The 56,340-nt window shown below is 72.4% G+C and carries 51 protein-coding genes (2 of these 51 only partly in view); 35 read left to right on the forward strand and 16 right to left on the reverse strand.

The window, feature by feature from the left end; all coding sequences use genetic code 11:
• The 6 genes from ACF1A1_RS08475 to ACF1A1_RS08500 all read left to right on the forward strand — a co-directional run.
• Positions 1–1,077: the 3' portion of an ATP-binding protein gene (locus ACF1A1_RS08475; protein WP_391646798.1), read on the forward strand. It extends 63 nt beyond the left edge of the window; the window shows 1,077 of its 1,140 coding nt (coding positions 64–1,140); the start codon falls outside the window, past its left edge; the stop codon is at positions 1,075–1,077.
• Between the two features lie 136 nt (positions 1,078–1,213).
• On the forward strand, positions 1,214–2,335 hold the full coding sequence (pheS, locus tag ACF1A1_RS08480) for a phenylalanine--tRNA ligase subunit alpha (protein WP_391646800.1): 1,122 nt from the start codon (positions 1,214–1,216) through the stop codon (positions 2,333–2,335).
• A complete protein-coding gene (pheT, locus tag ACF1A1_RS08485) occupies positions 2,335–4,848 on the forward strand; it encodes a phenylalanine--tRNA ligase subunit beta (RefSeq protein ID WP_391646802.1) in 2,514 nt (837 codons plus the stop codon). The genes pheS and pheT overlap by 1 nt, the downstream gene beginning before the upstream one ends.
• A 225-nt stretch (positions 4,849–5,073) precedes the next feature.
• Positions 5,074–6,138, forward strand: a complete 1,065-nt coding sequence (locus ACF1A1_RS08490) for a PP2C family protein-serine/threonine phosphatase (RefSeq protein WP_391646804.1) — start codon at positions 5,074–5,076, stop codon at positions 6,136–6,138.
• Between the two features lie 228 nt (positions 6,139–6,366).
• Positions 6,367–7,707: a transcriptional regulator gene (locus tag ACF1A1_RS08495; RefSeq protein WP_391646806.1), complete on the forward strand. Its 1,341-nt coding sequence runs from the start codon at positions 6,367–6,369 to the stop codon at positions 7,705–7,707.
• A gap of 99 nt (positions 7,708–7,806) precedes the next feature.
• Entirely contained in the window at positions 7,807–8,352 is a 546-nt protein-coding gene (locus ACF1A1_RS08500) for an NUDIX hydrolase (protein WP_391646808.1), read from the forward strand.
• Positions 8,353–8,595: 243 nt separating this feature from the next.
• On the opposite strand, the gene ACF1A1_RS08505 is transcribed toward ACF1A1_RS08500, so the two are convergent.
• Positions 8,596–8,853: a hypothetical protein gene (locus ACF1A1_RS08505; RefSeq protein ID WP_391646809.1), complete on the reverse strand. Its 258-nt coding sequence runs from the start codon at positions 8,851–8,853 to the stop codon at positions 8,596–8,598.
• Between the two features lie 183 nt (positions 8,854–9,036).
• Positions 9,037–9,912, reverse strand: coding sequence for a 3-hydroxybutyryl-CoA dehydrogenase (locus tag ACF1A1_RS08510; RefSeq protein ID WP_391646811.1), 876 nt, complete (start codon positions 9,910–9,912; stop codon positions 9,037–9,039).
• Between the two features lie 188 nt (positions 9,913–10,100).
• On the opposite strand from ACF1A1_RS08510, the gene ACF1A1_RS08515 reads away from it, so the two are divergent.
• A complete protein-coding gene (locus ACF1A1_RS08515) occupies positions 10,101–11,339 on the forward strand; it encodes a glycoside hydrolase family 10 protein (RefSeq protein WP_391646813.1) in 1,239 nt (412 codons plus the stop codon).
• A gap of 1 nt (position 11,340) precedes the next feature.
• Here the strand turns inward: ACF1A1_RS08515 and ACF1A1_RS08520 are convergent, their stop codons facing one another.
• Entirely contained in the window at positions 11,341–11,547 is a 207-nt protein-coding gene (locus tag ACF1A1_RS08520) for a DUF1918 domain-containing protein (RefSeq protein WP_391646815.1), read from the reverse strand.
• 94 nt (positions 11,548–11,641) lie between these two features.
• The gene (locus ACF1A1_RS08525; RefSeq protein WP_391646817.1) at positions 11,642–12,574 is read right to left on the reverse strand and encodes a DMT family transporter; all 933 of its coding nucleotides are present in this window, start codon (positions 12,572–12,574) and stop codon (positions 11,642–11,644) included.
• Between ACF1A1_RS08525 and ACF1A1_RS08530 the strand changes: the two genes are divergently transcribed.
• The 3 genes from ACF1A1_RS08530 to ACF1A1_RS08540 are packed head-to-tail and all read left to right on the forward strand — an operon-like array spanning position 12,573 to position 15,164.
• Positions 12,573–14,069: a PLP-dependent aminotransferase family protein gene (locus tag ACF1A1_RS08530; RefSeq protein ID WP_391646818.1), complete on the forward strand. Its 1,497-nt coding sequence runs from the start codon at positions 12,573–12,575 to the stop codon at positions 14,067–14,069. The two genes, ACF1A1_RS08525 and ACF1A1_RS08530, sit on opposite strands and share 2 nt — an antisense overlap.
• Positions 14,070–14,080: 11 nt before the next feature.
• Complete coding sequence (locus tag ACF1A1_RS08535; RefSeq protein ID WP_391646820.1) at positions 14,081–14,539, forward strand: GNAT family N-acetyltransferase; 459 nt, start codon at positions 14,081–14,083, stop codon at positions 14,537–14,539.
• A gap of 31 nt (positions 14,540–14,570) precedes the next feature.
• On the forward strand, positions 14,571–15,164 hold the full coding sequence (locus ACF1A1_RS08540) for a histidine phosphatase family protein (RefSeq protein ID WP_391646822.1): 594 nt from the start codon (positions 14,571–14,573) through the stop codon (positions 15,162–15,164).
• A 5-nt stretch (positions 15,165–15,169) separates the two neighbouring features.
• On the opposite strand, the gene ACF1A1_RS08545 is transcribed toward ACF1A1_RS08540, so the two are convergent.
• Entirely contained in the window at positions 15,170–15,616 is a 447-nt protein-coding gene (locus tag ACF1A1_RS08545; protein ID WP_391647192.1) for a DUF6314 family protein, read from the reverse strand.
• A 146-nt stretch (positions 15,617–15,762) separates the two neighbouring features.
• Here ACF1A1_RS08545 and ACF1A1_RS08550 point away from each other — a divergent pair, with 146 nt between their 5' ends.
• The gene (locus ACF1A1_RS08550; RefSeq protein ID WP_391646824.1) at positions 15,763–18,249 is read left to right on the forward strand and encodes an alpha-L-arabinofuranosidase C-terminal domain-containing protein; all 2,487 of its coding nucleotides are present in this window, start codon (positions 15,763–15,765) and stop codon (positions 18,247–18,249) included.
• A 98-nt stretch (positions 18,250–18,347) separates the two neighbouring features.
• Here the strand turns inward: ACF1A1_RS08550 and ACF1A1_RS08555 are convergent, their stop codons facing one another.
• Together ACF1A1_RS08555 and ACF1A1_RS08560 are read right to left on the reverse strand one after the other, a co-directional pair.
• Complete coding sequence (locus ACF1A1_RS08555) at positions 18,348–19,052, reverse strand: hypothetical protein (RefSeq protein WP_391646826.1); 705 nt, start codon at positions 19,050–19,052, stop codon at positions 18,348–18,350.
• A 45-nt stretch (positions 19,053–19,097) separates the two neighbouring features.
• Complete coding sequence (locus ACF1A1_RS08560; protein WP_391646828.1) at positions 19,098–19,577, reverse strand: hypothetical protein; 480 nt, start codon at positions 19,575–19,577, stop codon at positions 19,098–19,100.
• A 120-nt stretch (positions 19,578–19,697) separates the two neighbouring features.
• Between ACF1A1_RS08560 and argC the strand changes: the two genes are divergently transcribed.
• The 5 genes from argC to ACF1A1_RS08585 are packed head-to-tail and all read left to right on the forward strand — an operon-like array spanning position 19,698 to position 24,537.
• On the forward strand, positions 19,698–20,738 hold the full coding sequence (gene argC, locus ACF1A1_RS08565; RefSeq protein ID WP_391646830.1) for an N-acetyl-gamma-glutamyl-phosphate reductase: 1,041 nt from the start codon (positions 19,698–19,700) through the stop codon (positions 20,736–20,738).
• Positions 20,735–21,886, forward strand: a complete 1,152-nt coding sequence (gene argJ / locus ACF1A1_RS08570) for a bifunctional glutamate N-acetyltransferase/amino-acid acetyltransferase ArgJ (RefSeq protein WP_391646832.1) — start codon at positions 20,735–20,737, stop codon at positions 21,884–21,886. The genes argC and argJ overlap by 4 nt, the downstream gene beginning before the upstream one ends.
• Positions 21,883–22,791, forward strand: a complete 909-nt coding sequence (argB, locus tag ACF1A1_RS08575) for an acetylglutamate kinase (RefSeq protein ID WP_391646834.1) — start codon at positions 21,883–21,885, stop codon at positions 22,789–22,791. The genes argJ and argB overlap by 4 nt, the downstream gene beginning before the upstream one ends.
• Positions 22,788–23,984, forward strand: coding sequence for an acetylornithine transaminase (locus ACF1A1_RS08580; protein WP_391646836.1), 1,197 nt, complete (start codon positions 22,788–22,790; stop codon positions 23,982–23,984). The genes argB and ACF1A1_RS08580 overlap by 4 nt, the downstream gene beginning before the upstream one ends.
• A 7-nt stretch (positions 23,985–23,991) precedes the next feature.
• The gene (locus ACF1A1_RS08585) at positions 23,992–24,537 is read left to right on the forward strand and encodes an arginine repressor (protein WP_189936685.1); all 546 of its coding nucleotides are present in this window, start codon (positions 23,992–23,994) and stop codon (positions 24,535–24,537) included.
• 520 nt (positions 24,538–25,057) lie between these two features.
• Here ACF1A1_RS08585 and ACF1A1_RS08590 read toward each other — a convergent pair.
• The 5 genes from ACF1A1_RS08590 to ACF1A1_RS08610 form a co-directional block, all read right to left on the reverse strand.
• Complete coding sequence (locus ACF1A1_RS08590; RefSeq protein WP_391646838.1) at positions 25,058–25,795, reverse strand: FAD:protein FMN transferase; 738 nt, start codon at positions 25,793–25,795, stop codon at positions 25,058–25,060.
• Positions 25,796–25,850: 55 nt separating this feature from the next.
• On the reverse strand, positions 25,851–26,960 hold the full coding sequence (locus ACF1A1_RS08595; protein ID WP_391646840.1) for an FMN-binding protein: 1,110 nt from the start codon (positions 26,958–26,960) through the stop codon (positions 25,851–25,853).
• A gap of 91 nt (positions 26,961–27,051) precedes the next feature.
• Positions 27,052–28,434, reverse strand: a complete 1,383-nt coding sequence (locus ACF1A1_RS08600) for a ferric reductase-like transmembrane domain-containing protein (RefSeq protein ID WP_391646842.1) — start codon at positions 28,432–28,434, stop codon at positions 27,052–27,054.
• A gap of 308 nt (positions 28,435–28,742) precedes the next feature.
• Entirely contained in the window at positions 28,743–29,357 is a 615-nt protein-coding gene (locus ACF1A1_RS08605) for a pyridoxamine 5'-phosphate oxidase family protein (RefSeq protein ID WP_391646844.1), read from the reverse strand.
• A gap of 257 nt (positions 29,358–29,614) precedes the next feature.
• On the reverse strand, positions 29,615–30,484 hold the full coding sequence (locus tag ACF1A1_RS08610) for a hypothetical protein (protein WP_391646846.1): 870 nt from the start codon (positions 30,482–30,484) through the stop codon (positions 29,615–29,617).
• A gap of 209 nt (positions 30,485–30,693) precedes the next feature.
• Here ACF1A1_RS08610 and ACF1A1_RS08615 point away from each other — a divergent pair, with 209 nt between their 5' ends.
• From ACF1A1_RS08615 to ACF1A1_RS08635, 5 genes are all read left to right on the forward strand, one after another.
• Positions 30,694–31,887 (forward strand): argininosuccinate synthase, encoded by a 1,194-nt coding sequence (locus ACF1A1_RS08615; protein WP_391646848.1) that lies wholly within the window; start codon positions 30,694–30,696, stop codon positions 31,885–31,887.
• 142 nt (positions 31,888–32,029) lie between these two features.
• Positions 32,030–33,463, forward strand: coding sequence for an argininosuccinate lyase (gene argH / locus ACF1A1_RS08620; RefSeq protein ID WP_391646850.1), 1,434 nt, complete (start codon positions 32,030–32,032; stop codon positions 33,461–33,463).
• A 76-nt stretch (positions 33,464–33,539) separates the two neighbouring features.
• Positions 33,540–34,511, forward strand: coding sequence for an aldo/keto reductase (locus ACF1A1_RS08625; protein ID WP_391646852.1), 972 nt, complete (start codon positions 33,540–33,542; stop codon positions 34,509–34,511).
• A 100-nt stretch (positions 34,512–34,611) separates the two neighbouring features.
• Entirely contained in the window at positions 34,612–35,163 is a 552-nt protein-coding gene (locus ACF1A1_RS08630; protein WP_391646855.1) for a TetR/AcrR family transcriptional regulator, read from the forward strand.
• On the forward strand, positions 35,160–36,683 hold the full coding sequence (locus tag ACF1A1_RS08635; RefSeq protein WP_391646858.1) for an MFS transporter: 1,524 nt from the start codon (positions 35,160–35,162) through the stop codon (positions 36,681–36,683). Before ACF1A1_RS08630 ends, ACF1A1_RS08635 begins: the two co-directional genes overlap by 4 nt.
• 91 nt (positions 36,684–36,774) lie before the next feature.
• Here the strand turns inward: ACF1A1_RS08635 and ACF1A1_RS08640 are convergent, their stop codons facing one another.
• Entirely contained in the window at positions 36,775–37,446 is a 672-nt protein-coding gene (locus tag ACF1A1_RS08640) for a lysophospholipid acyltransferase family protein (RefSeq protein WP_391647194.1), read from the reverse strand.
• A 442-nt stretch (positions 37,447–37,888) separates the two neighbouring features.
• Between ACF1A1_RS08640 and ACF1A1_RS08645 the strand changes: the two genes are divergently transcribed.
• The 3 genes from ACF1A1_RS08645 to ACF1A1_RS08655 all read left to right on the forward strand — a co-directional run bounded on the left by ACF1A1_RS08645 (position 37,889) and on the right by ACF1A1_RS08655 (position 40,191).
• Complete coding sequence (locus ACF1A1_RS08645) at positions 37,889–39,073, forward strand: glycerophosphodiester phosphodiesterase (protein ID WP_391647196.1); 1,185 nt, start codon at positions 37,889–37,891, stop codon at positions 39,071–39,073.
• Between the two features lie 68 nt (positions 39,074–39,141).
• Positions 39,142–39,648 (forward strand): sigma-70 family RNA polymerase sigma factor, encoded by a 507-nt coding sequence (locus tag ACF1A1_RS08650; RefSeq protein ID WP_391646860.1) that lies wholly within the window; start codon positions 39,142–39,144, stop codon positions 39,646–39,648.
• A 45-nt stretch (positions 39,649–39,693) separates the two neighbouring features.
• Positions 39,694–40,191: a GNAT family N-acetyltransferase gene (locus tag ACF1A1_RS08655; protein ID WP_391646862.1), complete on the forward strand. Its 498-nt coding sequence runs from the start codon at positions 39,694–39,696 to the stop codon at positions 40,189–40,191.
• 111 nt (positions 40,192–40,302) lie between these two features.
• On the opposite strand, the gene ACF1A1_RS08660 is transcribed toward ACF1A1_RS08655, so the two are convergent.
• Both ACF1A1_RS08660 and ACF1A1_RS08665 read right to left on the reverse strand, forming a co-directional pair.
• A complete protein-coding gene (locus ACF1A1_RS08660) occupies positions 40,303–40,722 on the reverse strand; it encodes a hypothetical protein (protein ID WP_391647198.1) in 420 nt (139 codons plus the stop codon).
• 1 nt (position 40,723) lies between these two features.
• Positions 40,724–41,083, reverse strand: a complete 360-nt coding sequence (locus ACF1A1_RS08665; RefSeq protein WP_391646864.1) for a hypothetical protein — start codon at positions 41,081–41,083, stop codon at positions 40,724–40,726.
• Positions 41,084–41,152: 69 nt separating this feature from the next.
• Between ACF1A1_RS08665 and ACF1A1_RS08670 the strand changes: the two genes are divergently transcribed.
• The 9 genes from ACF1A1_RS08670 to ACF1A1_RS08710 all read left to right on the forward strand — a co-directional run bounded on the left by ACF1A1_RS08670 (position 41,153) and on the right by ACF1A1_RS08710 (position 54,139).
• A complete protein-coding gene (locus ACF1A1_RS08670; protein ID WP_391646866.1) occupies positions 41,153–41,803 on the forward strand; it encodes an HAD-IA family hydrolase in 651 nt (216 codons plus the stop codon).
• A gap of 370 nt (positions 41,804–42,173) precedes the next feature.
• Entirely contained in the window at positions 42,174–43,217 is a 1,044-nt protein-coding gene (locus tag ACF1A1_RS08675) for a methionine ABC transporter ATP-binding protein (protein ID WP_391646868.1), read from the forward strand.
• The gene (locus ACF1A1_RS08680) at positions 43,214–43,951 is read left to right on the forward strand and encodes a methionine ABC transporter permease (RefSeq protein WP_391646870.1); all 738 of its coding nucleotides are present in this window, start codon (positions 43,214–43,216) and stop codon (positions 43,949–43,951) included. The genes ACF1A1_RS08675 and ACF1A1_RS08680 overlap by 4 nt, the downstream gene beginning before the upstream one ends.
• A 67-nt stretch (positions 43,952–44,018) precedes the next feature.
• Complete coding sequence (locus ACF1A1_RS08685; protein WP_391646872.1) at positions 44,019–44,846, forward strand: MetQ/NlpA family ABC transporter substrate-binding protein; 828 nt, start codon at positions 44,019–44,021, stop codon at positions 44,844–44,846.
• Positions 44,847–45,132: 286 nt separating this feature from the next.
• The gene (locus ACF1A1_RS08690) at positions 45,133–45,771 is read left to right on the forward strand and encodes a GNAT family N-acetyltransferase (protein ID WP_391646874.1); all 639 of its coding nucleotides are present in this window, start codon (positions 45,133–45,135) and stop codon (positions 45,769–45,771) included.
• Between the two features lie 94 nt (positions 45,772–45,865).
• Entirely contained in the window at positions 45,866–47,083 is a 1,218-nt protein-coding gene (gene cbiE, locus ACF1A1_RS08695; RefSeq protein WP_391646877.1) for a precorrin-6y C5,15-methyltransferase (decarboxylating) subunit CbiE, read from the forward strand.
• A gap of 366 nt (positions 47,084–47,449) precedes the next feature.
• Positions 47,450–51,880, forward strand: coding sequence for a nicotinate-nucleotide--dimethylbenzimidazole phosphoribosyltransferase (cobT, locus tag ACF1A1_RS08700; protein WP_391646879.1), 4,431 nt, complete (start codon positions 47,450–47,452; stop codon positions 51,878–51,880).
• Between the two features lie 142 nt (positions 51,881–52,022).
• Positions 52,023–53,255 carry a uroporphyrinogen-III C-methyltransferase gene (gene cobA, locus ACF1A1_RS08705; protein ID WP_391646881.1) on the forward strand — a complete coding sequence of 411 codons (1,233 nt, stop codon included), beginning with the start codon at positions 52,023–52,025 and terminating at the stop codon, positions 53,253–53,255.
• Between the two features lie 65 nt (positions 53,256–53,320).
• Positions 53,321–54,139, forward strand: a complete 819-nt coding sequence (locus tag ACF1A1_RS08710; protein ID WP_391646883.1) for a TrmH family RNA methyltransferase — start codon at positions 53,321–53,323, stop codon at positions 54,137–54,139.
• A 10-nt stretch (positions 54,140–54,149) separates the two neighbouring features.
• On the opposite strand, the gene ACF1A1_RS08715 is transcribed toward ACF1A1_RS08710, so the two are convergent.
• Positions 54,150–55,550 carry a serine/threonine-protein kinase gene (locus ACF1A1_RS08715; RefSeq protein ID WP_391647200.1) on the reverse strand — a complete coding sequence of 467 codons (1,401 nt, stop codon included), beginning with the start codon at positions 55,548–55,550 and terminating at the stop codon, positions 54,150–54,152.
• Between the two features lie 196 nt (positions 55,551–55,746).
• Here ACF1A1_RS08715 and ACF1A1_RS08720 point away from each other — a divergent pair, with 196 nt between their 5' ends.
• Together ACF1A1_RS08720 and ACF1A1_RS08725 are read left to right on the forward strand one after the other, a co-directional pair.
• Complete coding sequence (locus ACF1A1_RS08720; protein WP_391646884.1) at positions 55,747–56,022, forward strand: hypothetical protein; 276 nt, start codon at positions 55,747–55,749, stop codon at positions 56,020–56,022.
• A 198-nt stretch (positions 56,023–56,220) separates the two neighbouring features.
• Positions 56,221–56,340 carry the 5' portion of a hypothetical protein gene (locus ACF1A1_RS08725; protein WP_391646886.1) on the forward strand. It continues 75 nt past the right edge of the window, so the window shows 120 of its 195 coding nt (coding positions 1–120); the start codon lies at positions 56,221–56,223; its stop codon lies off the right edge, out of view.

The following is a 56,340-nucleotide window of genomic DNA, read 5'->3' on the forward strand; positions in this document are numbered from 1 at the left end:
CCGGCCGGTGACCTCGCCGGACCCGGCATCGACCCCGACGACCTGCCCGACGGGCTCGTCGTCGCCGACGAGCACGGGCACGTCGTCTGCTTCAACGCCGCCGCCGAGCGCATCACCGCCGTCCCCGCCGCCGAAGCCCTCGGACGGCGGCTGGAGGAAGCCCTGCCATTAGAGGACCTGGAGGGCCGGCGCTGGTGGCAGCTGACCGATCCGTACGGCGGGCTCGCCATCCGGGTACGGCAGCCCGAGCGGAACCTGCTGCTGCCCGGCGGGCGCGAGGTCCTCGTCTCCGCGCGGTACGTCCGCAGCGAACCCACCGGGCCCGTCCGCCGCGTCGTCGTCTCCCTCCGGGACACCGAGGCCCGCCGCCGCACCGAGCGCAGCCACGCCGAGCTGATCGCGACCGTGGCCCACGAGCTGCGCTCGCCGCTCACCTCCGTGAAGGGCTTCACCGCCACCCTGCTCGCCAAGTGGTCGCGCTTCACCGACGACCAGAAACGGCTGATGCTGGAGACGGTCGACGCCGACGCCGACCGCGTCACCCGCCTCATCGCCGAGCTGCTGGACATCTCACGGATCGACTCCGGGCGGCTGGAGGTGCGCCGCCAGCCCGTCGACATAGGAGCCGCCGTCGGCCGGCACATCCAGGCCTACGTCGCCGCCGGACAGCCCGCCGACCGTTTCCTGCTGCGCGTCGAGCAGCCGCTGCCCGCCCTGTGGGCCGACCCCGACAAGGTCGACCAGGTCCTGAGCAACCTCATCGAAAATGCCGTGCGGCACGGCGAGGGAACCGTCACGATTGACGTCACGCCCGCCGAGTCGCCCCGCGAGGGAGAGGACGTCGGCACGTCGGTCACCGTGAGCGACGAGGGCACCGGCATCCCGGAGGAGTCCATGAACCGCGTCTTCACCCGCTTCTGGCGGGGCAGCAAGCGCGGCGGCACGGGCCTCGGGCTGTACATCGTCAAGGGCATCGTCGAGGCCCACGGCGGCACGATCGAGGTCGGCCGCGCCCCCGGCGGCGGCGCGCAGTTCCGATTTACGTTGCCCGTGGCGGCCCCGGCCTATCTGGCCTAGTCGCCCGCGGGCGCAACCGCACACCTCCACCCCGTTAGACTCGGCCTTTGGCACCTTTGTGTCCCAAAAACCGTGACGATCTGTCCACGAGTCGGTGACGGGGACGTCAGCCAGCCAACCGGAAGCACGGGAAGAGATGTCGGCACCCAATAAGTCGTACGACCCTGTCGAGGTCGAGGCGTTGAAACCGGAAGAGATCGAGCGCATGCGGGACGAGGCGCTCGCCGCCTTCGCCGCCGCGGACTCCCTCGACGCGCTCCAGGAGGCCAAGGTCGCCCACACCGGCGGCACCTCCCCGCTGGCGCTCGCCAACCGCGAGATCGGCGCCCTGCCCCCGCACGCCAAGGCCGAGGCCGGCAAGCGCGTCGGCCAGGCCCGTGGCGCGGTGAACAAGGCCTTCGCCGCCCGTCAGGCCGAGCTGGAGGCCGAGCGCGACGCGCGCGTACTGGTCGAGGAGGCGGTGGACGTCACGCTGCCCCACGACCGCGTACCGGCCGGCGCCCGCCACCCGCTGACCACGCTCTCGGAGCGCATCGAGGACGTCTTCGTCGCCATGGGCTACGAGGTCGCCGAGGGCCCGCAGGTCGAGGCCGAGTGGTTCAACTTCGACGCCCTCAACATCGGCCCCGACCACCCCGCCCGCGGCGAGGCCGACACGTTCTTCGTCCAGGGCCCGGACGGCGGTACCGAGTCCGGCGTCGTGCTGCGCACCCACACCTCGCCCGTGCAGATCCGCTCCCTGCTCGACCGCGAGCTGCCGGTGTACGTGATCTGCCCCGGCCGCGTGTACCGCACCGACGAGCTGGACGCCACGCACACGCCCGTCTTCCACCAGGTGGAGCTGCTCGCCGTGGACGAGGGCCTGACCATGGCCGACCTCAAGGGCACCCTCGACCACATGGTGCAGGCGCTGTTCGGCGAGGGCATGAAGACCCGGCTGCGGCCGAACTTCTTCCCCTTCACCGAGCCGTCCGCCGAGATGGACATGGTGTGCTACGTCTGCCGCGGCGAGTCCGTCGGCAACCCCGACCGGCCCTGCCGCACCTGCTCCAGCGAGGGCTGGATCGAGCTCGGCGGCTGCGGCATGGTCAACCCCAAGGTGCTCACCGCCTGCGGCGTCGACCCGGAGAAGTACAGCGGCTTCGCCTTCGGGTTCGGCATCGAGCGGATGCTGATGTTCCGCCACAACGTCGAAGACATGCGAGACATGGTCGAGGGTGACGTCCGGTTCACCCGGCCGTTCGGGATGGAGATCTGATGCGGGTCCCGCTTTCTTGGCTGCGGGAGTACGTCGACCTGCCGGCCACCGAGACCGGCCGTGACGTCCAGGCCAAGCTCATTTCCGCCGGTCTGGAGGTCGAGACCGTCGAGCACCTCGGCGCCGACCTCAAGGGCCCGCTCGTCGTCGGCCAAGTCCTCACCATCGAGGAGCTGGAGGGCTTCAAGAAGCCCATCCGCTTCTGCACCGTCGACGTCGGCCAGGCCAACGGCACCGGCGAGCCGCAGGAGATCGTCTGCGGCGCCCGCAACTTCGCCGTCGGCGACAAGGTCGTCGTGGTCCTGCCCGGTGCCACCCTGCCGGGCGGCTTCTCGATCTCCGCGCGCAAGACCTACGGCAGGACGTCCCACGGCATGATCTGCTCCAGCGGCGAGCTGGGCATGGGCGACGACGGCAGCCACGGCATCATCGTGCTGCCGCCGGAGACCGAGGTCGGCAAGGACGCCATCGAGCTGCTGGAGCTGGTCGACGAGGTCCTGGACATCGCCGTCACCGCCAACCGCGGCGACTGCCTGTCCATCCGCGGTGTCGCCCGTGAGACCGCCATCGCCTACCGCCTGCCGCTTCGCGACCCGGCCCTGCTCGACGTGCCCGGCCCGAACGCCTTCGGCTACCCCGTGCAGGTCTCCGACCCGGTCGGCTGCGACCGCTTCACCGCCCGCACCGTCACCGGTCTGAGCCCCGAGGCGCGCTCCCCGATCTGGCTCCAGCGCCGGCTCCAGAAGGTCGGCATGCGCCTGATCTCCCTCGCCGTCGACGTCACCAACTACGTGATGATGGAGCTGGGCCAGCCGCTGCACGCCTACGACCGCACGCTGGTCCAGGGCACCATCGGCGTGCGCCGCGCCGAGGAGGGCGAGAAGCTCGTCACCCTCGACGGCGTCGAGCGCACGCTGCACGCCGAGGACCTGGTGATCACCGACGAGCGCGGCCCCATCGGCCTCGCCGGAGTCATGGGCGGCGCCAACACCGAGATCGCCGACCACGACGACCTCGAGAACGCCAGCACGGACGTGGTCATCGAGGCCGCCCACTTCAACGCGGTCTCCATCGCGCGCACCGCCCGTCGCCACAAGCTGTCCTCCGAGGCGTCCCGCCGCTTCGAGCGCGGCGTCGACCCGCAGGCCGCGGCCGCCGCCGCGCAGCGCACGGTCGACCTCCTCGTGCTCCTCGCGGGCGGCACCGCCGAGGCCGGTGTCACCGAGGTCGTCGCGCCGTCCGCGCCGCACACCATCACCGTCCCGGCGGACCACCCGGACAAGGTCGCGGGCGTCGAGTACGGCCGCGAGACCGTCGTACGCCGTCTCCAGGAGATCGGCTGCGACGTGTACGGGCAGGACGAGCTGATCGTCACCGTGCCGTCCTGGCGGCCCGACCTCGCCGAGGCCAACGACCTGGCCGAGGAGGTCATCCGCCTGGAGGGCTACGAGAACCTGCCCTCCACGCTGCCCAAGCCCCCGTCGGGCCGCGGCCTCACCCACCGCCAGCGACTGCACCGCCGCGTCGGCCGGGCCCTGGCCGGCGCCGGCTACGTCGAGGCGCCGAACTACCCCTTCATCGGCGAGCAGGTCTTCGACCAGCTCCTGCTGGAGGCCGACGACCCGGCCCGCCACGTCGTGAAGCTGACCAACCCGCTCAACGACGAGGAGCCCGCGCTCCGCACGTCGCTGCTGCCGGGCCTGCTGGGCGCCCTGCGGCGCAACGACGGCCGGGGCTCGCACGACCTCGCGCTGTTCGAGACCGGGCTGGTCTTCCACCCGCGGGAGGAGCAGCGCGCCGCCGGTCATCTGCCGGTCGACCGCCGCCCGACCGACGAGGAACTCGCCTCGCTCGACGCCGTGCTGCCCGAGCAGCCGCGCCACGTCGCCGTCGTCCTCGCGGGCGCCCGCGAGCAGGCCGGCTGGTGGGGCAAGGGCCGCCCGGCCGACTGGGCCGACGCCGTCGAGGCGGCCCGCACGGTCGCGCGTGAGGCGGGCGCCGAGCTGATCGTCCGCGGCGGCCAGTACGGGCCGTGGCACCCGGGCCGGTGCGCCGAGCTGGTCGTCGTCGCCGACGGCGCCGAGCGGATCGCCGGGCACGCGGGCGAGCTGCACCCGCGCGTCGTGAAGTCGCTGGGTCTGCCCGCGCGCACCTCAGCCATGGAGCTGAACCTGGACGTCCTGGAGCAGGTCGGCGACGACACGCCGCGGGCGCCGAGCATCTCCACGTTCCCGGTCGCCACGCAGGACGTCGCCCTGGTGGTCGACACGTTCGTCCCGCACGCCGACGTGGAGGCCGCGCTGCGGGCGGGCGCGGGCGAGCTGCTGGAGGGGATCCGGCTGTTCGACGTGTACGAGAACGCGGAGCAGCTCGGGGACGGCAAGAAGTCGCTGGCGTACGCGTTGCGCTTCCGTGCGGGGGACCGCACGCTGACCGTTGACGAGGCGTCGGCGGCTCGGGACGCGGCGGTCACCCTTGCGGGTGAGCGGACCGGGGCGGTACTGCGCGGCTGAGCGGTGGGGGGAGCCGCGGCTCCCGGCCGGCTCGATGCCGTCGTGGCTGGTCACGCCCCCGTGGCGGAGCCGCACGGTGACACGGCACCCCCCAGGGGTCACCTCACTCCTTCGAGTGAGAAGGCCCCTCGAACCGGCCCTCCCGGACCATGACGTCGACAGAATCAGACCGGCCTTTCGGGGCCGGTCTGTCTGCTGTCAGGGCCTGGATGGGGGGCCATCGACATGTTCGGCATCGGGGGGCCGCTGCGCCGGGGCGTCTCGCTGGGGTTGCCCACGGCCTGGGGCGCCTTGGCCATCACCTACAAGCTGGGCTGCCCGCTGGCCCAACAGGACGGGCTCGGCGCACGGCTCGTCACCAGCGCCGTCTTCTTCGCCGTCGGAACCGGACTGATCCACCACGTACGCCAGACGCTGCTGCGTGAACTGAGACAGGCGCGCCGGGTCGCCGGAGCCGCGCAGAGCGTGCTGCTGCGACCGTTGCCACCGCGCGTCGACGGGCTCGAGGTGGCCGCCGTGCAGCTCTCCGCCGACCGCGGTGCCACCGTCGGCGGCGACCTGTACGAGGTCATCGCCACCGAGCACGGCGTACGGGTCGTGATGGGCGACGTGCGCGGGCACGGACTGCCCGCCCTCGGGACGGTCGCCGCGCTCCTCGGCAGCTTCCGCGAGGCCGCGCACGACGAGCCCGACCTCGGCCGCGTCCTGCGCCGGCTGGACCGCGCCCTGGCCCGGCACCTGCGCGAGCGGCACCGCGACGAACACCCCGCGAGCGGCCGCGTCCCGGACACCCCGGTCGCCGAGGAGTTCGTCACCGTCCTGCTGCTGGAGATCGACCGGGACGGCGGGGTACGCGCCCTGAACTGCGGTCACCCCTGGCCGTACCTGCTCAGCGGCACCGGCGTCGAGCCGCTGGCCCGCGCGGATCCCCTGCCGCCCCTCGGCCCGTTCCCGCTGCCCGCCGACCTGCCCACCACGCCCTGCGGTCACCTCCGCCCGGGGGAGTTACTGGTCCTGTACACGGACGGCGCGGAGGACGCGCGGGATGCCAGGGGCCGGTTCTTCTCCCTGCCGACTGCCCTGGCCACGGCGGCACACGACCACCCGGTCTCCTCCCAGCAGATCCTGCGCACGGTCCTGGGCGCACTCCTCAGGCACACGGCGGGGAGGGAGACCGACGACATCACCTTGCTGGTCCTGGGGAACGAGCGGAGGCACCGACTCCCCTCCGAGGCGCGGGGAACCGGGCGGGCGACCACCCACGATCCGCAGCCGTCGGCGCGGCCGTGACCACCACCCGCCGCGGTTTCTTCGGCGCCGCCCGCGGAGCGCAACGCCGGGCCGTCGCTTTACGAGGGGGAGCCGACGGCCCGGCGGTCCTCTTGCGAGGTATTTCAGTCAACCGACTGGAAACGCTCTGCGACAGAGCGCACACGGTACGGATACGCGCACTCCGTTCACACCCCGTGTGAAGGCGGACCCACTAATCTGACGGCACCGAGCCACCGGGGGGCACCCATGCAGCCCAACACACTGCTCGACGCGATCCTGGACGAGGCGGGGATCTCCCACGCGGGCCTCGCCGCCCACGTCAACCAGGCGGGACGTGCCCGCGGACTCGCGCTGCGGTACGAGCACACGGCGGTCGCACGGTGGCTGAAGGGCCAGCGGCCGCGCGGCCAGGTGCCCGACCTGATCTGCGAGGTCCTCGCCGGGCGGCTGCAACGGCCCGTCACCCTCGACGACATCGGCCTCGGCGTCCCGGGAGAACCCTCCGCCCCGCACGGCACCTCGCTGTCCGGCTTCGTCGAGCGGGCCACCGCGCTGTGGCGCTCCGACGAACAACAGCGCCCGCACCTCCTCGGCGCCCCCGCGGTCACCGGCACGCCCGCCGTGATGCCGGTCTGGGAGTGGGAGAACCCGCCCGAGGACGTCGACGTCTCCCGCGGCGGCCGGCACCGGGTCACCCCCGCCGACATCGCGATGCTGCGCTCGGCCCGCGCCCACTACGAGCAGATGTACCGCAAGGCCGGCGGGGTGGCGACCCGCAGCCGCATCGTCGGCTTCCTCAACGCCGAGGCCGCACCGTTGCTGCGCGGCGGCTACACCGACGCGACGGGCCGCCAACTGCACCGGGCGACCGGTGGGTTGGTGGCGATCGCCGGCATCTGCGCGTACGACTCCGACGCGCACGGGCTCGCCCAGCGCTACTTCCACCAGGCGCTGCGGCTGGCGAAGGCCAGCGGCGACCGGGGACTTGGGGCGTACGTGATCGCGCTGCTCGTCAACCAGTCGCTGTTCATGCGGGAGTACCGGCAGGCCGTCGCCTTCGCGGAGGCCGCGCTGCGCACCGCGGGCAGGCACATCACCCCCGCCCTCGCCTCCGACCTGTACGCGATGCAGGCGAAGGCGTACGCCCACCTCGGCGACGGCAGCAGCGCCCTGGCGTGCATCCGGCGTGCCGAGACGGCCGCCGAACACATCCGGCGCGGCCACGAACCCGACGAGACCGGCTATGTCCAGCCGGGGCTGGTGAACGTCCAGGTGGCGGAGGCGCTGTTGAGTCTCGGCGACCTGAGCGCCGCGGCCGAGCACGCGGCGGCCGCCGTCGACACGCCCGCCCACGACCGGGGGCGGGTGCACCGGCTCGCCATGCTCAGCACGATCGAACTGCGCCAGGGCAACGCCGACAAGGCGGTCGCCACCGCTGTGCGGATGGCCGAACAGGCCCGTGGGATGGAGTCCCAGCGCCTGCGCGACAGACTCCGGGCGGTGCGTGAACACCTGGTGCGCAGCGGCTGTTCGGGCACGGCCGAGGCGGCCGAACTCATCGACGGGGCCCTGCGCGTACCGCTGTAGACACCGTTGCAGATACCGCTGTAGACCGGGACCCGAGCACCGGCGCGACACAGTTCCTACTGCGATATTGCCACTTACTCGACGGAAGGTGGCAGAACCGTGCAGTGGACGAAACAGAGCGAACGAACTGTGTATGAAAACCGCTGGTTCAGCGTCAACCTCGCAGATGTCGAGCTGCCGGACGGCCGGCACCTCGACCACTTCCTCATACGGCTGCGGCCCGTCGCCGTGGCCACGGTGGTGAACGAGTCCAACGAGGTCCTCCTGCTGTGGCGCCATCGCTTCATCACCGACAGCTGGGGGTGGGAACTCGCGGCGGGCGTCGTCGAGGACGGTGAGGACATCGCCGGGGCAGCCGCCCGGGAGCTGGAGGAGGAGACCGGCTGGCGACCGGGCCCCCTGCGCCACCTCATGAGCGTGGAGCCGTCCAACGGTCTCACCGACGCCGTCCACCACGTCTACTGGTCGGACGAGGGCGAGTACGTCGGGCACCCCGTGGACGACTTCGAGTCGGACCGCCGGGAGTGGGTCCCGCTCAAGCTCGTCCCCGACATGGTCGCCCGTGGCGAGGTCCCGGCCGCCAACATGGCGGCCGCGCTCCTGCTCCTGCACCACCTCAGGCTGGGCCAGGACACCGCGTCCTGATCCCCCCCCCGCACGCGCTCCGGGGCCCGTCTCGCGGATCAGCTCGCGCGAGACGGGCGGTGACTCCACCGGCGCGGGTGAGCGGGGCCTGGCGCGTCCGGCTGCGGGGCGGCGGAGAGCGTCGGCGCGACGGGCCCCTCCCGCACGAACGCGGCCGGGCCCGGGGAGCCGGCCACCGGCGGCGACGCCGCGGACGGGCGTGCCAAGCCCCGCGACCGTCAACGACGTTGGCGATCAGTGCACCTAGCGCCCGAAGGCCTGCCAGATCGTCACGACGAGGGCGCCGACGGCCGTGATCGCCGCGATCGACGGCAGCGGCCAGCGGGCGTGCTCCAACGTGACGATCCGGGTGCTCAGTTCGTCGATCTCCTTGGCGCTTTCCTCGGTGCGGTGCGCCAGCAGGGCCAGGCCGCCCTCGACGCGGGCGTAGGCCACGTCGAGCCGGCGACGTAACTCCGCGAGTTCTCCATGGACGACGGGATGCTCGGGGTCGGCGGTCACGTGTCCGCTCCTTTCCGTGGTCGTCTCACATCCCTTGTATGCGCATGATGAGTGAACCCGCCTGGTGGGCCGGTGGGGAGAGTGTGCGCGCGGCATATGCGGGCCCGATGCGCACACGCCGTGTGAACGCCGCGGGCCCGGCGCTCCGCGGAGCGCCGGGCCCGTACCGCTCACCGAGCGTGGTCAGCCGTAGGTGTAGAAGCCCGAGCCGGTCTTGCGGCCCAGCCGGCCGGCGTCGACCATGCGCTGGAGGAGCGGGGGAGCGGCGTACAGGGGCTCCTTGTACTCCTCGTACATCGACTGCGCCACCGAGGCGACGGTGTCCAGGCCGATCAGGTCGGACAGCTTCAGCGGGCCCATCGGGTGGGCGCAGCCCAGCTCCATGCCGTTGTCGATGTCCTCGCGGCTGGCGATGCCCGTCTCGAACATCCGGATCGCGGAGAGCAGGTAGGGGATCAGCAGCGCGTTGACCACGAAGCCGGAGCGGTCCTGGGCGCGGATGGCGTGCTTGCCCAGCAGCTTCTCGGCGAACAGCTGGGCCCGGCTGAGCGTGCCCTCGGAGGTGGTCAGCGCCGGGATCAGCTCGACGAGCTTCTGCACCGGGGCCGGGTTGAAGAAGTGGATGCCGACGACGTGGTCCGGCCGCGAGGTGGCGACCGCCAGCTTCACCAGCGGGATGGAGGAGGTGTTGGAGGCCAGGATGGCGTCCGGGCGGGTCACGACCTGGTCCAGGACCTGGAAGATCTCGGTCTTGACCTGCTCGTTCTCGACGACCGCCTCGATGACCAGGTCGCGGTCGGCGAACTCGCCGAGGTCCGTGGTGAAGGTCAGGCGCGCCTGCGTGGCGTCCCGCTCCTCCTCGGTGATCTTGCCGCGCTCGGCCGCCTTGGCCAGGGAGTTGAACAGCCGGGTGCGGCCGATCTCCAGGGCCTCGCCGGTGGTCTCGGCGACCTTGACGTCGAGTCCGGCGCGGGCGCAGACCTCGGCGATGCCCGCCCCCATCTGGCCGCAGCCCACCACTCCGACGCGTGCGATGTCTCCCGCTGGGATGCCCGTCACATCGTCCCCTTCACTGGCACTGACGCTGTTGCTGATGGCTGTGGCAGGTCTGCCGGATCCCGGTCCGCCTGCTCCGATCGTGCACGTTACTAGCAAGTATCGATGATCGATCACCGGGGTGGGGGCATCCTTGGCGCGGAGACGATCCGTGACCGAGCGGATCCGCGGTGTATGTGGGGGTGTGTCCCATGGGGCGACTGACCCGGCGGGCGTTCGCGCTGGCCGCGCTGTCGGCGTTCACGACGACAGGGGCGGCGGCCGGTTCGGGGCGCGCCTCCGGGCCGGCCGGGGAGCGGTGGGCCGCGACCGAGATGCGGGGCGTGTGGCTGGCGACGGTCGCCAACCGCGACTGGCCCTCCCGGCCGGGTCTGAGCGCCGCACAACAGCGTTCCGAGCTGCTCGCCCGGCTGGATCTGGCCGTCCGCAACCGTCTCAACACCGTCATGTTCCAGGTGCGGCCCACGGCCGACGCGCTGTGGCCCTCGTCGTACGAGCCCTGGTCGGCCGTGCTCACCGGCACCCAGGGGAAGGCGCCGGGCTGGGACCCGCTGGGCACGGCCGTGAAGGAGGCCCACGCCCGCGGCCTCCAGCTGCACGCCTGGTTCAACCCGTACCGGGTGGCCACGCACGCCGACCCCACCCGGCTCGTCGCCTCCCATCCCGCGCGCAAGCACCCCGACTGGGTGGTGACGTACGGCGGGAAGCTCTACTACAACCCCGGTCTGCCGGCGGTCCGCGCGTTCGTGCAGGACGCGATCCTCGACGCGGTCCGGAAGTACCCCGTCGACGCGGTGCACTTCGACGACTACTTCTACCCCTATCCGGTGGCCGGCCACTCCTTCGACGACGACGCGGCCTACGACCGCCACGGCGGGAGCTTCCCCAACCGGGCCGCGTGGCGCCGCGACAACATCGACAGGCTGGTCCGCGAGACGGCCGCCCGGATCAAGGCGGTCCGGCCCACCACGCAGTTCGGCATCAGCCCCTTCGGGGTCTGGCGCAACGCCTCCACCGACCCGCGCGGCTCGGACACCCGGGCCCTGCAGTCCTACGACGCCGTCCACGCCGACACCCGCAAGTGGGTGCGCGAGGGCTGGATCGACTACATCGTGCCGCAGCTGTACTGGAACATCGGCTTCTCCGCCGCCGACTACGCCGCACTCGTGCCCTGGTGGGCACAGGTCGCGCGGGGCAGCAGGACGAAGCTGTACATCGGGGAGGCGCTGTACCGGGCGGGGGACCCGGCGCAGCCCGCGGCGTGGCAGAAGCCGGCCGAGCTGTCCCGGCACCTCACGCTGGCCGAGGGCCATCCGGAGGTGCGGGGACATGTGTTCTTCGCCGCCAAGGACGTGGCGACGGACCGGATCGGGGCGATGGCGCGGGTGGTCGCCGACCACTACGGGCAGCCGGCGAAACCCCCGCGCTGATCTACCGGCCCATCGACGGGCCGGTTTCCCGGTGACGGATCTCGGTGTCGGGTCCGGGCGAGCACAAGCCCTCGTGCCCGTCCTCGAAGCGGACGCGGTAGGGGGGATTGCCCTCGTGGCCCAGCACTTCGACGATCTCGCCGACCTTGTCGTGTTGGCCGACCACCCTGCCGTGCTGGACAAGCTGGTCGCCCACGGTTGCACGCATCTCTGGGGCCTCCTCACCAAAAGCGGGAGCAGCGGTCCGTGGCCTTGAGTCTACGGCGCGGAGCGGTGGTGGAGAGGGGGACCGTGAGGCCCGCTCAGCCACGCGCCCTCTGCGTGACGGCGATGCAGACCAGCACCGCCGCAGCCGTCAGCGGGGCGGCCACTGTCAGGTGTTCGCCCAGCAGCAGCACCGACCACACCAGTGTGAGCAGGGGTTGGGCCAACTGCAACTGGCTGGCCTTGGGGATGCCGATGGCCGCCATGCCCCGGTACCAGACGACCAGCCCGAGGAACTGCGAGCCCGCGGCGACCCACAGCAGCCCGGCCACGCTGTGCGCGGTCAACCGGACCGGTTCGTACGCGAGGGCCAGCGCGGCGGCCGGCCCGGCGAGCGGCAGGCACAGCACCAGTGCCCAGCCGATGACCTGCCAGCCCGGCATGACTCGGGCCAGCCGGCCACCCTCGGTGTAGCCGGCCGCGCACACCAGCAGCGCCCCGAACAGGTACAGGTCGGCGCCGGTCAGGGCCCCGCCGCTCTGCTGCACGGTGAACGCGACCACGGCGCCGGCGCCCGCCAGCGCCGCCGTCCAGAAGGTGCGCGAGGGGCGGGAGCCCACGCGCAGGGCGGAGAAGAGGGCGGTGGTCAGGGGCAGCAGCCCGACCACGACAGCGGCGTGCGCGGTGGTGGACGTCCGCAGGGCGAGCGTGCTGAGCAGAGGGAAGCCGACCACGACCCCGGCGGCCACCACGGCGAGCCCCGGCCAGTGCCGCCGGGCCGGTACCGGAACCCGCAGGGCGAGGAGACAACCGCCCGCGATCAGCGCGGCCAGGACACAGCGCACGGCGACCAGGGCCCAGGGTCCGAAGCCCTCCAGACCCCAGGCGGTGGCCGGGAACGTGAGGGAGAAGGCGACGACGCCGAGGGCGGCCTGGAGGGTGCCGCCGAGCCCTGGCCCGCCCCGGGGAGCGGTCCCTGGAGTGGTGACTGCTATCGGGGACGGTGCAGTAGCGCTACTCTGTGTCTTCATGCACGAGCGTAGCAGTGTGGCTGAACTGGTCGAACGGTTGCGGAGTGAGCTGGACCGCTACCCTCACGGTGGAAAGCTCCCGTCGAGCCGAGCCCTCGTCGAACGGTTCCGGGTGAGCCCGGTGACCGTCTCGCGCGCCCTCGCCCAGCTGGCCGCCGAGGGGCTCGTGGTCACCCGGCCCGGCGCCGGGGCCTTCCGCGCCCGGCCGCGTACGCCGTCCGGGCCGGCCGGCGACACCTCCTGGCAGGAGGTCGCGCTGAGCGCGGACGGCGCCGCCGACCTCGTACCGCGCTCGGTGGACGCGTCCGGGGTGACGGTCTCGCTGGCCGCTCCACCGCCCGGCGTGATCGAGTTCAACGGCGGCTACCTGCACCCCTCCCTGCAACCGGAGCGGGCGATGTCCGCGGCCCTGGCCCGGGCCGGACGGCGTCCCGGAGCCTGGGGACGGCCGCCGGTGGAGGGCCTGCCGGAGCTGCGTGAGTGGTTCGCCCGCTCGCTCGGCTCCGCCGTCACCGCGGCCGAGGTGCTGGTCGGCTCGGGCGGCCAGACGGCGCTCACCACCGCCCTGCGCGCCCTGGCCCCGCCCGGCGCGCCGGTGCTCGTCGAGTCGCCGACGTACCCCGGCATGCTGGCGATCGCCCGGTCGGCGGGCCTGCGTCCGGTACCCGTCCCCGTCGACCCCGACGGCGTGCGGCCCGGGCTGCTCGCGGACGCGTTCCGGGCGACCGGTGCCCGCGTCTTCGTCTGCCAGCCGCTGTTCCAGAATCCGACCGGCGCCGTCCTCGCCCCCGGCCGGCGCGGGGAGGTGCTGCGCATCGCGCGCGAGGCGGGCGCCTTCGTCGTCGAGGACGACTTCGTACGGCGGCTGGCGCACGAGGACGCGGGACCGCTGCCCCGCCCGCTCGCCGCCGACGATCCCGACGGCGTCGTCGTCCACGTCGGTTCCCTGACCAAGGCGACCTCGCCCAGTTTCCGGGTCAGCGCCCTCGTCGCCCGCGGCCCCGTCCTGGAACGGCTGCGCGCCATCCAGGTCGTCGACACCTTCTTCGTGCCCCGCCCGCTCCAGGAGGCCGCCCTCGAACTCGTCGGCTCGCCCGCCTGGCCGCGCCATCTGCGGACGCTCGCGACCGAGTTGAAGGCCCGGCGGGACGCGATGACGTCGGCCCTGGCCCAGCACCTCCCCGAACTCTCCCTCCCGCACGTCCCGTCCGGCGGCTACCACCTCTGGCTGCGCCTGCCCGACGGCACCGGGGGCACCTCCCAGGCCTTCGGCTCGGGGGGAGAGACGGCGTTCACGGCGGCGGCCCTGCGCGCGGGCGTCGCCCTGACCCCGGGCCGTCCGTACTTCAGCGCCGAACCCCCCGCCGCGCACGTCCGGCTGAGTTTCGCGGCGGTCGCCGGGACGGAGGAGATCGTGGAGGGGGTGCGGCGGCTGCGGAGGGCGTGCGACGAGGTGCTCGCGGAATCCGTTCGACAGGGCGTGCGCGATCTGTGAGGGTCCCGTCCATGAACGACATCCCGCCCCTCGCCGAGGGCTACGAGATCTCCGCCGACGCCGCCCGGATCGATGCCGCGCGGGTGCACCGCTGGCTGTCCACGGACGCGTACTGGGCCGTCGGACGTGCGCGGGAGCAGCAGGACCGGGCGATCGCCGCATCGCTCAACTTCGGGGCCTACGACACGGGGTCGGGCGAGCAGGTCGCCTACGCGCGGGTCGTGACCGACCTGGCGACCTTCGCGTGGCTGTGCGACGTGTACGTGGACCCGGCCGTCCGGGGGAAGGGGATCGGGACCTCGCTCGTCGCGGCCGTACGCGACCACCTCCGCCCGCACGGGCTGCGCCGCGTCCTGCTCGCCACGCACGACGCGCACGGGGTCTACGAGAAGGTCGGCTTCGAGGCGCTGGACAAGCCCGACCAGTGGATGGCGCTGATTTTCGAGAAGTTCTCGACCAACACCCCTTGACCTGCGTACTAGCGCGCCCCACCATCACCGCATGGCACTCCGGGTCACGTTCGTCGCCGCCGCGCGCAGTTCCCCGCTGCTCGCGGAGCGCTTCGAGGACGACTGGCCGCTGGACCAGGCGGGCTGGGACGAGGTGCAGCGCGTCGCCGGTGATCTGCTGCCCCTCGCGGCGGCCGAGCTGCGCTACTGCTCGCCGACCCCGCGCAGCCGCGCCACCGGGGACGCGCTCGGCTACGCCCCCCTCGTCCAGCTCGCCCTGCGCGACTGCGACATGGGCCGCTGGCGCGGGCTCACACTGGGCGAGGCGATGGCCCGGGAACCGGAGGCCGTGGACACCTGGCTCGCCGACCCGCGGGCCACTCCGCACGGTGGCGAGTCGCTGCTGGAGTTCATCTCCCGGGTCGGCGGCTGGCTCGACACGCGTCCGGTGGAGGACGGCTGCCGGATCGTCGCCGTGGCCGAGCCGAGCGTGATCCGGGCCGCGCTGGTGTACACGCTCAAGGCGCCGCCCCCGACGTACTGGAACATCGACGTCCGCCCCCTGTCGACGACCACCGTCACCGGCCGGGGCGGGCGGTGGAACCTGCGGTTCGAGGGGGTGTCGGCTCAGCCCTCTCGTGCCTGACGGGCTCAGTCGGTCCCGCGCACGTAGTCCGTGGTGAGCAGCAGGTCCTTGGCGGGGCCGCCCACGCGCCAGACGGTGCGCCAGTGGTCCGCGTCCCGGACGGTGAACTCGCCCCGGTAGAGGTCGGCGGCGCAGGGATGGCGGGCCACGTGCCGTCCGGTGGTCAGGTCCAGGTCGTGGAAGGGGCGGCCGTCGGCGAACCGTACGTCCGCCGTGCCGGGCGTCGGCCCCGGCAGGAAGCGCAGGGTGCGCTCGGCGGGACGCGGGACGCCCCGCCAGGTGAACGTGCCGGACTCGTGGTGCAGCAGCCCGCCCTCCTCGAGCGGGCCGAAAACCGTCGTGCCCTCGAAGCGCCCTTCGTCGCCGCTCGTCAGATCCCGCACCGTCCGGCCGACCCGCCAGCTCCCGGCGAGATACGCCAGGACATCGCGCACTGGCCAGCACCCGTCCATGCCGTGCCGCCCTCCGTCCCGTCCGATTGCTGCACGCCCCATTGACGTGCTCCCGCCCCCTCCCTATCTTGCCGTTCGAAGTGCTGATCAAGGTTCGATATTACGAACAATCTTGGACGATGCCCCACCCGAGCCGCGGAGTATCCATGTCACGCAGCACCACCCCCACCCGTTGGAGACTCGGTCTCACCGCCACCGCTCTCCTCACGGCGGGCGCCCTCCTCCCTGCCCCCGCGCACGCCGAGGACGTCGCCGACTACGCCATCACCGTCGACCCCGCCGCCAAGGGCGCGTCAATCGACGACACGATGTACGGCGTCTTCTTCGAGGACATCAACCGCGCCGCCGACGGCGGTCTGTACGCCGAGCTCGTGCAGAACCGGTCCTTCGAGTACTCCACCGCCGACAACCGGTCCTACACCCCGCTGACCTCCTGGACGGTCGACGGCACCGCGCAGGTCCTGAACGACGCCGGCCGTCTCAACGAACGCAACCGCGCCTACCTCTCCCTGGCCGCCGGGTCCTCCGTCACGAACGCCGGCTACAACACCGGCATCCGGGTCGAGCAGGGCAAGAAGTACGACTTCTCGGTGTGGGCCCGGGCCGAGAGCGGCACCACGCTCACCGTCGGCCTCCAGGACGCCGACGGCACCCTGGCCACCGCCCGCCAGGTGGCCGCCAAGGGCGGCTGGGCCAAGTACAAGGCCACCTTCACCGCCAGCCGCACCAGCAGCGACGGCCGTCTGACCGTCGCCTCCTCGGGCGCGGCCGCCCTCGACATGGTGTCGCTCTTCCCGCGGGACACCTACAAGCGCCAGTCCAACGGGCTGCGCCGGGACCTCGCCGAGAAGGTCGCCGCCCTGAAGCCCGGCTTCCTGCGCTTCCCCGGCGGCTGCCTGGTCAACACCGGCTCCATGCAGGACTACAGCGAGGCCTCCGGCTGGCAGCGCGCCCGCTCCTACCAGTGGAAGGACACCATCGGCCCCGTCGAGGAGCGCGCCACCAACGCCAACTTCTGGGGATACAACCAGAGTTACGGCCTCGGCTACTACGAGTACTTCCGCTTCGCCGAGGACATCGGCGCGATGCCGCTGCCCGTCGTCCCGGCCCTGGTGACCGGCTGCGGCCAGAACAAGGCCGTCGTCGACGACGCGCTGCTCAAGCGGCACATCCAGGACACCCTCGACCTCATCGAGTTCGCCAACGGACCGGTCACGTCGACCTGGGGCAAGAAGCGCGCCGAGATGGGCCACCCCAGGCCCTTCCACCTCACCCACGTCGGGGTCGGCAACGAGGAGAACCTGCCGGTCGAGTTCATGGCCCGGTTCAAGCAGTTCCGCGCCGCCATCGAGGCGAAGTACCCGGACATCACCGTCGTCTCCAACTCCGGCCCGGACGACGCCGGCTCGACCTTCGACACGGCCTGGCAGCTCAACCGGGACGAGAACGTCGACATGGTCGACGAGCACTACTACAACAGCCCGCAGTGGTTCCTGCAGAACAACGACCGCTACGACTCCTACGACCGCAACGGCCCGAAGGTCTTCCTCGGCGAGTACGCCTCCTGGGGCAACGCCTTCAAGAACGGCCTCGCCGAAGCGGCCTTCATGACCGGCCTGGAGCGCAACGCGGACATCGTCAAACTCGCCTCCTACGCCCCGCTGTTCGCCAACGAGGACTACGTCCAGTGGAGCCCGGACATGGTGTGGTTCAACAACCACGCCTCCTGGAACTCGGCCAACTACGAGGTCCAGAAGCTGTTCATGACCAACGTCGGTGACCGGGTGGTGCCCTCGACGGCCACGGGGACACCGTCACTGCAAGGCCCCATCACCGGCGCCGTCGGCCTGTCGACCTGGGCGACGACGGCGGCGTACGACGACGTGAAGGTGACGGACGCCGACGGCGACACGCTGCTCACCGACGACTTCTCCGCCGGCGCCTCCCAGTGGACGCACACCGGCGGCGGCAGCTGGAGCCTCCAGGACGGGCAGTACGTCCAGACCGACGTGGCCGCCGAGAACACCATGGTCTCGGCCGGCGACCCGCGCTGGCACGACTACGACCTGCACGTGAAGGCCACCAAGAAGTCCGGCAAGGAGGGCTTCCTCGTCGCCTTCGGCGTGAAGGACACCGGGAACTACTACTGGTGGAACCTGGGCGGCTGGAACAACACCCAGTCGGCCGTCGAACAGGCCGTGGACGGCGGCAAGTCGACGCTCGTCTCCAAGGCCGGGACGATCGAGACGGGCCGCGCCTACGACATCGACATCAAGGTGCGGGGCCGCCAGGTCACCCTGTACCTCGACGGCCAGGAATGGGGCAGCTTCACCGACGACAAGCCGGCCGAGCCCTTCCGGCAGGTCGTCACCAAGGACAAGAAGACCGGCGACCTGATCGTCAAGGTCGTCAACGCCCAGTCCGCGGACGCGCGCACGGCGATCGACCTCGGCGGTGCCAGGGTCGCCCCGACGGCGCGGGTGACCACGCTGACCGCAGCGCCGGACGCGGTCAACACGGAGACGGAGACCCCGGTCGCCCCGGTGACCTCCACCTTCACCGGAGTGGCCGACAGGTTCACGTACACCTTCCCGGCGAACTCGATCACCTTCCTGCGGATCAGGCAGAGGTGAGCGGGGCCCGCTGAGGGCGTACCGCTCGACCGCGTGGACGTCCTCGTCGAGGACGTCCACGTCCTCCGTCCCCTGACCGAGGGCCCCCGGGTCCTCGGTCAGGTGTCCTTCCGCCGGAACCAGCCCCGCTTGGGCGGCGTCTGCGGGACCTGCGGGACTTGCGGGGCCTGCGGCGGTTGCGGCGGTTGCGGGATGTGCGGTGCCCGCGGGGCCGGGCCGCCGAACGGCGGCAGTGCCTTGAAGCGCGCGTCGAGCGTGACCGTGGGTGTGATCCGGTGCAGGGCCGCGCGGACGAGGGTGAGCGGGTGGTCGGGGAACCGCGCGTCCCACTGCTCGTGGTCGCCGACGTGGTACGGCAGCCCGCCCGGCTGACCGCCCGCGTACGGGTGGGGCCGGAAGTAGTCGGCCGGCCCCACCTGGGCCAGGATCACGCTCTCGCGCAGCCCGGTCGCCGCTCCCTCGGCGGCCTGCACCTTCAGCACCGTGCTGCACCCGGCCCTGGGCACCGTCCAGCTGCCGAGGAACGCCTGCCCGGGCCGCCCCGTCAACGGCATCTTCACCAGCTGACGGACCGCCGGGACACCGTCCACGGCACCGGGCTCCGCTTCGATCAGTCCGCCGCCGGCCGAGGCCACGCCCTGGGCGAGTCCGGCCCGCAGCCGCTCGGTCTCGTGCAGCGGGGCCGGCAGATCCGGTACGAGCGGGAAGAAGTGGACCGACAGGACGAGCCCCGCCGCGTCGGTCCACACACCCGGCTCACGCTCGGTGAATCCGGTGAGGTCGAGTCCGGTGATCGGTGTCATGGTGATCATCATGCCGGGCCGCCTCCGGCGACAGAAGGCGGCCCGTCACCGGTGGCAGAAGACGCAGCCCTCCCAGTCGGGCAGCGCGCTCGGCGCACGGTGGCGTACACAGCAGGCGACGGCCGGTGCCGGGAGCACGCCTCCGGGCGGGACGCCGGCGGGGGGCTCGAACGCCTCGACGATCTCCCGGAAGCGGCGCAGATACCCCAGCGCGTGCGGCGGCTCGTAGCCCAGCTCCTCCCAGCGGTGCCGGCCGGCGGCCAGGCCGGTCACGGCGAGGACGAAGGCCTTGGCCGCGGCCCGCTCCTCGGCGGTGCCGCCCCACTCCAGCTCGGCGAGGTCGAAGCCGACCGCGCCGCGGCCCAGCACGTTCTGGTCCTGCCGGGCCAGCAGCGCCGCGAACCGCAGCTCCCACGGCCGCCGCGCGAGCTCCGCGACGGCGAGGGTCAGCACCTCGACGAACACCTCGGTGCCGCCGTTGGACAGGTACATGTCGTCGGCGCCGGCCCGGAACACATTGCCCATGCCGGGAGGTTACGCGGCACGGCCGGTGGGCACGGATCGCCCCGGAGCCCACCGGTCCCTGAATAGATTGCATAAACGTGCAGGGAAACGTATAGTCATGCCATCCAAGAGGAGGAGTCCATGGCGGTACGTGCGGCAGTGGCCGGAGCGAGCGGATACGCGGGCGGCGAAGTGCTGCGCCTGCTTCTCGCGCACCCCGAGGTCGAGATCGGCGCCCTGACCGGCCATTCCAACGCGGGCCAGAAGCTGGGCGCGCTCCAGCCGCACCTGCTGCCGCTGGCCGAGCGGGTCCTGGAGGAGACGACCGCCGAGGTCCTCGCCGGGCAGGGCCGACGGCATGACGTGGTCTTCCTCGCCCTCCCGCACGGGCAGTCAGCCGCCGTCGCCGAGCAGCTCGGCCCGGACGTCCTGGTCGTCGACATGGGCGCCGACTTCCGGCTGAAGGACCCGGCGGACTGGGAGAGGTTCTACGGCTCCGCGCACGCCGGGACCTGGCCCTACGGCCTCCCCGAACTGCCGGGTGGCCGCGCCGCGCTGGAGGGGTCCAAGCGCATCGCGGTCCCCGGTTGCTACCCCACCGCCGTCTCCCTCGCCCTCTTCCCGGCCTACGCGGCGGGCCTGGCCGAGACCGAGGCCGTGATCGTCGCCGCCTCCGGCACCTCCGGCGCCGGCAAGGCGCTCAAGCCGCACCTGCTGGGCAGCGAGGTCATGGGCTCCATGTCGCCGTACGGCGTCGGCGGCGGCCACCGGCACACGCCCGAGATGATCCAGAACCTCAGCGCCGCGGCGGGGGAGCGGGTCTCGGTCTCCTTCACGCCGACCCTCGCGCCGATGTCGCGCGGCATCCTCGCCACGTGCAGCGCGAAGGCCCGGGACGGGGTCACCGCCGAGAGCGTCCGCGCCGCCTACGAGAAGGCCTACGCCGACGAGCCCTTCGTCCACCTGCTGCCCGAGGGCCAGTGGCCCGCCACGGCGTCCGTCCACGGCTCCAACGCCGTTCAGGTGCAGGTCGCGTACGACGAGGCCGCGGGCCGCGTCATCGCCATCAGCGCCATCGACAACCTGACCAAGGGCACCGCGGGCGGTGCCGTCCAGAGCATGAACATCGCCCTCGGGTTCCCCGAGGACACGGGACTTTCCACGATCGGAGTCGCACCGTGAGCGTCACGGCAGCCAAGGGATTCACGGCGGCGGGCATCGCCGCCGGGATCAAGGAGAACGGCAACCCGGACCTGGCCCTCGTGGTCAACACCGGGCCCCGCCGCGCCGCCGCGGGCGTCTTCACCTCCAACCGCGTCAAGGCCGCGCCGGTGCTCTGGTCCGAGCAGGTGCTGAAGAGCGGACAGCTGTCCGCCGTGGTCCTCAACTCCGGTGGCGCCAACGCCTGCACGGGCCCGAAGGGCTTCCAGGACACGCACGCGACCGCCGAGAAGGTCGCCGACGTGCTCGGCGTGGGCGCGGGTGAGGTCGCCGTCTGCTCCACCGGCCTCATCGGCGTGCTGCTCCCGATGGACAAGCTGCTCCCCGGCGTCGAGACCGCCGCCGCGCAGCTCTCCGAGCACGGCGGTGAGAAGGCCGCCATCGCCATCAAGACCACCGACACCGTCCACAAGACGTCCGTGGTGACCCAGGACGGCTGGACCGTCGGCGGCATGGCCAAGGGCGCGGGCATGCTCGCCCCGGGCCTCGCCACCATGCTCGTCGTCCTCACCACCGACGCCGACCTCGACAGCGCGACCCTGGACAAGGCCCTGCGCGCCGCGACCAGGGTCACCTTCGACCGCGTCGACTCCGACGGCTGCATGTCCACCAACGACACCGTGCTGCTGCTCGCCTCCGGCGCCTCCGGCGTCACCCCGGAGTACGCGGACTTCGCCGCGGCCGTACGGACCGTCTGCGACGACCTCGGCCAGCAGCTGATCCGCGACGCCGAGGGTGCCAGCAAGGACATCAGGGTCGAGGTGGTCAACGCCGCGACCGAGGACGACGCCGTCGAGGTGGGCCGCTCCATCGCCCGCAACAACCTCCTCAAGTGCGCCATCCACGGCGAGGACCCCAACTGGGGCCGCGTCCTGTCCGCGATCGGCACGACGAGGGCCGCCTTCGAACCCGACCGGCTCAACGTCGCCATCAACGGCGTCTGGGTGTGCAAGAACGGCGGCGTCGGCGAGGACCGCGACACGGTCGACATGCGCTACCGCGAGGTGCACATCGTCGCCGACCTGGCCGCCGGCTCCGAGACCGCCACCATCTGGACCAACGACCTCACCGCCGACTACGTCCACGAGAACAGCGCCTACTCCTCATGAGCACCACGCGTAAGCACACCGCGCTCCCCAAGGCCCAGATCCTCATCGAGGCGCTGCCCTGGCTGGTCCGGCACAACGGCCGGACCGTCGTCATCAAGTTCGGCGGCAACGCCATGATCGACGAGGACCTGAAGGCCGCGTTCGCCCAGGACGTCGTGTTCCTGCACCACGCCGGCCTCAAGCCCGTCGTCGTGCACGGCGGCGGCCCGCAGATCAGCGCCGCCCTCGACAAGCACGGCATCGTCAGCGAGTTCAAGGCCGGCCTGCGCGTCACCACCGAGGACGCCATGGACGTCGTCCGCATGGTGCTGGCCGGGCAGGTGCAGCGCGAGCTGGTCGGTCTGCTCAACCAGCACGGACCGCTCGCCGTCGGCCTCACCGGCGAGGACGCGCACACCATCACCGCCACCAAGCACCAGCCCGAGATCGATGGCGAGTTGGTCGACATCGGGCGGGTGGGCGAGATCACCTCGATCGACACGGGCGCGATCGAGGCCCTGCTCGCCGACGGCCGCATCCCGGTCGTCTCCTCGATCGCCCGCTCCCAGGACGACGGACATGTCTACAACGTCAATGCTGATACGGCGGCTGCGGCACTCGCTGCGGCACTGGGCGCCGAAACCCTCATGGTCCTCACCGATGTCGAGGGCCTCTACGAGGACTGGCCGAACTCCGACGAGGTGATCAGCCGCCTCACCGCCTCCCAGCTGGAGAAGCTGCTGCCGGAGCTGTCCTCCGGCATGGTCCCCAAGATGGAGGGCTGTCTGCACGCCGTACGCAACGGCGTGAACACCGCCCGCGTCATCGACGGGCGGGTCCAGCACTCGATCCTGCTGGAGATCTTCACCGACGAGGGCATCGGCACGATGGTCGTGCCCGACGAGCAAGAGGGGGAGTCGTCATGAGCAACCGGGAACTGACCGCGCGGTGGCAGGGCGCGCTCATGAACAACTACGGCACCCCGAGGCTCCCGCTCGTCCGCGGCGCGGGCACCAGGCTGTGGGACGCCGACGGCAAGGAGTACCTCGACTTCGTCGGCGGCATCGCGGTCAACGCCCTCGGCCACGCGCACCCGGCGGTCGTGGAGGCCGTCAGCCGGCAGATCGCGTCGCTGGGCCACGTCTCCAACCTCTTCGTCGCCGAACCGCCCGTCGCCCTCGCCGAACGGCTGCTCCAGCACTTCGGCCGCGACGGCAAGGTCTACTTCTGCAACTCCGGCGCCGAGGCCAACGAGGGCGCCTTCAAGATCGGCCGGCTGACCGGGCGGACCCACATGGTCGCCACCGAGGGCGGCTTCCACGGCCGCACCATGGGCGCCCTCGCGCTCACCGGCCAGCCCGCCAAGCAGGAGCCCTTCCTGCCGCTGCCCGGCGACGTCACCCACGTCCCGTACGGCGACGCGCAGGCGCTGGCCGCCGCGGTGACCGAGGAGACGGCCCTGGTGATCATCGAGCCGGTCCAGGGCGAGAACGGCGTGGTCGTCCCGCCCGCCGGCTACCTCAAGGCGGCCCGGGCGATCACCGCCGCCACCGGTTCGCTCCTCGTCCTGGACGAGGTGCAGACCGGGATCGGCCGCACCGGGCACTGGTTCGAGTACCAGGCCCACGAGGGTGTCCTGCCGGACGTCGTGACGCTGGCCAAGGGGCTCGGCGGCGGGCTGCCGCTCGGCGCGACGGTCGCCTTCGGGCGGGCGGCGGAACTGCTCCAGCCCGGCCAGCACGGGACGACCTTCGGCGGCAACCCGATCGCGTGCGCCGCCGGGATCGCCGTCCTCGACACCATCGACAACGAGGGGTTGCTGGAGAACGTCAAGCGGCAGGGCGAGAGGCTGCGGGACGGAATCGAGGGCCTGGGCCACCCGTTGATCGATTATGTCCGGGGTGCGGGTCTCCTCCTGGGTATCGTGCTCACCGAGCCGCTCGCGCCCCAGGTGCAGCAGGCGGCTCAGGAGGCCGGATTCCTGGTGAACGCGCCCGCCCCCGACGTCGTCCGGCTGATGCCGCCGCTGAATCTCGGCGACGACGAGGTGGACGCCTTCCTCGGGGCACTGCCCGGCCTCCTCGGCGCAGTGAGCGGGGATGGACGATCCGGAGAATGAGACGACGATGAGCCAGGCGCAGGACCATGAGCAGCCGGGGGCGAACGGGCCCGCCGTGCCGCAGACCCGCACCGCCCGCCACCGCCGGATCGTGGACATCCTCAACCGGCAACCCGTGCGCTCCCAGAGCCAGTTGGCGAAGCTGCTGGCCGACGACGGGCTGAGCGTCACGCAGGCGACGCTCTCCCGGGACCTCGACGAGCTGAACGCGGTGAAGATCCGCAACACCGACGGCGACCTGATCTACGCGGTGCCCAGCGAGGGCGGCTTCCGCACGCCGCGCGCCCCGCTCGGGGAGTCGGCGAAGGAGGAGCGGATGCGGCGGCTCTCCCAGGAGCTGCTGATCTCGGCGGAGGCCTCCGCCAACCTCGTGGTCCTGCGGACCCCTCCGGGCGCCGCGCAGTTCCTGGCCTCGGCCATCGACCAGGCCGAGCTGCACGACATCCTGGGCACGATCGCCGGCGACGACACGCTGCTGCTGATCAGCCGGGAGCCGACGGGTGGCCAGGCCCTGGCCGACCATCTGCTGCGGCTGGCTCAGAACGGCCACTGAACGGGCCGGCGGTCGCGTCCGCCGGCCGCGGGGATGCCTGAACCCCCCTCAGGCGTGCGGGCATCGCGCCGTCTCGGGTGGGCGGGGCCGGCGCGCAGTCCCCGGCGAACGCACGCGAGACGGGCTCCGGGCGCTCTCCGCCCGGAGCGCCGACGCCCCCACGGGTACAGGCCCGCCGACCGCTGGACCGACTCGCGGTCCACCCGGACGCCGATCCCGCCGCAGGCGGCACCCCGTGAGCGCCGGACCGGGCGCGAACCGCCCCCGGCACGAGTGCACCGGCCGCCCGCGGACCGTCGAGGACACCCGCGGCCCCACCGCATGTCCACAGTCCCGGGACGTCCCAGCGCAGCCCCACCGCATCGACAAGTCCCAGGACGTCCCAGCGCAGCCCCACCCCATCGACAAGACCGTCGGCGGCCGAGCCACGGCCGAGCCATCGGCCTCGCGCACCCAACTGTCGACGCCGACGGAGTCGCGCCTCCACGGCGGTGGGCCCACCGTCACGTGCAGGGCACGCTCAGCCCAACCGCCTGGCCAAGCCCCCGGTACACCGCACCTCGTCCCCGGCCGTGATCAGCAGCGCCTCCACGTCCGGCAGCGACTCCAGCCACCCCAGCGCCTCCCGCGACCCCATCGCGAACGCGGCCGTGGCCCAGCAGTCCGCCCAGGTCAGCCGGGGTGCGACGACCGTCACGGCGACCAGGTCGGTCACCGCGGAGCGGCCCGTGCGCGGATCGACGATGTGCGCCCCCCGCTCGGCCGTCCCCGAGGTGGCCACGGCCAGCTCGTCCGCCCCGGCCGCGGAGACCACCGCCGCCAGCCCGCCCGGCCGCAGGGGATCCGACACCCCGACCCGCCACGGCCGCTCCGGCGCGGGCACCCCCAGCAACTGCACGTCCCCGCCGCCGTTCACGCTCACCCCGCTCACCCCCGCCGCGGCGATCACCCGGGCCGCCCGCTCGGCGGCCCACCCCTTCACGATCCCGGTCGGGTCGAGCCGGCCCTGGTAGCGCATGCTGAACCAGCCGTCGCTGACCCGCTCCGCCTCGGCACCCAGCTCCAGCACCTCGGCCACCTCGGCGTCGCACTCCTCGACGCTCAGCTCCCCGCGCATCAGCCGGGAGACCTGGCTGTCCTCGCGGTAGGTGCTGAACACCTCGTCGACGCGGTGCAGTGAGGCGACCGCGTCCCGGAGTGCCGCCTGGACCGCCGGAGGTTCCCCGCCGCGGACGTCGAAGGAGAAGACCGTCCCCATGACCTCCTCCGCGTGACGCGCCGCGGCGGGAGACTGTGCCGACTCGGCCACCGCGTCAGCCACCGGCCCGGTCCAGCGCCGACTGCAGGGACTCCTGGTAGCCCGCGCTGGTGTACGTGGCCCCGGACACCGCGTCGATGTCGGCGCTGCCGGCCGCGACGGCCGCCTGGTTGAGCTTGGGTACGGCGTTGGCGGTGATCTGGTCGCTCTGCCCGCCCTTGGGCGCCTGCACCGCCTCCGCCTTGGTGATCTTCCCGTTGGCGACGGTGATGCGCACCTGCACGGCCCCGTACTGCGTGTTCGCCGCGTCACCGGTGAAGGTGCCGGACGCCTGGGCGCTCCCGGAGTCCTGCGCTCCCGACCCCTGCGACCCGGACCCCTGCGACCCGGACCCTTCGGCCCCGGGGTCCTGCGATCCCGAGCCCTGCGATCCGGCGCTCGCGTTCGCCTTGTCGATCGCGGACTGGAGGGACTTCTTGTACCCGGTGCTGGTGTAGGTCGCCCCGGAGACCGTGTCGATGTTCGGGCTCTGCGTGGTGACCACGGCCTCGTTGAGCTTGGGTACGGCGTTGGCGGTGATCTGGTCGCTCTGCCCGCCCTTGGGGGCCTGGACGGTCTCCGACTTGGTGATCTTGTTGTTGCTGACGGTGATACGGACCTGCACGGCCCCGTACTGGGTGTCCGCCGCGTCGCCGGTGAAGGTGCCGGAGACCTGGGCGGCGCCGGACCCCTGGGAGGCCCCCGCGCTCGCCTTCGCCTTGTCCAGCGCCGACTGCAACGACTTCTTGTAGCCCTCGCTGGTGTAGGTCGCCCCGGAGACGGAGTCGATCTCGGCGCTCTGCGCGGCGACCGCGGCCTGGTTGAGCTTGGGTACGGCGTTGGCGTTGATCTGGTCGCTCTGGCCGCCCTTGGGGGACTGCACGGCCTCCGCCTGGGTGACCTTCCCGTTGGCCACGGTCAGCCGGACCTGCACCGGCCCGTACTGGGTCTGGGCCACGTCGCCGGTGACCGTCCCGTTGCCCGCGGCGGCCTGGGCGCCGCCCTGGACCGAGGACTGCGGGGGCAGTCCGGCCGCCGAGGCGGCCGGGTCGTCCGACGGCTTCAGCGTCAGCAGCAGCACGATCCCGGACACAGTGGCAGCGCTGGCGAGCACAATGCGCCGCATGGGGTGGCTTTTCTTCATCGCTCCTGATTCCCGTATTTCCGTGGACCGTTTCCGCGGACCGTTTTCCGTGGACCCGTGGACGTCCCGTCGCTCACATCTCGAACGACTCGTGATGGATGCGGCGGGCGGGGACCCCGGCGCCGCGCAGGGCCTCGTACACCGACTGGGCGAAGCCGTTCGGCCCGCACATGAAGACGTCGTGCTGCTCGATGTCCGGCAGCTTGCGGCGCAGGGACTCCGCCGAGATGTCCGGGCGCTCCCCGTCGGGACTGTTGACCGCGTACATCAGCCGCGCCCCGCGCTCGTCGGCGATCTTCGCCAGCTCGTCCCACAGGGCCAGGTCCTGCGTGCTGTTGGCCCGGTAGAGGAGGGTGATGTCGCCGGCCGCGCCCGGCAGCGTCTCGAACAGCGCCCGCATCGGCGTGATCCCGACCCCGCCGGCCACCAGCAGCACCTTGCCGCGGCTGCGCCGGGACGCCGTCATCGCGCCGTAGGGACCCTCGGCCCACACCTTCGTGCCGGGCCTCAGCTCGCGCAGCGCCGCGCTGTGGTCGCCGATCGCCTTGACCGTGATCCGCAGCAGCTCCGGGCGGGGCGCCGCCGACAGCGAGTACGGGTGGGAGCTGAACCGCATGCCCGGCGCCATGAACCGCCACCGGAAGAACTGCCCGGCCTCCGCGCCGATCCGGTGCAGCTTGCGCCCGCCGATGAGCACCGACACGATGCCGGGCGCCTCCTCGATGACCGCCTCGACGTACATGCGGTGCCGCAGGTTCAGCCGCAGCGGCGTGAGGATGCGGTACCAGACGACGAGCGCGGTGACCGACCCGTACAGCGCGTACCAGGCGGTCTTCGCGGCCGGCTCGACGGCGAAGTCGTTGCCGGTGGTGATCTGGTGCCAGAACGTCAGGAACACCGCGGCGTACGTCATCAGGTGCACGTGGTACCAGGTGTCGTACGGCATCCGGCGGCGGACCGGGCCGATCGAGACCAGCCCGATGACCAGCAGCAGACCGGTGCCGATGGCGGCCTTGCCCATGTCGGGCAGCTGGTTCACGGAGTCGATCGTCTGCTGGACGATGTCACCGAGCGACTTGCCCGCCTGCAGCGCGTACCCCCACATGATGAGGAACACGTGCGCGAAGGTGAGGCTGAGGGTGTACCGGCCGGTCATCGCGTGCCAGCGCGCCACCCGGTCCGATCCCACCCGCCGCTCCAGCGCCGGCACCCGCGCCATCTGGAGCACGACCAGCGCCATCAGGTACCCGGCGAGCAGGCCGGTGATCCGCCCCGCGTTCAGGATCATGCCGTTGGTGTCCGCGATGGACGGTGTGTTGTCCCACCACAGCCACAGCACACCCGCCGCGCCCGCCCAGAGGGCGATCAACAGCGGGACGGCCGGGGAGCGGCGTGGTCGGATGCGGCGCATCGTCTGGCGGCGGGCGGCACGGCCGCCGGCGATCGTCGTGGTCACGGTTCCTCCGTGGGTACTGACCCTTGGCCCACAGATACGTGCCGACTGCGCGGAGTGTTCAGTGTCCTGCCGACTCCCGCGCGGACGTTCGCGACGAAACCGGGGCCCGGGCACGCCCTCGCGCGAGACGCCCGCCCCTCACGCGTACGGGTGGGCGGGGACGCGCCCCGGCCCACCCGCGGTCACCGGTGTCCGTCGTCGCTCGGCCCCTCGGGTCGAGCGGATCCACCCGGTGGAGGACCTCGGTCGGCGACGCGTCCGCCGACACCGGTCAGGTGGTCGGCGACGGGCGGACGCGCATGGCATGTTTACGCCAAGTCGGGTGAGGGTGAGGGGGAAAGCGCGGACGAGCGCAGGGGCAGGGGGAGTCCCGGCAGTCCGTCGATGCTCGTGGCGACGTGCTCCTTCTTCGCGAAGTACGCGCTGAGCGACTCGTCGTCCTCCCGCGCGAACCGCTTCCCGTGCAGATCGCGGTCCTCGTCGTACGTCATGAAGGGCACCGCGTAACCGCAGGTGTCCCGCACGAGTTCGGCGCGCACGACGATGATCGCGCGCAGGCCGTGCGGGGTCGGGTCGAGGTCCGGGAAGTGGGCGAGGAGCTCCGTGAAGCGCGGGTCGTCGCGGAAGACCGGCTCCCCGCGGCCGTGCACCCGCACGATGTTCGGCGGCCCCTGGAACGCGCACCACATCAGGGTGATCCGGCCGTTCTCGCGCAGATGCGCGATGGTCTCCGCGTTGGAGCCGGCGAAGTCGAGGTACGCCACGGTGTGGTCGTCGACGACGGCGAACGAGCCCTTCAGGCCCTTGGGGGAGAGGTTGACCGTGCCGTCGGCCGACAGGGGCGCGGTCGCGGTGAAGAAGAGGGGCTGCTCCTCGATGAACGTACGGAGCCTGCCGTCGATGCGCTCATAAGTCTTTCCCATGCCTAAGGATTATCCGGGAAAGTCTTTCGCACGTCTAAGGAATTGAGGGAAGGGGGCGTACGCCTCGCGGCGTGCGTGCCCCTGGCAATACGCGCGCCCCGGTGATCCGCACCCCCGAGCGCACGCCCGGTGATGCGCGCACCCGAGCGCACGCCCGGTGATGCGCACCCCCGAGCGCAACCGAGCGCGCGCATCGCGGTGCGGACATCACGGCGGCCGCCCCGGCCGGCGTCGGGGCGGCCGCCACGCCTGTCACGTCACTTGTTCAACGTGCAGGTGGCCAGCGCGTCCAGGCCCTGGGGCTTGGCGGCGGTGCGGCCGATGGCGGTGGCGATGCGGTTGACGGTCGCGACGCGCTTGTCCTTGAGGGGGCCGAGGATGGCGTTCTGGACGAAGTTGGGGCCGCCCTGGCCGACGGTGTCGACGAGGCGCTTGTTGGCCTCGGCGATCTGGGTGTTGAGCAGGGCGAGGTTGCGGTCGACCTCGGCCTTGGCGGAGGCGGGGACGGCGGGCAGTCGCGAGGCCACGTCCGGGCAGCTGATCGTGCCGGCGCCGGCGTTACCCGCGTTGCCCGCATTGCCGTTGTTGCCCGCGTTGCCGTTGTTCCCGGTGTTCCCGGCGTTCCCGCCCGCCTGGGTCGCCGGCGCGCTCGGGGCCGCCGCGCCGCCGCCGTTGGCACCCGCCCCGTTGAGGGCGCACGGTGCCAGCGCGTCCAGGCCCTGGGGCTTGGCGGCGGTGCGGCCGATGGCGGTGGCGATGCGGTTGACGGTCGCGACGCGCTTGTCCTTGAGGGGGCCGAGGATGGCGTTCTGGACGAAGTTGGGGCCGCCCTGGCCGACGGTGTCGACGAGGCGCTTGTTGGCCTCGGCGATCTGGGTGTTGAGCAGGGCGAGGTTGCGGTCGACCTCGGCCTTGGCGGAGGCGGGGACGGCGGGCAGTCGCGAGGCCACGTCCGGGCAGCTGATCGTGCCCGGGGACGCGAGCGTCCTGGCGTTCGTGCCGCTGCTCTTGGACGTCTCCCCGGCGAGGGCGGAGTTCACGACCACCGCGCCGGTCAGCGCCAGAGCGGCGGCGCCGCCGATGACCGCCACACGACGCTTGTTGTACTTCGGAAGAGCCCTGGACATGCGGATGCCTCACTTGGGTCAGGAGTGGGTTGATGGACGCGGCGCCAGCGTTCGGCTGTGAGTACGGGTAAGCGGTTGCTGTTGTTCAAAGCGCCTTCGAAAACTTCTCCGGACACCGAACGGCCCCGAGGTCCGGGCCGCCCGATTGACGAATCATGCAGAGCACTGCATACTCATGCATGTAGCGAACGCACTGTGAGGAGAGACCCGTGACCGAGCGCGTCGTACTCGCCTACTCGGGCGGCCTGGACACCTCCGTCGCCATCGGCTGGATCGCCGAGGAGACGGGCGCCGAGGTCATCGCCGTCGCGGTCGACGTCGGTCAGGGCGGCGAGGACCTGGACGTCATCCGCAAGCGCGCCCTCGCGTGCGGCGCCGTGGAGGCCGAGGTGGCCGACGCCAAGGACGAGTTCGCCGACGAGTACTGCCTCCCGGCGATCAAGGCCAACGCCCTCTACATGGACCGCTACCCGCTGGTCTCCGCGCTCTCCCGGCCCACGATCGTCAAGCACCTCGTCGCCGCCGCCCGGAAGCACGGCGCCACCACCGTCGCCCACGGCTGCACCGGCAAGGGCAACGACCAGGTCCGCTTCGAGGCCGGCATCGCCGCCCTCGCCCCCGACCTGAAGTGCATCGCCCCGGTCCGCGACTACGCGATGACCCGTGACAGGGCCATCGCGTTCTGCGAGGAGAAGAACCTCCCGATCGCGACCACCAAGAAGTCCCCGTACTCCATCGACCAGAACGTCTTCGGGCGTGCCGTCGAGACCGGCTTCCTCGAGGACATCTGGAACGCGCCGATCGAGGACGTCTACGAGTACACCTCGAACCCCGCCACCCCGCGCGAGGCCGACGAGGTGGTCATCACCTTCGAGGCAGGTGTCCCGGTCGCCCTCGACGGCAGGCCCGTCACCGTCCTCCAGGCCGTCCAGCAGCTCAACGAGCGCGCCGGCGCCCAGGGCGTCGGCCGGATCGACATGGTCGAGGACCGCCTCGTCGGCATCAAGTCCCGCGAGGTGTACGAGGCTCCGGGCGCGATCGCCCTGATCACCGCCCACCAGGAGCTGGAGAACGTCACAGTCGAGCGCGAACTCGCCCGCTACAAGCGGCAGGTCGAGCAGCGCTGGGGCGAGCTGGTCTACGACGGCCAGTGGTTCTCCCCGCTCAAGCGGGCCCTGGACGGGTTCATCGACGAGGCCAACCGGCACGTCTGCGGAGACATCCGGATGACCCTGCACGGCGGCCGCGCGGTCGTCACCGGCCGGCGCTCGCAGTCGTCGCTGTACGACTTCAACCTCGCCACCTACGACACCGGCGACACCTTCGACCAGGCCGCGGCCAAGGGCTTCATCGACATCTACAGCCTGTCGTCGAAGATCGCGGCCAGGCGTGACCTCGCGTAGCGTCCCCGCACGACCGTGACCTCGCGCAGGCGTCCCGGTACCACCGGGAACATCTCACCCGCACTAGCCTGACAACCGCCTCCCCGCTCGTGCCTGAGCGGGGAGGCGGCGGCACATCCGTATCTCTCGAGGAGCAACGCAAGTGAGCAGCAACAGCGGTGACGTACGGCTCTGGGGCGGCCGTTTCGCCGACGGTCCCGCCGAGGCCCTGGCGAAGCTGTCCGCGTCCGTCCACTTCGACTGGCGGCTCGCGCCCTACGACATCGCCGGGTCGCGCGCCCACGCGCGCGTGCTGCACAAGGCGGGCCTGCTCACACAGGACGAGCTGACCCGTATGCTCGCGGGCCTCGACCAGCTGGAAGCGGACGTGGCGGACGGCTCGTTCGTGGGCACCATCGCCGACGAGGACGTCCACACCGCCCTGGAACGCGGCCTCCTGGAGCGACTCGGCCCCGACCTCGGCGGCAAGCTGCGCGCCGGCCGCTCCCGCAACGACCAGGTCGCCACCCTCTTCCGCATGTACCTGCGGGACCACGCCCGGATCATCGGCGGCCTGATCGCCGACCTCCAGGACGCGCTGACCGGCCTGGCGGAGGCCCACCCGGACGTGGCGATGCCCGGCCGCACCCACCTCCAGCACGCCCAGCCGGTCCTCTTCGCCCACCACGTCCTCGCCCACGTGCAGTCCCTGTCCCGGGACGCCGAGCGGCTGCGCCAGTGGGACGAGCGCACGGCGGTCTCGCCGTACGGCTCCGGCGCGCTCGCCGGTTCCTCCCTCGGCCTCGACCCGGAGGCGGTCGCCGAGGACCTCGGCTTCGAGCACGGCAGCGTCGGCAACTCCATCGACGGCACGGCCTCCCGCGACTTCGTCGCCGAGTTCGCCTTCATCACCGCGATGATCGGCGTCAACCTCTCCCGGATCGCCGAGGAGATCATCATCTGGAACACGAAGGAGTTCTCTTTCGTGACCCTGCACGACGCGTTCTCCACGGGCTCGTCGATCATGCCGCAGAAGAAGAACCCGGACATCGCCGAGCTGGCGCGCGGCAAGAGCGGCCGCCTCATCGGCAACCTGACGGGCCTCATGGCCACCCTCAAGGCGCTGCCGCTCGCGTACAACCGCGACCTCCAGGAGGACAAGGAGCCGGTCTTCGACTCCTGCGACCAGCTCGAGGTCCTGCTGCCCGCCTTCACCGGCATGATCGCCACCCTCACCGTCAACCGCGAGCGCATGGAGGAACTGGCCCCGGCCGGTTTCTCGCTCGCCACCGACATCGCCGAGTGGCTGGTCAAGCAGGGCGTGCCGTTCCGGGTGGCGCACGAGGTCGCCGGCGAGTGCGTGAAGGTCGCCGAGGCGGAGGGCAAGGAGCTGGACGACCTGACGGACGAACAGTTCGCCAAGATCTCCGCCCAGCTCACCCCCGAGGTCCGTTCCGTCCTCAACGTCCCCGGCGCCCTCGCCTCCCGCGACGGCCGCGGCGGTACGGCGCCCAGCGCGGTCGCCGTCCAGCTCGCCGAGGTGAAGGCGGATGTGGCGGCGCAGCACACGTGGGCCACCGCGAAGCAGAAGAAGTAGCGGCTCGGACGCCCCAGGGGCATCACGGGTTACGTTGGTCCGGAGCCTGACCGGAGCCGACCGAACGGAGCCCGCGATGCCCTTCGCCCGCCTCGCCTCAGCGACGACCCCGACCTGCCACCTCGGACTGGGTCTCGCCGCCGTCGGCCGCCCCGGTTACATCAACCTCGGCCGGGACCACGACCTCGGAGAGGACCGCAGCGTCGAGACGCTGCGCGCCCGCACCCACGAACTCCTCGACGCGGCCTACGCCCAGGGCGTCCGTTACTTCGACGTCGCCCGCTCCTACGGCCGCTCCGAGGAGTTCCTCGCCGACTGGCTCCGGGCCCGCCCCGACGTCGACGACATCGTCGTGGGCAGCAAATGGGGCTACACCTACACCGCCGACTGGACCACCGACGCCGCGACGCACGAGGTCAAGGACCACAGCGTGCGCACGTACGAGCGGCAGCGCGCCGAGACGGCCGAACTGCTCGGCGACCGGCTCGACCTCTACCAGATCCACTCGGTGACCCCGGACAGCCCCGCGCTGACCGACAGGGAACTGCACGCGAAGCTGGCGGAGGCCGCCGCCCAGGGCCTCACCCTCGGCTTCTCCACCAGCGGCCCCGCCCAGGCCGACGCCATCCGCGCCGCCCTCGCGGTCACGGTCGACGGCACGCCCCTCTTCCGCACCGTCCAGTCGACGTACAACGCCCTGGAGACCTCGGCCGCCCCCGCCCTCGCCGAGGCGCACGAGGCCGGGCTCACGGTGATCGTCAAGGAGGGCATGGCCAACGGACGCCTCGCCGACCCGCACGCGCCGCGGCCCCTGAAGGCGGTGGCCGAGGAGACCGGCCTCGGCTGTGACGCCGTCGCCCTCGCGCTGATCCTCCGGCAGCCGTGGGCCGGGGTCGTCCTCTCCGGCGCCGCGACCCTCACCCAGCTCGCCTCCAACCTGCACGCGGCCGCCGTCGACCTCGACGAGGACCAGGTGGCCCGCCTCGGCGCCCTGGTCGAGGACCCGCGGGCCTACTGGGAGCGGCGCGCACGGCTGCCCTGGCACTGAGGCTCCCGCAGCGGGCGAACACCTGCGTCGCGGATGCCCGCGGTGAGTCACCCATGTTCGCTTTGAGACGTCGATGTCTCATCTAGGGTATGGTTGTCTCATGGCTGTCGACCGTGACCACGTGCTGCGCAGCGCCGCGGCGCTGCTGACCCGCAGATCCACCGCGACCATGGACGAGGTCGCCAAGGCCGCCGGGATCAGCCGGGCCACCCTGCACCGGCACTTCGCCGGCCGCGACGCGCTCGTACGCGCCCTGGAGGCGCTCGGCATCGAGGAGTGCGACGCCGCCCTGGACGCGGCCCGCCTGGCCGACGGCCCGGCGAGCGACGCCGTGCACCGCCTGGTGCGCGAGATCGAACCCGCCGCCCCTCTGCTCGCCTTCCTCTACACCGAGAACCAGCTGTTCGAGGGGGAGGAGCAGAACCAGGGCTGGGCCCGGATCGACGACCGCATCGCGACCCTCTTCCGGCGCGGCCAGGCGAGCGGCGAGTTCCGCATCGACCTCACCCCGGCCTGGCTGACCGAGGCGCTCTACGGCCTGCTGGCCTCCGGCGCCTGGGCGGTCACGGAAGGCCGGGTCGCCCGCAAGGACTTCACCCACATGATCGTCGAGCTGCTGCTCGGCGGCGCACTGCGGAGAGAACAGTCATGACCGGCACCCTGCCGTCGGCGACCACGCCCGAGGCGGTGCGGCGTCCGGGCCGCTGGGCCGCGCTGACGGTGCTGGTGCTCGCCGTCCTGCTGGTGGCCGTCGACGCGACCGTCCTCGGACTCGCCACCCCGTACATCAGCGAGGACCTCAAGCCCTCCGGCACCCAGCTCCTGTGGATCGGCGACGTCTACTCCTTCGTCATCGCAGGCCTGCTGGTGTCGATGGGCAGTCTCGGCGACCGCATCGGCCGCAAGCGGATCCTGCTCGGCGGCGCCACCGCCTTCGGCGCCATATCCGTGCTGAACGCCTACGCGACGACACCGGAGCTGCTGATCGCGGCCCGGGCGCTGCTCGGTGTCGCCGGCGCGACGCTGATGCCGGCCACGCTCGCCCTGATCCGCAACCTCTTCCACGATCCGCGCGAGCGCAGCCTGGCGGTGGGCATCTGGGGCGCGGCGGCCTCCGCCGGAACGGCGGTCGGCCCGATCGCCGGCGGTTTCCTCCTCGAACACTTCTGGTGGGGCTCGGTCTTCCTGATCAACCTGCCCGTGATGGCGGTCCTCGTCCTCGTCGGCCTCAGGACCCTCCCCGAGTCCCGCAATCCCCACCCGGGCCCCTGGGATTTGACCAGTGTCGTGCTGTCGCTCGTCGGCATGATCGGAGTCGTCTACGCCGTCAAGGAGGCCGCCACGCACGGTCTCACCCCGGGCACCCTCACCGGGGGCCTGGTGGGCACGGCCGCGCTGTACGGGTTCGTACGCCGCCAGCTGACGCTCCCGGTCCCGCTGCTGGACATGCGCCTGTTCCGCAACCGCGGCTTCAGCGGCGCGGTCCTGGCCGACCTGCTGACCATCCTCGGCCTGTCCGGCCTGGTCTTCTTCCTGTCGCAGTACCTGCAACTCGTCCAGGGCAGGCGCCCGTTCGAGGCGGGTCTGGCCGAACTGCCCGCCGCTGTCGGCGCGGTGGCGGCCGGCCTGATCGCGGGTCGCGCCGCCCGGCGCTTCTCGGTCCGCGCGGTCGTCTCCGGCGGCCTCGCGGCGATCGGCCTGGCCCTGGCCGCGCTGACCGTGATCGACGAGTCCACCGGCTACCCGCTGCTGGGCGCCGCCCTGCTGGTCGTCGGCGTGGGCGCCGGCTTCTCCTTCACGGTGACCGCCGACGTGATCCTGTCCTCGGTCCCCAAGGAACAGGCGGGCGCGGCCTCGGCGGTCTCGGAGACGGCGTACGAACTGGGCGCGGCCCTGGGCATCGCCGTGCTGGGTTCGATCGTGACGGGTGTGTACCGCGACTTCACCGGCCCGGCGGGCACGCCGGCCGCGGCCCACGAGTCACTGGGGGGAGCGGTGGAGGTGGCGGGTCACCTGCCGTCGGCGACCGCGCGGGACCTGTTGTCCTCGGCCAGGGAGGCCTTCGTCGACGGCCTCACGATCGCGGCGGGGGCGGGTGCGGCGGTCCTCATGGCGACGGCGGTGGCGGCATGGTTCATGCTGCGGGGCCAACGGCTGGACAGCCGGCCCTGACGGGCGCGGGCCTGTGCCGATGTGCGGCTCCGCCGCGTGGGCGCGAGCGACCACGACACACCCGCACCCCTGCCGCCCCGACGGCGAACCCTTACGCCGCCTTGGCCTTGGTCGCGTACATGTCCACGTACTCCTGCCCCGACAACCGCATCACCTCGGCCATCACCGAGTCGGTCACCGCCCGCAGCACATAGCGGTCCCGGTCCATCCCGTCGTACCGGGAGAACTCCATCGCCTCCCCGAACCGCACGGTGACCCGGCTCGGGCGCGGCATCCCCGCCCCACCCGGCTGGATCTTGTCCGTGCCGATCATCGCGAACGGCACCACCGGCGCGCCGGTCATCAGGGTGAGCCGGGCGATACCCGTACGCCCCCGGTACAGCCGCCCGTCGGGCGATCGGGTCCCCTCGGGGTAGATCCCGAAGACCCTGCCCTCCTCCAGGATCCGCCGCCCGGTCATCAGGGCCGCGACCCCGCCCTTGCCGCCGTCGCGGTCGACCGGGATCATGCCGACGCCGGTGAAGAACCAGGCCATCAGCCGGCCCTTGAACCCCTTGCCGGTGACGTACTCGTCCTTGCCGATGAAGAAGACCTGCCGGTCGCACACGAGCGGAAGGATCATCGAGTCGATGAAGGTGAGGTGGTTGCCGGCCAGAATCACCGGACCCTCGCCCGGGATGTGCTCCACGCCTTCGACCCGGGGTCGGAACATCAGGCGCATGACCGGTCCGAGCACTGCCTTGATGAGCGCGAAGCGGGACAACGAGCCCTCCGATGCCAAGGGATAGCGGTATAAGTCTGTGCAGGTGAGGACGATACTCGCGGGGCCCCGGGTACCGCACATCGGGTTCACCGAGGCCTTACGCACTGTTGACCTACGTTTACCTGAACGGGTGCCTCGTAGCCGGTCCGTCACACGGATGGAACGATGTGAGGGAGCTTCGCCGCACGCCGCGACCCGCCCCGCGGGGAGGCGGACGCGGCCGGGCCGGCCGACACCCGACCGGCTACCCCAGCCCGCCGCACCGAATCCGACGGTCCGTCACACCTCCGCAGGGCATACGCCATTCGCTGTCATCCGCGTGTTCGAGTCGACGTCTCCCTCCGGCCATGTGTGCGCCCCTACGATCGGCGCGCACGGACGAGCCGACGGCAGGGAGGCCCTCATGGGAACGCGCGAGTCGCAGGAGTCGCAGGAGTCGCAGATGTCACAGGACGCGCGGGAGTCGAACGACCGGGCGGGGGGAACCGGGCGGCGGGTGTTCCTCGGGGCGGCTGCCGCACTCGGCGCCACCGGGACGGCCCTCGGGCTGACCGGCACCGCGCAAGCCGCCGCGCGGCACGGCGCGCGTCAGGGCGGCAAGGGCCTCAAGAGCCTGCCCGTGCCGACGATCATCGGACACCGGGGCGCCAGCGGCTACCGGCCCGAGCACACCTTCGGTGCCTATGAGCTCGCCCTCGACCTGGGCGCCGACATCGTCGAGGCCGGCGACCTCGTCCCCACCAGGGACGGTCACCTCGTCTGCCGCCACGAGCCGGAGATCGGCGGCACCACGGACGTGGCGGACCACCCCGAGTTCGCCGACCGCAGGACCACCAAGCTCCTGGACGGCGTCTCCACCACCGGCTGGTTCACCGAGGACTTCACCCTCGCCGAGCTGAAGACCCTGCGCGCGACCGAGCGCATCCCGGCCAACCGTCCCCACAACACCCTCTACAACGGCCGCTGGGGGATCCCCACCTTCGAGGAGGTCCTCGAGTGGCAGGACGAGCAGACCCGCGGGCGCGGCAAGCAGGTCTGGATCTACCCCGAGCTCAAGCACCCCACCTACTTCCGCAAGCTGGGCCTGAGCCTGGAGGAGCGGGTCGCCAAACTGCTGCGCAAGCACGGCAAGGACGGCAAGAACGCGCCGGTCGTCCTTCAGTCCTTCGAGCCGACCAGCATCCAGCGCCTGAACAAGCTGGTCGACAACCCCCTCGTCGTCCTCCTCTCCGGCCCGACCACCCGGCCCTGGGACTTCGTCGAGACCGGCGACCCGCGCACCGTCGCCGACCTCGTCACCCGCGCGGGGCTCCGCGAGATCGCCGGCTACGCCCAGGGCATCGGCCCCACCCTCGACCTGGTCATCCCGAAGGACGCGAACGGCAACCTCACCACCCCCACCACCCTGGTGAAGGACGCCCACGCGGTCGGCCTGATCCTGCACCCCTGGACCCTGCGCAACGAGAACCCCTTCCTCCCGGCGAACCTCCGCAAGGGCACCGACGCGGACGCCTACGGCGACGTCTTCGGCGCCTACCGGACGTACTTCGCGACCGGCATCGACGGCGTCTTCACCGACCAGCCCGACACGGGCCTGCTGGCCCGCGAGGACCACGTCAACGGCTGAGCGACCCGTTGGGGTGACGACGCGGCCGCCCGGGCAACCCACGGCCGGGCGGCCGCGTCGTGCCGCACATGAAGCACGACTTGCTCGCCGACCTGCGCCCCCTGCTCACCGCGGAGGCCTCCGCCGAGGCGTACGCCATTGGCACCGAGCCCGCCGACCTCGAACAGGCGGTCTGGCTGCGCCTGCTGGAACACCTCGCCACCGACGGCCCGCCCCCCGATCCGCAGGACTGGCTGCGCCACGCCGTCCGCGCCGAGTCCCGCCGCACCCGCCGCACGACCCGCCGGGAACGGCCGTACGAGACCGATCCCGCCGACGACAGCGAGCGCGGCCCCGAGCACCTCGTCCTCACCGGCGCCCGCCACCGCGCCCTGCGCGACGCCGTGCGCCGTCTCCCCGGCCGCTGCCCCCGTCTCCTCCAGGCCCTGCTGTCCCCGAAGGACCTCACGTACCGGGAGATCGCGGGGGAGTTGGGTATCTCACAGGGCAGTCTTGGACCGGAACGCTCCAGATGTCTGGGATGTCTGCGGCGTCTGCTCGCGCCGGAGGTTGCGACCCGCCAAGTGCGGGGATAGAGGTGAAGAACCACAGGCGATCAGGTGAGCGGGAGGCGTGCGCACATGGGCATGAGCGTGACCATCTCGGTGGCGACCGAGCAGGATGCCGAGCAGATCTTCAGGCTGCAGTACCTGTGCTTCCAGAGCGAAGCCGCGCTGTACGGCAACTACCGCATCGCCCCGCTCGTCCAGACCCTCGACTCGGTCCGGCAGGAGCTGGCCTCCGACTGCGTCTTCGTGGCCCGGCTGGGCGAGGAGGTCGTCGGCTCGGTCCGCGGCACCATCACCGAGGACGGCGCCGCCGCCATCGGAAAGCTCTGCGTCCATCCCCGCCTCCAGGGTCACGGCATCGGCGCCCGGCTGCTGCGGGCCGCCGAGTCCGCTCTCGTCGAGGAACGCGGCGCCAAGAAGTTCCGCCTCTTCACCGGCCACCGCAGCGAGGGCAACCTCCGCCTCTACCGCCGCGTCGGCTACGAGACGGTGGGCACCGCCCAGGGCACGGACGGCGTACCGATGATCGTCCTGGAGAAGGCGGCGGGGGAGTACGCGGCAACGGCGTGACGGCGGGCCGGTCCTCGCGGGCCGCGGGGGACTGCCCGATCGGCCACCTTCGGTCCGCAGCCGCCTACGGCCGGCCCGCAGTCACCCGCGGTCCGCAGCCCCCGTCGCCCCTCAGTCGCGCTGTCGTGCCCGCGCCCCGCGCAACCAGTACAGGGCGGACAGGGGAAGCAGCACGGGAATGAACACGTACCCCATCCCGTAGTCCGACCACACGGTGGAGTCGGGGAAGGCGGACGGCTCCACCAGCGTCCACGTACCGACGACCAGCACACCCGCGAGCTCGGCGGCGCAGCACACCTGGGCCGCCCGCCGCGCGGTCTCCCCACCCCGCACCAGCGAGTACGTGATGAACCCGTACACCACACCCGCCACCGCCGACAGCGAGTAGGCCAGCGGCGCCCGGTCGAACTCCGTCGCGATCTGGTACGCCGACCGCGACACCGCTCCCACGACCATCACGCCGTAGAACCACACCAACACCAGCCCCGGCCCTCCGATGAGCCGCGCCGGCCTCTCCTCGGCGGCCGTCATCTCAGCCTCCCCAGATGTCATGGAGGCGCACCTCGAGGACGGCGAGCACGACGGCGCCGGCCGCGACCGTCACCGACCCCCACCGGGTCCGCTCGGCCAGCGACATGAATCCCGCCGCCGGCACGCAGGCGAACGCGCCCAGCAGATACGCCACGAAGATCGTCGTGCCCTGCTCCGGCCTCTCGCCCCGCGCCAGCTGCACGATCCCCACCACCAGCTGCGCCAGCGCCAGCACCGACACCACGGCCATCCCGATGAAGTGCCAGTCCTTCGTCGGCTGGTCACGGTAGGCAGCCCAGCCGCACCACGCGGCGAGCAACAGCGCGGCGACACCGGTCACCAGCGTCAGGACATCAAGCATGCAGCGACCTTATTACGGCCGAAACGGCCCCCTGCGGGCGGCCCCGGGGCGCCACGTAGGGTCCGGACCATGACGATCCACGCACAGGCCCTCCTCTTCGACAACGACGGCACTCTCGTCTCCACCCTCGCCTCCGTCGAGCGCTGCTGGACCCGCTGGGCCCGGGAGTACGGGATCACCGCCGAGGACTTCGCGCGCGTCGAACTGCACGGACGCCCGGCCGTGGAGATAGTCGCCGACCTGCTGCCCGCCCGGCTCGTGCCGGAGGCCGTCGCCCGCGTCGAACAGCTCGAGGTGGACGACGTCCCGCACGGCGGCGTCGAACTGCTCCCGGGCACGGAGGCGTTCCTGGACACCCTCCCCGCCGACCGCTGGGCCGTCGTCACCTCCGCCACCCGGCGCCTGGGCGAGGCCCGCCTCGCGGCCGTCGGCATCCGCCCCAAGACCCTGGTCACCGCGGACGACGTCACCCGGGGCAAGCCCGACCCCGAGCCCTACCTGCTCGCCGCCCGCGAACTCGGCGTCGACCCGGCCCACTGCGTCGTCTTCGAGGACGCCCCGGCAGGCCTGGCGGCCGGGCGCGCGGCCGGCATGAGGACCGTGGCATTGGCCACAACCCACCCGGCCCACGAGCTCGACGCCGACCTGGTGGTGCGGGACCTGTCCGCCTTGTCCGCACTGGTCACCGACGGGGGAGTGGCGATCTCCGAGCGCGTCTGAGGCTGTCCACGGCTGTCCAGCATGCGGACAGCGCGGCTTTGTCAGGACCGTAGGTCTGCTTTACTGATCACATGACCACGACGAGCAGCCGCACCCTTGCGACCGAGGCGACGATGACGCCCGGTGCTCGTTGTCTGTGTCGAATGTGCGCCTTCTAGAGGGCCCCCGCACCACCCCCGAGCTCGCGCCCCGAAGCGAGCCGCAGTGGCACGTCCGTACGCCGTGAGCCGTATGCGACCCGAGCCGCGCCCAGCGCACATGTTCTCCCCCGGTTCCATCGCCACCGCGAGAACCGTGTCGCGTCCCTGACCGATTCGCACCCGTGCCCGGGCACACCCACGCCCGCGCACTCGACAGTGACGGAAACCCAGTGATCACCACATCGGGCCTGACCAAGGTCTACCGCTCGCGCGGCCGTGAGGTCACCGCCCTCGACGGCGTCGACCTGCACGTCCGCGAAGGCGAGGTGTACGGCGTCATCGGCCAGTCCGGCGCCGGCAAGTCCTCGCTGATCCGCTGCATCAACCTGCTCGAGCGCCCCACCTCCGGGACGGTCACCGTCGCCGGGCAGGACCTCACCGCCCTCGCCGGGCGCGGTCCGCGCGCGGGCCGGGAACTGCGCACGGCGCGCAGCCGTATCGGGATGGTCTTCCAGCACTTCAACCTGCTGTCCTCGCGGACCGTGCAGGACAACGTCGAGCTGCCGCTGGAGATCCTCGGCAAGTCGGGGAAGGAACGTTCCCGCAAGGCGCTCGAACTCCTCGACCTCGTCGGTCTCGCCGACAAGGCCAAGGCCTACCCCGCCCAGCTCTCCGGCGGCCAGAAGCAGCGCGTCGGCATCGCCCGCGCCCTCGCCGGCGACCCCAAGGTGCTGCTCTCCGACGAGGCCACCAGCGCCCTCGACCCGGAGACCACCCGCTCGATCCTGACGCTGCTGCGCGACCTGAACCGGCAGCTCGGCCTGACCGTCCTGCTCATCACGCACGAGATGGACGTGGTCAAGAGCATCTGCGACTCGGCCGCGCTCATGGAGCAGGGCCGCGTCGTCGAGTCCGGCACGGTCGGCGAACTGCTCGCGAAGCCCGGCTCCGAGCTGGCCGCCGCGCTCTTCCCGGTGGGCGGCGAGGCCGGCGGCGACGACCGTACCGTCGTCGACGTCACCTTCCACGGCGAGGCCGCCACCCAGCCGGTCATCTCGCAGCTGTCGCGCACCTACAACATCGACATATCGATCCTGGGCGCCGCCATCGACACCGTCGGCGGCCTCCAGGTCGGCCGGATGCGCATCGAACTGCCCGGCCGCTACGAGGACAACGTCGTACCGATCGGCTTCCTGCGCGAACAGGGTCTTCAGATCGACGTGCGGGGCGCTGCCGAACCGGCGTCCCCGCTGGTGAAGGACGGTGCCAAGTGACCTGGTCCGAGATGCGGCCCCTGCTGGAGCAGGCGTGTTGGGACACCCTCCACATGGTGGGCTGGTCCACGCTCATCGCCGTGGCCGGCGGCCTCCCGCTCGGCATCCTCCTGGTCCTGACCGACCGGGGCGGCCTGCTGCAGAACGTCGTCGCCAACAAGGTGACCGGGCAGGTCGTGAACGTCGCCCGCTCCATGCCGTTCATCATCCTGATGGTCGCGCTGATGGGCTTCACACGCTCCATCACCGGCACGACCATCGGCCGCGAGGCCGCCATCGTGCCGCTCGCGATCGGCGCCATCCCCTTCTTCGCGCGCCTGGTCGAGACGGCTGTCCGCGAAGTGGACGGCGGCCTCGTCGAGGCCGTGCAGTCGATGGGCGGCAACACCTGGACCATCGTCCGCAAGGTCCTCGTACCGGAGGCCCTGCCCTCGCTGATCGCCAGCACCACCACCACGATCGTCGCCCTCATCGGCTACTCCGCGATGGCCGGCACGGTCGGCGCCGGCGGCCTCGGCGACATCGCCATCCGCTACGGCTACCAGCGCTTCGAGACCGAGCTGATGTGGATCACCGTCGCGATCCTCGCCGTCGTCATCTCGCTCATCCAGTTCGCCGGCGACTTCGCGGCCCGCTCCCTGCACCGCCGCGGCGGCCGTTCGGGCCCCGAGCCCAGGCTGCGGCTGCTGAAGGCCGGGGAGCCCACGACCGCCGACATCGGCAAGGTCGCCTGACCCACCCCCTCAGGACTCCCCGCACACCCCCAGCGGGGTCGCACCACCATCAGGAAAGGCACTTTTCGTGCGTAACACCGCCAAGATCACCACCGCCGTCCTCGCCGCCGGAGCCCTCACCCTCGGGCTCACCGCCTGCGGCTCGGACCAGGACTCCGCCTCCGGCACCAGCGGCCCGCTGATCGTCGCCGCGAGCCCGACCCCGCACGCCGAGATCCTCACCTACGTCAAGGACAACCTGGCGAAGAAGGCGGGCCTCGACCTGGAGGTCAAGGAGTTCACCGACTACGTCACGCCGAACACGGCGACGGAGGACGGCTCCGTGGGCGCCAACTACTTCCAGAACCAGCCGTACCTCGACGACTTCAACAAGAAGAACGGCACCCACGTCGTGCCCGTCGTCACGGTCCACCTGGAACCGCTCGGCCTCTACTCCAACAAGGTCAAGAGCGTCGACGACCTGAAGAGCGGTGCGACCGTCGCCGTCCCCAACGACACCGTCAACGAGGCGCGCGCCCTGAAGCTCCTCGCCGCGAACGGGCTCATCACCCTCAAGGACGGCGCGGGCAACTCGGCGACCCCCGCCGACATCACCAAGAACCCCAAGAACCTCGAGTTCAAGGAGCTGGAGGCGGCCCAGACCCCGCGCTCCCTGAACGACGTGGACGCCGCCGTCGTCAACGGCAACTACGCGATCGAGGCCGACCTCAAGCCCGCCGAGGACGCGCTCGTCCTGGAGTCCGCCAAGGACAACCCGTACGGCAACTTCCTCGCCGTCAAGGAGGGCAACGAGGACGACCCGCGCGTGAAGAAGCTCGCGAAGCTCCTCACCTCCGCCGAGGTCAAGAAGTTCATCGAGGACACGTACGCCGGCTCGGTCATCGCCTCCTTCTGAGGCGCCGACTCCACGGCGGACACCGCCGTCCCGGGCCGGCCCCGTCCGGCCCGTACGGGGTGGCGCAGTCCGTACGGACATCCGTACCCGGCGTCCCCGTCGCCGAGCCGGTGACGGGGACGCCCACGAGGCCGGCCCCCGGTGTGTACGCGCGGGGTCCGCTCCATCACCCGGAGTGGACCCCGTGGTGCGTCGCGATGCGTTCATGCTGCATGCTGGGCAGTTCAGCGGGCCTGACGGTCAAGCAGGTCGGATCCCGACGGTTTCGAAGGTTACGGAGCGGCGCATGACGAGCACCTTCCCCACCATCTCCATCAGCACGGAGCGGTTGGTGCTGCGTCCCCTCGACGAGGACGACGTGCCCGCCCTCGCCGAGATGATGAACGACGAGCAGGTCGCGGCCTGGACCGCCGTCCCCCAGCCCTTCACCGAGGACGGCGCCCGCACCTGGATCGGCGAGTACGCCCCCGCCGAACGCGCGGCGGGCCGCGGCCTCGACCTCGCCGTCACCGAGTTCCTCACCCAGCGGCTCGTCGGCGTGATCCAGCTCGGCAAGACCAACTGGCACGTCCGCTCCACCGAACTGTCGTACATCATCGCCCCCTGGGCCCGGGGCGAGGGCTACGCCTCCGAGGCGGCGCTGGCCACCGCCCAATGGCTCTTCACCGACCAGAAGTTCGAGCGCATCGAGCTGCGCACCGCCGCCGACAACACCGCCTCGCAGCAGGTCGCGCAGAAGATCGGCTGCATCAGCGAGGGCGTCCTGCGCAACGCCTGCATAGCGCGTGCCCGCGCCGAGGACGGCACCTGGACCGAGGTGCGCACCGACTTCATCGTGTGGAGCCTCCTCCCGGAGGACCTGGAGGGCGCCGGGGAGCAGTTCGCGGAGAGCGGCGGCTACACGTCCTACACCGACTGGAACTGACCCCGGGTCACCGCACCGCCACCGCCCGGTCCCGCGCGACCGGGTACCCTCACGGAGCCCGCTGCCTGCGCAAACCCCCGGGAGACTGAGGACGATGGCCGACCGCGTCACGGTGATCGGCTGGGACGGCTCGCCGCTGACCGCCGCGGCCCGCTCCGCCCTGGGTGCCGCCACACTGGTGGCCGGCGCCGCCCACCACCTGGCGCTGCCCGAAGTGCCACCCCCCGCCGAACGCATCCGCCTCGGCAGCGTCGCTCTCGCCGCCCGCCGTATCGCTTCCCACCGCGGCACCGCGGTCGTGTTCGCCGACGGCGACCCCGGCTTCTTCGGCGTCGTACGCACCCTGCGCGCACCCGAGTTCGGCCTGGAGGTCGAGGTCGTTCCGGCCGTCTCCTCCGTCGCCGCCGCCTTCGCCCGCGCCGGTATGCCCTGGGACGACGCCCAGGTGGTCGTCGCACACCGGCGCACCCTGCGCCGCGCGGTGAACGTGTGCCGCGCCCACACCAAGGTCGCCGTCCTCACCTCACCCGGCGCCGGCCCCGCCGAACTGGGCCTGCTCCTGGAGGGCGTCCACCGCACCTTCGTCGTCTGCGAGGAACTCGGCACCGACCGCGAACAGGTCAGCGTCGTCACCTCCGACAAGGCCGCCGACCACACCTGGCGCGACCCCAACGTCGTCATCGTCATCGGAGGACCCGCCGGCCCCGTGGGTGCCGGGGAGAGCGGCTGGATCGCCGGCCGAGACCCGGGCACCGGCCCGCGCGGCTGGGCCCTGCCCGCCGAGGCGTACGGCGGTGACCTCGGCGAGGGCGAGTCGGAACTGCTCCGCGCGGCCCAACTCGCCCGTCTGGGGCCGCGCGTCGGCGACCTCGTCTGGGACATCGGCTGCGGCGGCGGCGCCTTCGCGACCGACGCCGCGCGGGCGGGGGCGGCCGTCATCGCCGTCGACCGCGACCGGGAGGCGTGCGCCCGCACCGACGCCTCCGCACGTCACTACGGCGTCCAGCTCCAGATCGTCCACGGCACCGCCCCGCACGTCCTGGAGAACCTGCCCGAACCGGACGTCGTGCGCGTCGGCGGCGGGGGAGCGGCCGTGGTCTCCGCGGTCGCCGACCGCCGTCCGCAGCGCATCGTCACCCACGCCATGACCCGCGACGCCGCCGAACTCGTCGGCCGCGACCTGACCGAACACGGTTACCGCGTCGAGTGCGCCCTCCTCCAGTCCGTCGAACTCGACACGCGGGCCTGGACGGAGACGGAGCGGAGCGTCGCGTTCCTGCTCAGCGGGGTCCTGCCCGACCGGCCGGCGTGACCCGGTCCGCCCTCCCCGTGATCCTGTTGTCGTACCGCGCGCGGTAGGCTGGCCGATCGTCGTACCGCATCCGGTCGCCCGGCACTTCGTCGGTCAATGTCCGGAAAACGCATCCGTTTTGGGATGCGTGTGGTACGGCAGAACCGGAGGGCGCGCAACGTGGCGCAGTCCACAGTGGAGCGTCGCGGATCAAGGTGTCGCGACGCGGCGACGGCCGGGACAATGCCACTGAATGGCTTTGTCGCTTTTTCGGGCGGGTCGTTCGTGCCGCTGGGCGCGGACGCTCGTTCTTCACTACGGGGCGGTCGGTGCGCCGCTCCGGGTGAGCTGGTCGTAGGAGCACTAACCGATGGGCGAGGGGTACGCATGACCGACACCGGCCAGGTCCCGGGCGAGGGACTGCCGGAGAACGCAGGCATGGTGGAGCAGCCGGGCGCCCCCGCGCACGGCGCGTACACCTACCTCTCCGAGACCACCGCCGAGGACGAAGACCTGTTGCTGCTGCCGGGCGCCCAGAGCGCCTGGGGCAACGAGGTGGCGCCACCCGCGCCGGAGCCGGTGGTCGAGGCCGTGCACGAACCGGTTGCCGAGGCCGTGCACGAACCGGGCCCGCACGAGACGGCCGGCCGCGACAGCGGTTCGGTCGACCTCAGCGCGGTCCGCCTGCCGGGGCCGACGGCGCCGTCGACCCCGATCCCGCCGATCACGCCCCGCCGGCCCTTGCACCTGGGCCCGCCCATCCCCAACACCTCCGCCAGCCCGGTCCGCTCCCTCGCCGACCGCGGCCCCGCCGGGGCGCCGGTACGCCACCCCGGTCCGGCCACGTCCGGCCCGGAGTACCTCGACGTCCCGCCCCTGCGTGAGACGCCTCCGCAGGGCGCGGCGCCCTGGGGCGCCCAGGCCGCGGCCCAGGCGCCGGTCGGCGCAGGGGCGGCCCCGGGGGAAACGGTTGTTCCGGCAGCCCAGCCGCAGCCCGAGCCGGTGGGCGCGGCCCAGGCGCTCGTGGCCCGTGTGGCCACGGAGGCCGTCACGGCCACGGCTGCCCCGCAGGGTGCTGAGCACGGGCCCGCGGACGAGACACCGCAGGCCCAGGAGGCCGCGTCCCTGAACGCCGTTGCGGGCGCGCAGGCCGGCGCGACAGCCGTGGGTCAGGCGCAGGGCGCGGTCGGCGCGGCGGGAGCCGCGGCGCCCGGCGAGGCCGCGCCGAGCACGGCCCCGGTAGCTGCGGCGGAGCCCGTTTCGGACTCCGCCTCCGTGTCCGGTCCGGGCCAGGTGTCCGAGCCCGTGCCCGGCCAGGTGTCCGAGCCCGTGCCCGCCTCCGTGCCCGGCCAGGTGTCCGAGCCCGTGCCCGGTCCCGGCCAGGCGTCCGAGCCCGCCGTCGCGCCGGCCGTGGGCCGGCCGGTGGACGGGGCGCAGGCGCCGGAGGCCGTAGCGGTTCCTGAGGGCGGGCCCGCGGACGCGGCCGCCGCCGTCGCTCCCGAGCACCCGCAGACCATCGAGCACCCGCAGGCCCCGGAGTCGGCCCCGGTTGAGCCCGTCCCGGCCCCCGAGGCGAGTTCCCCCGACGCGGTCCAGGCCCCGGACGCGGTCGAGAATCCCGTGGCTGCCGCCGCCGAAGCGGCCGAGGCCCCGACGGCGCCTGCACCTGCCCCGGTCGCTGACGCGCCCGTGGTGGAGGCGGCTGCTCAGGTTGCCGAGGTGCCCGTGGTGGAGGCGGCCCAGACTGCCGAGGTGCCCGTGGTGGAGGCGGCTCAGGTCACGGAGGCGTCCGTGGCGGAGGCGGCTCAGGTCACGGAGGCGCCCGCACCCGAGACGGCTCCGGCCGCCGAGGCACCCGCGCCCGCATCCGCCCCTGAGGGTCCGGCTCCCGACGGGGCGCCCGCAGCCGAGGCCCTGGCTCCCGAGCCGGCTCCGGCTGCCGCAGCACCCGTCCCCGTCCCGGCCCCCGAGGCGGTCCCCGCGGCCGAGGCTCCCGAATCCGACGCCGCCGAGCCCCCGGCCCCCGGCGCGGCTCAGGTCCCTGCGCCCGACCCCGACTCCGCCCCTGCCCTTTCGCCCGACCTCGCCCAGGCTCCCGAGGCGGCAGCTCCCGCAACCCCTCAGCTGCCCGAGCCCGTCGCCCCTGGCGCCGAGCCGGTCGCCCCTGCCGCCGCCGAGCCGGTCGCCTCCGCCCCGGAGCCGGTTGCCCCCGCCCCGGAGGCGCCCGCCGCCACCCCGGAAGCGGCAGCCGCCCCCACCCCCGAGGCGCCCGCCCCGGCCCCGGAGCCCGTCGAGGCGTCCGCCGAGCCCGCCGTGGCCGCAGCCCCCGACGCCACCCCCGTCGCGGGCACCTCCCCGGCGCCCGCCGAGAGCGTCCCCGTCGAGCCGGTCGTCCAGCAGGCCGAGGCCGAGCAGGTGCCCCAGGAGCAGCCCGTGGCGGAACTCCCCGTACAGCCCGCGCCGGAGAGCGACCCCGCCCCGGAGCCGCAGCCGGAACAGCAGGTGGAGCCCGTGCACGAGACCCCGGCGCACGCAGCCCCCGCCCCCGGCCACATCGCGGACCCGGCATCTCACACCCCGGACACCACCGCGCCGGACACCACCGCCCCGGTGACGGCCGAGGCGGAAGCCGCTGCCGAGCCCGCCCCGGACACCGCGGCTCCCGCGGCGGCCACGCCCGCCGAGCCGCAGCCGGACGCCCCGCTGGGCGAGTTCGTGCCCGCGGAGGGCACGGTGCCCACCACCCCCCACCTCGCCCCCACCCCGCCGCACCCCGTCACGCTCCCGGCCGAGCCGCGAGCGACCGGGGTGCAGGTGCCCGGGTCGCAAGCGCCCGAGCCGCAGGCCGAAACCCCGGCCGCACCGGCCGCCGAGACTCCCGTCGCCAGGGTTCCCGCCCCGCGCGGAGCCGGGGCCCCGGTCGCGGCCACCCCGGAGACGGAGCCCGAGTCGAGCCCCGAGCCCGACCCGAACGTCGCACAGAACCCGGAGGACCTGGACACCAGGGCCGCCGACCAGGAAGAGAGCCAGGAAGAGCACCAGGAAGAGAGCGCGGCCCCGGTGGAAGAAGCACGACAGCCCGCCGGCCCCGCCGCGCCCGCGTACGACGACGCCGAGCGCGAGGCCGTGCTGAAGGTCATGCGCGAGCGCCGCGACATCCGCAACGGCTTCCGCAGCGACCCCATCCCGCACGAGGTGCTGCTGCGCGTCCTGGAGGCCGCCCACACCGCGCCGTCCGTCGGCCACTCGCAGCCCTGGGACTTCGTCGTCATCCGCTCCGCCGACACCCGCCGCGCCATGCACGAACTGGCGATGCGTCAGCGCGACGCGTACGCGAAGTCGCTGCCCAAGGGCCGGGCGAAACAGTTCAAGGAACTGAAGATCGAGGCCATCCTCGACACCCCGGTCAACATCGTCGTCACCGCCGACCCGACCCGCGGCGGCCGCCACACGCTGGGCCGCCACACCCAGCCCCAGATGGCGCCGTACTCCGCCGCGCTCGCCGTCGAGAACCTCTGGCTCGCCGCCCGCGCCGAGGGCCTCGGCGTCGGCTGGGTCAGCTTCTTCGACGAGCGCGAGATGGTCCGCGCCCTCGGCCTGCCCGAGCACCTCGACGTCATCGCCTACCTGTGCGTGGGCTACGTCGACGAGTTCCCGGACGAGCCCGAGCTGATGCAGGCCGGCTGGGCCAAGCGCCGCCCCCTGTCGTGGGTCGTCCACGAGGAGACGTACGGCCGTCGCGCGCTGCCCGGCGAGGACCCGCACGACCTGCTCGCCGAGACCGTCGCGGGGATCCGCCCGCTGGACGCCAAGGCGCTGGGGGAAGCCTGGGAACGGCAGAAGCGCATGACGAAGCCCGCCGGGGCGCTCGGCATGCTGGAGATCATCTCCGCCCAGCTGTCCGGCCTGTCCCGGCAGTGCCCGCCGCCGATCCCGGAGCCCGCGGCCGTGGCGATCTTCGCCGGTGACCACGGTGTGCACGCCCAGGGCGTCACCCCGTGGCCCCAGGAGGTCACGTCCCAGATGGTCGCCAACTTCCTGGGCGGGGGAGCGGTCTGCAACGCCTTCGCGACCCAGGTGGGCGCCGAGGTCTGCGTGGTGGACGTCGGCGTGGCGGCCGATCTCCCGGCCACCCCCGGCCTGCTGCCCCGCAAGATCCGCGCGGGCACGTCCGACATGACCACCGGCCCCGCGATGACCCGTGAGGAGGCCAAGCAGGCCATCGAGGTGGGCATCGAGACGGCCCGCGACCTGGTGGCGGCCGGCAACAAGGCGCTGCTCACGGGTGAGATGGGCATCGCCAACACGACGGCGTCCGCGGCCCTCATCTCCGTCTTCACGGGCGCGGACGCGGCCGAGGTCACCGGCCGCGGCACCGGCATCAACGACGAGACCCTCGCCCGCAAGACCGAGGTCGTCCGCCGCGCCCTCGAACTCCACCAGCCGGATCCGGCCGACCCCATCGGCGTCCTCGCGGCGATCGGCGGCTTCGAACACGCCGCGATGGTCGGCCTCCTGCTGGGCGGCGCCTCCCTGCGTACGCCGGTGATCCTGGACGGCGTCAGCGCCGGCGCCGCCGCCCTGGTGGCCCGTGCCATCGCCCCCGAGGTCCTCGCGGCCTGCATCGCGGGCCACCGTAGCGCCGAACCGGGCCACGTCGCCGCCCTCAACAAGCTGGGCCTGCGCCCCCTGGTCGACCTCGACCTCCGCCTCGGCGAGGGCACCGGCGCCCTCCTGGCCCTGCCCCTGGTCCAGAGCACGGCACGCGCCATGCACGAGGTGGCGACGTTCGATTCGGCGGGGGTCACCGAGAAGTAGGACCCGCTCGGGGTCGGCGGGCATGCGCTCCCAGGTGCCCCCCGACCCCGCCGTACGCTGAACGCACGTCTTAAAATCCGCACGTCAGGGCCGCTCCGGAGCCGCAGCGCCCATCCCCTGCCTGTTCGAGGAGCCGCACCTCATGGCCGAACACCCCGCCTACCCCGTAGGTCTCCGCCTCACCGGCCGTCGGGTCGTCGTCCTCGGCGGTGGCCAGGTGGCCCAGCGCCGCCTCCCCGCACTGATCGCGGCAGGCGCCGACATCCACCTCGTATCCCCGGGAGCGACCCCGTCCGTCGAGGCGATGGCGGACGCGGGCGAGATCACCTGGCACCGGCGCCCCTACGCCGAGGGCGACCTCGCGGACGCCTGGTACGCCCTGATCGCCACCAGCGACCCGGAGGCGAACCGGAGGGCCTCCGCCGAGGCGGAGGCGCACCGCGTGTGGTGCGTGCGCTCCGACGACGCCGACCAGGCGACCGCCTGGACCCCCGCCACCGGCACCAGCGAGGGCGTCACGGTCGCCGTCCTCACCACGAACGCCCGCGGCCGCGACCCCCGCCACACCGCCGCCATCCGCGACGCGGTGGTCGAGGGCCTGCGCGACGGCACCCTGGTCGCGCCCCACCACCGCACCCGCACCCCCGGCGTGGCGCTGGTCGGCGGCGGCCCCGGCGACCCGGACCTGATCACGGTCCGCGGCCGCCGCCTCCTCGCCGAGGCGGACGTCGTCATCGCCGACCGGCTGGGCCCGCGCGACCTCCTCGCCGAACTCCCGCCGCACGTCGAGGTCATCGACGCGGCGAAGATCCCGTACGGCCGTTACATGGCCCAGGAGGCCATCAACAACGCGCTGATCGAGCACGCCAAGCAGGGCAAGTCCGTCGTCCGCCTCAAGGGCGGCGACCCGTACGTCTTCGGCCGGGGCATGGAGGAGCTCCAGGCCCTCGCCGAGGCCGGCATCCCCTGCACGGTCGTCCCGGGCATCTCCAGCTCGATCTCCGTCCCGGGCGCGGCCGGCATCCCGGTCACCCACCGCGGCGTGGCCCACGAGTTCACGGTGGTCAGCGGCCATGTCGCCCCCGACGACGAGCGTTCCCTGGTCGACTGGCCGTCCCTGGCGAAGCTCACCGGCACGCTCGTCATCCTCATGGGCGTCGACAAGATCGGAAAGATCGCCGAGACCCTGGTAGCCCACGGGAAGCCGGCGGACACCCCCGTCGCCCTCGTCCAGGAGGGCACGACGGCGGCCCAGCGCCGCGTCGACGCGACCCTGGCGACGGTCGCCGAGACGGTCCGTGCCGAGGACGTGAAGCCCCCGGCCGTGATCATCATCGGCCAGGTCGTCACCGTCGGCCCGCCGACGTCGGCGTAACCCGGGGTAACAGAACCCGTACCGAGCCGTTGGCACCGCACCCAGGACAAGGCAGTATCACCCCTGTGGCCGATCTCATCACCGTTGAGGACCCTGCCGACCCGCGCCTGCGCGACTACACCGGTCTGACCGACGTGGAGCTGCGCCGCAGGCGCGAACCCGCCGAGGGCCTGTTCATCGCCGAGGGCGAGAAGGTCATCAGACGGGCCAAGGAAGCCGGCTACGAGATGCGGTCGATGCTGCTCTCCGCCAAGTGGGTCGACGTCATGCGCGACGTCATCGACGAGCTCCCGGCCCCGGTCTACGCCGTCAGCCCGGAGCTCGCCGAACGCGTCACCGGCTACCACGTCCACCGCGGCGCCCTCGCCTCCATGCAGCGCAAGCCGCTCCCGACGGCCGCCGAACTCCTGCGCACCACCCGCCGGGTCGTGATCATGGAGTCGGTGAACGACCACACCAACATCGGCGCCATCTTCCGCTCGGCAGCCGCCCTCGGCATGGACGCCGTCCTGCTCTCCCCGGACTGCGCCGACCCGCTCTACCGCCGCAGCGTGAAGGTCTCCATGGGCGCGGTCTTCTCGGTGCCGTACGCCCGCCTGGACACCTGGCCCAAGGGCCTGGACTCGGTCCGCGAGGCCGGCTTCACGCTCCTCGCCCTCACCCCGGACGAGAAGGCCCGCAGCCTGGACGAGGCCGCCCCCCACACGATGGACAGGGTCGCCCTCATGCTGGGCGCGGAGGGCGACGGCCTGTCCACCCAGGCCCTGGTCGCCGCCGACGAATGGGTCCGCATCCCCATGTCCCACGGCGTCGACTCCCTCAACGTGGGCGCGGCGGCCGCCGTCGCCTTCTACGCGGTGGCGACGGGCCGCCCGCGGACGTAGCCCACGGGACCTACCCGCCCAGGATCCCGCCGGCCTCCGGCCGCACGTGTTCCTGAGCCTGCCGCTGGTCCCCCACGACACCGGTGTCGCCCCGAAGGCCCTGGGCCGGCCCCTGGCAGCCCTGGACCACCGCGATACCGAGCGCCACGAGCAGCGTCACCACGACGAAGACGAACAGCCGCTGCCGCAACAGCCGGGGATTGGCGGGCCGCCGCCCGGTCCCCGTGGTTCTCGGCGCCGGACGGCCGGCCCCGCTGCGGGGCGACGGCCGACTGCCGCTGCCGGAACGGGTGTTCCGTCCGGCGGGCGTGTTCCGGGACGCCGGAGTGGGCCGGGCCCCGGACCGCGACGACGACGGCACACCGCCACCGCGCGAGCCACTCCCGCTCCGCGCGCTCCCGCCCCGCGACGGCGTCCCGCCCCGGGAAGGCGACGAGCCGCGCGAGGACGGCACCCCGCCCCGCGGCACCGGCGTGCGCGGCTGGCGCAGTGTGCGCTCCGGATAGCTGTGATCGGCCAGCCGCCCGGTCGGCCGGTCCGCCTCGCCGGCGCGCGGTACGGGCGGCCGGGCGTCGCCCGGTCCCTGGGACTCACGGGCCGCGATCTCCTTCAGCCGCAGCGAGAGATCGAGCGTACTGGGCCGCTCCTCGGGGTCCTTCGCCAGGCAGGCCTGGATCAGTGGGGCGAGGGCGTCCGGTACGCCGTGCAACTGGGGCTCCTCGTGCACCACCCGGTACAGCATCACCTCGGAACTGCCGTGCCCGAAGGGCGAGTCGGCCATCGAGGCGTACGCCAGCGTGGCACCGAGCGAGAAGACGTCGGTGGCCGGGGTGACCGCCGCGCCGCGCACCTGCTCGGGCGCCAGGAAGCCGGGGGAGCCGACCGCCGTACCGACATGGGTGAGCGTCGAGGCACCCGTGGCCCACGCGATGCCGAAGTCGATGATCCGCGGCCCCTTGGGGGAGAGCAGGATGTTCGACGGCTTCAGATCCCGGTGCACGACGCCGGCCTCGTGGACCGCGACGAGCCCCTCCGACAGCGCGGCCCCGATCGCCGCGAGCTCGGCCGCCCCCAGCGGGCCGTCGTCGACGACCTTGTCGTGCAGGGAGGGGCCGGGCACGTACTGGGTGGCGAACCACGGCCGGTCGGCGTCCAGGTCCGCCGCGACCAGCCGGGCGGTACACCCGCCCCTGATCCGTCGCGCCGCCGAGACCTCACGCGCGAACCGCGACCGGAACTCCTGGTCCTCGGCCAGATCGGGCCGGATCACCTTCAGCGCGACCCGCTGCCCCTTCTTGTCGGAACCCAGATAGACGACGCCCATCCCGCCCGCGCCGAGCCGTCGGTGAAGCTTGAACGAGCCGACGACGCGCGGGTCCTCGCGCCTCAGGCGCATCATCGCCATGTTCATCCCCGCTGCCCGGTCCGTGTGACGTGGCACAGCTTACGTTTCCACGGCCGTTCCCGCGCAGAGGCCGCGCCCTCTCGGCCCGATCGATTGTCAGTGCCGGGTGGGAGACTTGAAGAGTGGTCAGAGGGCCTGCGAACAGGCGTGCTTTGCCAACCCTTTGATCTCAACCACCTGTCACAGAAGGGGGATTGAACCCGTGAAGGGTGACCGAGTGGAGATAGTCGTCGACGCCGGCGACACGACACGGACCTATGAGGTGGTGGCCGGCAGGGCGGGCCGCCGCGTGGAGACGGCGGTACGCCGAGGGGTGGTGGAGGTGAGCGAAGTCACGCGCAACGGCACCGTCGTCCGTACCGCCCGTTTCATGGCGAACAGGGTCCTCGCCCTGGTCGAGCAGCCGGTTCCCCGCGAGGACAACTCGGAAAAGCGGATCGGTACCGGACGACCCCTCCGGGAAGACCCCGATACCTAGGCCGCCGTCTCCACCCAGGGGAGTACTCCGCAGGTCATGGCTCATCCTCGGGGAGGCCCGGCAATCGGTACGAGGGCATGACGCCCGGCGCCCGCCGCGCGCCTAGATTTGAGGTCAAGCGGCGGGTGCAGCACTCGTCCCCCGAGGTCAGACACCCGCCGCTGCCAACGACAACGGAGAACGGTCAGGAGAGGGACCATGGCCTACACGGCACCGCGGACACTGATCCGCAGGGAGGGACGCACCAGGCGCCCCCGCCGTACGGGCCGTCGCCACCCCCTGGTGGCGACGCTCATGGCCCTCCCCCTGGCGGTCCTG

Origin of the sequence: Streptomyces sp. NPDC014995 (assembly GCF_043080745.1) — a bacterium.
GTDB lineage: Bacteria > Actinomycetota > Actinomycetes > Streptomycetales > Streptomycetaceae > Streptomyces.

Bases quoted from the DNA above. Each gene is read 5' to 3' on its own strand.
- ACF1A1_RS08585 (WP_189936685.1), top strand. From the start codon at position 23,992: ATGAGCCAGGCGCAGGACCATGAGCAGCCGGGGGCGAACGGGCCCGCC.
- ACF1A1_RS08495 (WP_391646806.1), top strand. From the start codon at position 6,367: ATGCAGCCCAACACACTGCTCGACGCGATCCTGGACGAGGCGGGGATC.
- ACF1A1_RS08525 (WP_391646817.1), bottom strand. From the start codon at position 12,574: ATGAAGACACAGAGTAGCGCTACTGCACCGTCCCCGATAGCAGTCACC.
- argC (WP_391646830.1), top strand. From the start codon at position 19,698: ATGGCGGTACGTGCGGCAGTGGCCGGAGCGAGCGGATACGCGGGCGGC.
- cobT (WP_391646879.1), top strand. From the start codon at position 47,450: ATGACCGACACCGGCCAGGTCCCGGGCGAGGGACTGCCGGAGAACGCA.
- ACF1A1_RS08515 (WP_391646813.1), top strand. From the start codon at position 10,101: ATGGGGCGACTGACCCGGCGGGCGTTCGCGCTGGCCGCGCTGTCGGCG.
- ACF1A1_RS08590 (WP_391646838.1), bottom strand. From the start codon at position 25,795: ATGGGGACGGTCTTCTCCTTCGACGTCCGCGGCGGGGAACCTCCGGCG.
- ACF1A1_RS08655 (WP_391646862.1), top strand. From the start codon at position 39,694: ATGGGCATGAGCGTGACCATCTCGGTGGCGACCGAGCAGGATGCCGAG.
- ACF1A1_RS08560 (WP_391646828.1), bottom strand. From the start codon at position 19,577: ATGGGCAATGTGTTCCGGGCCGGCGCCGACGACATGTACCTGTCCAAC.
- argB (WP_391646834.1), top strand. From the start codon at position 21,883: ATGAGCACCACGCGTAAGCACACCGCGCTCCCCAAGGCCCAGATCCTC.
- cbiE (WP_391646877.1), top strand. From the start codon at position 45,866: ATGGCCGACCGCGTCACGGTGATCGGCTGGGACGGCTCGCCGCTGACC.
- ACF1A1_RS08665 (WP_391646864.1), bottom strand. From the start codon at position 41,083: ATGCTTGATGTCCTGACGCTGGTGACCGGTGTCGCCGCGCTGTTGCTC.
- ACF1A1_RS08610 (WP_391646846.1), bottom strand. From the start codon at position 30,484: ATGTCCAGGGCTCTTCCGAAGTACAACAAGCGTCGTGTGGCGGTCATC.
- ACF1A1_RS08550 (WP_391646824.1), top strand. From the start codon at position 15,763: ATGTCACGCAGCACCACCCCCACCCGTTGGAGACTCGGTCTCACCGCC.
- ACF1A1_RS08530 (WP_391646818.1), top strand. From the start codon at position 12,573: ATGCACGAGCGTAGCAGTGTGGCTGAACTGGTCGAACGGTTGCGGAGT.
- pheT (WP_391646802.1), top strand. From the start codon at position 2,335: ATGCGGGTCCCGCTTTCTTGGCTGCGGGAGTACGTCGACCTGCCGGCC.
- ACF1A1_RS08645 (WP_391647196.1), top strand. From the start codon at position 37,889: ATGTCACAGGACGCGCGGGAGTCGAACGACCGGGCGGGGGGAACCGGG.
- ACF1A1_RS08490 (WP_391646804.1), top strand. From the start codon at position 5,074: ATGTTCGGCATCGGGGGGCCGCTGCGCCGGGGCGTCTCGCTGGGGTTG.
- ACF1A1_RS08605 (WP_391646844.1), bottom strand. From the start codon at position 29,357: ATGGGAAAGACTTATGAGCGCATCGACGGCAGGCTCCGTACGTTCATC.
- ACF1A1_RS08555 (WP_391646826.1), bottom strand. From the start codon at position 19,052: ATGACACCGATCACCGGACTCGACCTCACCGGATTCACCGAGCGTGAG.
- ACF1A1_RS08625 (WP_391646852.1), top strand. From the start codon at position 33,540: ATGCCCTTCGCCCGCCTCGCCTCAGCGACGACCCCGACCTGCCACCTC.
- ACF1A1_RS08545 (WP_391647192.1), bottom strand. From the start codon at position 15,616: ATGGACGGGTGCTGGCCAGTGCGCGATGTCCTGGCGTATCTCGCCGGG.
- ACF1A1_RS08520 (WP_391646815.1), bottom strand. From the start codon at position 11,547: ATGCGTGCAACCGTGGGCGACCAGCTTGTCCAGCACGGCAGGGTGGTC.
- ACF1A1_RS08540 (WP_391646822.1), top strand. From the start codon at position 14,571: ATGGCACTCCGGGTCACGTTCGTCGCCGCCGCGCGCAGTTCCCCGCTG.
- ACF1A1_RS08660 (WP_391647198.1), bottom strand. From the start codon at position 40,722: ATGACGGCCGCCGAGGAGAGGCCGGCGCGGCTCATCGGAGGGCCGGGG.
- ACF1A1_RS08595 (WP_391646840.1), bottom strand. From the start codon at position 26,960: ATGCGGCGCATTGTGCTCGCCAGCGCTGCCACTGTGTCCGGGATCGTG.
- ACF1A1_RS08535 (WP_391646820.1), top strand. From the start codon at position 14,081: ATGAACGACATCCCGCCCCTCGCCGAGGGCTACGAGATCTCCGCCGAC.
- cobA (WP_391646881.1), top strand. From the start codon at position 52,023: ATGGCCGAACACCCCGCCTACCCCGTAGGTCTCCGCCTCACCGGCCGT.
- ACF1A1_RS08630 (WP_391646855.1), top strand. From the start codon at position 34,612: ATGGCTGTCGACCGTGACCACGTGCTGCGCAGCGCCGCGGCGCTGCTG.
- ACF1A1_RS08715 (WP_391647200.1), bottom strand. From the start codon at position 55,550: ATGAACATGGCGATGATGCGCCTGAGGCGCGAGGACCCGCGCGTCGTC.
- pheS (WP_391646800.1), top strand. From the start codon at position 1,214: ATGTCGGCACCCAATAAGTCGTACGACCCTGTCGAGGTCGAGGCGTTG.
- ACF1A1_RS08635 (WP_391646858.1), top strand. From the start codon at position 35,160: ATGACCGGCACCCTGCCGTCGGCGACCACGCCCGAGGCGGTGCGGCGT.
- ACF1A1_RS08670 (WP_391646866.1), top strand. From the start codon at position 41,153: ATGACGATCCACGCACAGGCCCTCCTCTTCGACAACGACGGCACTCTC.
- ACF1A1_RS08690 (WP_391646874.1), top strand. From the start codon at position 45,133: ATGACGAGCACCTTCCCCACCATCTCCATCAGCACGGAGCGGTTGGTG.
- ACF1A1_RS08650 (WP_391646860.1), top strand. From the start codon at position 39,142: ATGAAGCACGACTTGCTCGCCGACCTGCGCCCCCTGCTCACCGCGGAG.
- ACF1A1_RS08580 (WP_391646836.1), top strand. From the start codon at position 22,788: ATGAGCAACCGGGAACTGACCGCGCGGTGGCAGGGCGCGCTCATGAAC.